The sequence below is a fragment of the Ruegeria sp. N7 genome, assembly GCF_056531345.1.
Genome location: NZ_JBQFLR010000016.1, coordinates 1 through 57671, shown reverse-complemented (window position 1 = coordinate 57671; position 57671 = coordinate 1). Strand labels below are relative to the sequence as shown.

Here is a 57671-nt window from a genome sequence, read left to right as displayed (position 1 = left end):
ATAGCGGACAGGTCTTTTTCCAGCGCGCGCGTATCAGCATCTTTACCGGCATCCAGATTCCTGGATCTGGGAGCAGGTCGTGCAGTGTCGCCCTGCTGCTGTTTCTTGACCAACGCCTCGGTCGCGCGCACAGACAGGCCATCCTTGACGATCTGCTTTGCCAATTCCGAGGGATTTTCCGCCGTAATCAGTGCGCGCGCATGACCAGCCGACAATTTCCCTTCAATAACAAGAGTTTGCACGTCAATTGGCAGAGACAAAAGCCGCAACAGGTTCGCAATATGGCTGCGGCTTTTCCCCAAAGCCTCAGCAAGCTTTTCCTGCGTGTGGCCAAAGCGATCCATCAACTGCCTGTATCCGGCGGCCTCTTCCACTGCGTTCAGATCAGCGCGCTGGATGTTTTCGATGATCGCAACTTCCAGTACCTCGGTATCATCGAATTCGCGCACAATCACCGGGATCTCGTGCAGCTGCGCCATCTGAGCAGCCCGCCACCGGCGTTCACCAGCGACGATTTCGTATTCTCCAACCCCTGTTGGACGTACGATCAAGGGTTGGATGATACCTTTTTCCCGAACCGACGCGGCAAGCTCATCCAATTGTTCGGGCTGAAATGTGCGTCGCGGCTGATTTGGGTTTGCCTTCAGCTTTTCAATCGGAACCTTCAGATCAGGTCTGCGCACGTCAGATGGTACTCGGTTGCCCGCCTCTGGATTAACGTCCGCCATGAGTGCGGATAATCCGCGGCCCAACCCTCTGGATTTCGCTTTCCTGGTGCTCATGTCGGCCTCCTCTCCACCGCTCATGCTGCGGTCTTGTTGTTCTTATGCATGATCTCACGGGCCAGATGCCGATACGCCATCGCACCAAGTGATCCCGAGTCATACTGCAATACCGGCAGCGCATAGGATGGCGCCTCGCTGACCCGCACATTCCTGGGTATCTTTGTTTTAAAAACCATCTCGCCCAAATTGTCACGCGCATCCTTTTCGACCTGGCGGGACAAGTTGTTGCGGTTGTCATACATAGTTAACACAACACCTTCGATTCTCAGGTCTGGATTCGCGGTTTGCCGGACCTCCCGAATTGTCAGCATCAATTGCGAAAGACCCTCCAGCGCAAAGAACTCACTTTGCAGCGGTACTAGGACAGAATGGGCGGCAACCATCGCGTTTACCGTCAAGAGGTTCAGTGACGGCGGGCAATCTATCAGGATGAAATCCAGCTCAAACGCGTCCACCGCCGTCTGACGCAGCGCATCATGCAAAAGATAACTGCGTTTTTCGTTGGAAATCAGCTCGATATCCGCCGAGCTCAGGTCAACCGTTGCAGGGACAACCAAAAGGTTCTCGATCTCCGTCTCTTGAACCACTGCCTCCAAAGGCGCGTCGTCCAGAATGAGGTCATAAGTGGTCCAATCCCGATCTTCGACCCCTAATCCGGTGGATGCGTTCCCTTGTGGATCGAGGTCAACCACCAATACCCTGCAACCAGCTTCGGCCAGTCCGGCCGCCAGGTTGATCGCTGTGGTTGTTTTCCCTACTCCGCCCTTCTGATTGGCAACCGCTATTATCCGGGGTCCGGACGGTCGAGACAGATCAACCACGTGATACTCCTTTGATCTTAAGGATAACGGCCTGAGGTTCAGTTAAACTTGTAATGGCCTCAGCATCGAAATTCCATTCCTCACGCGCCTCATCCAGCTCTTTTTTCCAGTTTGCACCTTTGGGCAACAGCGCGGTCCCGTTTTCACCTAAATGTCTGTCACAAAATGATAACAATGTACGCAAATCCGCCAGCGCGCGCGCCGAAACGATGTTTGCGCCGAGGGGTTCAACCACCTCAATCCGCTTGGAAATCACTTTACACGACACGCCACATTCACGGGCAACGTTACGCAGAAATGCCGATTTTCGCTGGTCGCTTTCCACAAGAGAGAAACTGGCGGCCGGAACTTCCTCGGCCGCAATAATGGCGCACACCATCCCGGGGAACCCGCCGCCACTGCCAAGGTCCACCCAGGTGTCAAACGTTTCAGCGCATCGAAAAACCTGGACAGAATCCAGAATATGCCGATCCCAAATGAATTCCAGGCTATTGCGCGAAACAAGATTTATCCTGGGGTTCCAGTGGTTCACCAGATCAACATAGATTTTCAGACGCTCAAATGTTTCACGTGAAACATTCAAGCCATCAAACTTGGAATAATCGACCGTCATGCCTGACGTGCTCGTTGATCCCGGCGCAATTTCGCCAGAACAAGGGTCAGGGCAGCCGGAGTAACACCTTCGACACGGCTTGCTTGCGCTATGTTCGACGGCTTGGCCTGCGACAGTTTTTGCTTCATCTCAGAAGACAGCCCGTCCAAGCCAAAATAGTCAAACTCACGTGGGATAACATAGGATTCATCCCGCTTCATGGCCTCAACATCGCGCTTTTGCCGATCGATATAGTTTGCGTAAAGCGCGTCGCGTTCGATTTGAAGCCGGATCGCCACGTCTACATCTTGTAGATCAGGTATCAGAGGGAACAAGTCCTCGAAGGATGTATCCGGAAATGCCAGAATTTCCATTCCATCTCGGCGGTTTCCATCCTGGTTGACGTTGATCCCAGCCGAAAGAACTTCCTTGGGTGTGTATGTGCGTGCGGTCAGCTTGGATTTCGCCGCATCAAGCTGGTTCATTTTCTTTTTAAAATGTGCCTGTCGCTTCTCTCCGACACAACCAAGTTCCAAACCAATCGGTGTCAACCGTTGATCGGCATTGTCTGCCCGCAAAGACAGTCGGAATTCAGCCCTGGAGGTAAACATTCGATAGGGCTCAGCCACACCACGGGTCGTCAGGTCGTCTATCATCACGCCGATATAGCTGTCTGATCTTGTGAAAAAGACCGGTTCGCGGCCCTGTACGTCCAGCGCCGCGTTGAGACCAGCAACCATCCCTTGTGCCGCTGCCTCCTCATATCCTGTGGTCCCGTTGATCTGCCCTGCCAGATATAGTCCCGGAACGTCGGGTAGCGACAAGGACGCAGTTAAGATACGAGGGTCCACATAATCATATTCAATCGCATAGCCGGGTTGCAGAATATCCGCCTTTTCAAGCCCTTTGATCGACCGAACATATTCCAACTGCACGTCCTGAGGCAGTGACGTTGAAATACCGTTGGGATAAATCGTGTGGTCATTAACGCCTTCGGGTTCAAGAAAAACCTGATGCGAATCCTTATCTGCAAAGCGCACAATCTTGTCTTCGATCGAAGGGCAATATCTTGGACCTATGCCGTCGATATGGCCACCATACATCGCCGATTTTGAGAGGTTTGCTTCGATGATCTCATGCGTCTTTGCATTGGTGTGTGTAATACCGCAGGAAATCTGAGGCGCGACAACCGATGTTGACAGGAAAGAAAACAAGGTCGGGTCCTCATCCCCGTCTTGTTTTTCCAAACCCGACCAGTTGATCGTACGCCCATCCAGACGCGGCGGTGTGCCGGTTTTCAAGCGCCCCAGCGGAAGGTTATAGCTATCCAACCTCTCGGCCAGTTTTATTGACGGGCGATCTCCCATTCGCCCACCAGCCCGTGACACGTCGCCGATATGGATGACGCCGCGCAGGAAGGTTCCGGAGGTCAGAACAACGGCTTTGGCGTAAATTTCCGACCCATCTCCGAGCACGACACCGGCGACACGGTGTCCATCCATCAGAAAATCTACAACCTCACCAACGATAACGGACAGGTTTTCCTGATTGCCGATTTCGTTTTGCATCGCCGCCCGGTACAAGGCGCGATCAGCCTGCGTTCTGGGACCCTGAACAGCCGGACCTTTTCGCCGGTTTAACAGTCGAAACTGAATACCAGCTTGGTCAGCGACACGGCCCATTACACCATCTAGCGCGTCAATCTCTCGTACCAGATGTCCCTTCCCCAACCCGCCGATGGCCGGGTTGCAGGACATGACCCCGATATCGGTCGCGGATAATGTCACCAAAGCGGTTTTCGCACCCATCCTGGCAGCGGCGTGCGCAGCCTCCGTACCGGCATGACCAGCCCCAACCACGATGACATCAATGTTTGAATGTTTCACGTGAAACAATCCTTATTTTCCCAAACAAAAGCTGGAGAAGATTTCATCCAACAGTGTTTCGACATCTATTCTGCCAACCAGAGATTCAAGTCCCCGTATGGCGGTTCTTAACTCCTCCGCAGCGATATCATACAGGTCCGGGCCTGATTCCAGAACCGTGATCGCAGCAGCAAGTGAATCCGATGCCTTATTCATCGCAGCGCGGTGGCGCTCACGCGTGGCAATACCATGTGTTGTGGTTCTATCACTCAAGACCCACGAAATCTGGTCTACAAGCGCGTCAATCCCCTGTCCTGTCTTTCCTGAAACACCTTCAGCAGCGCCCTCTCGCAAGTCCGCTTTGGGTAGAACGTGGATATCGCCATCCTGCATGGCCACACCCAGATCTTCCGGTGCTTCAGCCAGGAAAACGCGCAGGTCCGCCGCATCTGCCCGTTTTCGAGCCAGCTCGATCCCAAGATTTTCGACATGATCTTCGGTATCCCGCAACCCGGCCGTATCCAGCAATGTCACCGGCAAACCAGCCAGATCCATTCGAACCTCGATCACGTCCCGGGTCGTGCCTGCGTATTCCGAAGTAATCGCAGCCTCGCGCCCCGCAAGCGCGTTCAGCAGGGTTGATTTTCCTGCATTGGGAAGACCGACAATAGCCACTTCAAATCCGGTACGAATACGCTCGGCGATCTTTACCCCATCAGCTTCTCGACGAAGATCTGCCAGAACTCCGCTTGTCAAACTACGGACTTCCGGCGTGACGTCAGTGGGGACGTCTTCATCAGCGAAATCTATGACCGCTTCCAGCAACGATGCCGCGCGGATCAAATCGCGCCGCCAGCGCTCGGCCAGCGTGCCAAGCTCACCGGCCAGAATGGTTTGGGCCTGCTTACGCTGTGCCTCGGTTTCCGCGTCAATCAGATCTGCCAGGCCTTCGACCTGTGTCAGATCCATCTTGCCATTTTCAAGGGCCCGGCGTGTAAACTCACCCGGGTCCGCCAGTCGCAGCCCATCGGTGTTCGACAAACAACGCAGAACCGCATTGACCGAGGCCGTGCTGCCGTGGATCTGAAGTTCTGCCACGTCTTCACCGGTGAAACTTGCCGGTGCCTGAAATGTCAGAACCAGACCATCATCTAGATGTGATCCATCCTGATCCCGCAGGGTGCGCAAGACCATTCCCCGCTTGGGCAGTTCCGCGCCGCACAGATATGCGGCTGCGGAATGCGCTTCGGGGCCAGAGAGGCGAATGACCGCCACCCCTGCTTTGCCTTGCGCGCTGGCCAAGGCGAATATCGTATCCATTCGAAGGCCTCGCTGGGGTCTAAGACCTGTGTCAGGTGTTCATCGAATCGAAGAACTCGCCGTTTGTCTTCGTCTGTTTCAACTTCGACAACAAGAACTCGATTGCGTCGGTGGTGCCCATCGGATTGAGGATACGGCGCAGAACGAAGGTCTTGGCCAGATCGCCCTTGTCGACCAGCAGGTCCTCTTTCCGAGTACCGGATTTAAGGATGTCGATCGCCGGGAACACGCGTTTGTCTGCAATCTTGCGGTCCAGAACGATTTCCGAGTTACCAGTACCTTTGAATTCTTCAAAGATCACCTCGTCCATCCGGCTGCCGGTATCGATCAGCGCGGTGGCGATAATGGTCAGCGATCCGCCCTCTTCAATATTCCGGGCCGCACCGAAGAAACGCTTGGGCCGCTGCAACGCATTCGCATCCACACCACCGGTCAGAACTTTACCCGAGGACGGAACAACGGTGTTAAACGCCCTACCAAGTCTTGTGATCGAGTCGAGAAGAATAACAACATCTCGTTTATGTTCGACCAAACGCTTGGCCTTTTCAATGACCATCTCCGACACGGCCACGTGACGCGTTGCGGGCTCATCGAAGGTTGACGACACAACCTCACCCTTAACCGAGCGCTGCATGTCGGTCACTTCTTCCGGGCGTTCGTCGATCAGCAGGACGATCAGATAACACTCCGGGTGGTTCTGTTCGATCGAATGCGCGATGTTCTGCAGGATCACGGTTTTACCGGTCCGCGGCGGTGCCACGATCAATGAACGCTGACCTTTACCGATCGGCGCAACCAGATCGATCACGCGCGCTGACTTATCCTTGATGGTGGGGTCTTCGATTTCCATCTTCAGACGCTCATCCGGGTACAGAGGCGTCAGGTTGTCGAACAGGATCTTGTGCTTGGCCTTTTCGGGATCTTCAAAGTTGATCATGGTGACTTTGGTTAGCGCGAAATAACGCTCATTCTCATCCGGCGCCTTGATCTCGCCTTCGACCGTGTCCCCGGTCCGCAATGAGTGCAGACGGATCATATCGGGCGAGACATAGATATCATCAGGGCCCGGCAGATAGTTCGCCTCGGGCGAGCGCAGAAAGCCGAACCCGTCCTGTAGCACTTCCAGTACGCCATCACCGCCGACGGTCCAGCCATCATCGGCACGTTCGCGCAGAATCTGGAACATCATTTCGCCCTTACGCATAGTCGAGGCGTTTTCGATCTCCAGCTCTTCGGCCATGGCCAGAAGGTCTTTGGGGCTTTTGGCTTTCAGGTCGGCCAGATTCAGGGATTCATTGGACATGATACATACCTTCACCGCTGAGAACGCGGCTTGAAGTGGAATTTCAGTACGGAAAATACGCCGCCCGGACGGGCGTGTTGTGATCTACATAAGCGCAGCGACGTTCGGAGTCAAACAGGCGTTCAGAACTTCAGAATGACCGCCAGAACGATGGCAACCATCAGAATGGTCGGAACCTCGTTCATCATGCGATACTGCCGCCCAGTGAGCTTATTCTGGCCTGCCAGGAAATCCTTCCTTCGGGCCATAAGCCAATGGTGGAACCAGGTCATCGCGATCACGCCCGCACCTTTGACCCAGGGCCATGCAAAATCCCATCCGACGATCCCCGGTGTGAACACCATGATCAGCCCGCATACCCAGGTTACAACCATCGCGGGGCGCATGATCACCCGCAGCAGCTTGTCTTCCATTTCAAAGAAGATGTCTTGCGCGCCCTCTACGGCCTGCGCTTTTTCGACGTGATAAACAAACAGCCGTGGTAAATAGAACAAGCCCGCCATCCATGAGATTACGGCCATGATATGTAATGACTTCACCCACGGGTAAATCGTGAAAAGAAGGTCTGTCATGCCGACTCCGAACGTTGTTCGGTACCCTCCCTAATAAAAAAATAAGAAAAGAAAAAGGATGATGGTTTTGTAGGGTGCCAGAAATCCGTGGATTACTTTTTTACCCTAGCGTTTTCCCCAGGGGGACAGAATATCTGAGATCGCCGGTGATTCTGTTGATAGTACGAATTATTGATATAAATCAATGAGGTAAGTTGGATCAGGTAAATCTGATCTGTGGATAAACCGATGGGTATCATTGGATACATCTGTTATCCCAAGAGTTGGAGTTATCCTTGTCCCGACGGGATGAGATTTGAGCGACTCGGGGATCTTTGCCGCAAAATTCCCAGGGTTGCGTGTCAACCGGAAAACCATACAAAACACCCCAGAACTCTTATCGATTTGCACACGGGGTTTTCCACATGTCTGTCCCCATTCTTCTGGCTTCGGGATCTGTTATTCGCGCGCAATTGCTCAAGAACGCAGGTGTGCTGTTTGCGGTTCAAACGGCGCGCGTGGATGAAGAGGCGGTCAAAAGGGCGTTGCTGGCAGAAAATTCTTCGCCACGCGATATTGCTGATACGCTGGCTGAGATCAAAGCGCGTAAGGTCAGTGACAAGAACCCCGGTGCTATGGTGATCGGGTGTGATCAGGTGCTGGATTTCGAAGGGCTGCTGCTGTCAAAGCCCGAAACCCCGGAACAGGCGCTGGCCCAACTGAAAGCCATGCGCGGCAAGCGGCACATGCTTTTGTCCGCAGCTGTGATCTATCAGGACGGTGAGCCGATCTGGAGGCATGTAGGGCAAGTGCGTCTGCGGATGCGGGCCAGTTCCGATGCCTATCTGAAAGACTATGTTGCGCGGAACTGGGACAGCATTCGCCATGCCGTCGGAGCCTACAAGCTGGAAGAAGAAGGTGTCCGCCTGTTCGCCACCATTGACGGCGACTATTTTAACGTTTTGGGTATGCCCCTGTTAGAGCTTCTCAATTTTCTGGCTGTCAAAGGGATGATCGAGCAATGACGGACAATCGGGTTCCTTTGGCCGGAGTGATTGGGCATCCCATCGGGCATTCGCGCTCTCCTAAGCTGCACGGGCATTGGTTAAAGACCTATGGGCTTGCCGGGCATTATATCCCGATGGACGTCGCCTCTGCTGATCTGGAGACTGTGCTGCGAACCCTGCCCAAAGCGGGCTTTGTCGGGGCCAACGTGACCGTTCCGCACAAAGAAGCGGCGTTGAAGATCGCAGATCATGTTTCTGACCGTGCAACCGTGATTGGTGCTGCAAATACACTGGTGTTCCGAACTGATGGTTCGATACATGCAGATAACACCGACGGGTACGGGTTTATGGAAAACCTGCGCAGTGGCGCACCTGACTGGAATGCGAAAGATGGCCCGGCGGTTGTGTTTGGTGCCGGGGGTGCTGCCCGTGCCGTTTTGCAGGCCTTGTCTGATGCCGGGGTGCCGGAAATCCTGCTGACCAACCGAACCCGCGCCCGCGCGGATCATCTGAAGGAAGAGTTCGGCCAACGCATTCGCGTGGTAGATTGGGTTCAGGCGGGGAATGTCATCGAAAATGCCGAACTGGTGGTCAATACGACCTCACTGGGGATGCAGGGCCAGCCAGAGCTGCGCGTGCCGTTGGATGGGTTGCAGCCTGGTGCCGTGGTAACGGACCTGGTCTATGCCCCGTTGAAAACCCGCCTGCTGCAAACTGCCGAGGAGGCCGGATGCACCACAGTCGATGGTCTTGGGATGTTGCTGCATCAGGCCGTTCCCGGGTTTGAACGATGGTTTGGGGTCCGCCCCGAAGTAGACGCGGATACGCGCGCGGCGGCCCTGGCATGAGTTTTGCGCTTGGCCTGACAGGCTCAATCGGTATGGGGAAAAGCACCACAGCGCAGATGTTCGTTGAAGAAGGGTGCGCATTGTGGGATGCGGATGCGGCGGTGCATCGGCTGTATGCTATTGATGGAGCAGCGGTTGAACCAATGCGGGCAGCCTTTCCTGATGCGATACTTGATGGGGTGGTTAGCAGAAACGCGTTGAAACGGATTATCGCGGATGACCCGACCACGTTGAAAACGATTGAGGCGATTGTGCATCCACTGGTCGCTGCTGACCGCGCAGAATTTCGCGAAAGCGCTACAAGCGACATCCTGGTGTTCGATATCCCGCTTTTGTTTGAAACGGGCGGTGATGCAGCAATGGATGCGGTGGCCTGCGTTTCGGTCCCGGCCGAAGACCAAAAGCGGCGCGTTATGGAACGGGGCACGATGACCGAGGCGCAGTTCGAGCAAATCCGCGCCAAACAGATGCCGAACGATGAAAAATGCGCACGGTCGGATTTTGTGATCGTGACCGATACTCTGGACCACACCCGCGCGCAGGTGCAGGATGTGGTCAGGCAGATACGGGCGGGGATGGCACATGCGTGAGATTGTACTGGATACCGAAACCACCGGTTTTGACCCCGAAAGCGGGGATCGGATCGTGGAAATCGGCGCCGTTGAGCTGTGGAACCACGTTGCCACCGGTGAAACCTATCACGTCTATATCAACCCCGAACGCTCGATGCCGGAAGAGGCGTTTGGCGTGCACGGTATTGGTCCCGATCTGCTGGATACCCCGCGCCCGCCGGAAAAGGGCGAAGTGACGCTGAAAGACAAGCCGGTCTTTGCAAAGGTTGGCCATGGGTTTCGCGAATTTGTTGGCGATGCGCGGTTGGTGATCCACAACGCCTCATTCGACATGAAGTTCCTGAATGCCGAGCTGAAATGGATGGGTGCCCCGCTTATCCCGATGGAGCAGGCGTTGGATACACTGGCAATTGCCCGTAAACGATTCCCCGGCTCTCCGGCGTCACTGGATGCGCTGTGCCGTCGCTTCAATATCGACAACTCGAACCGTGTGCTGCACGGCGCGTTGCTCGACTCGGAAATTCTGGCCGAGGTTTATCTGGAATTGATCGGTGGAAGGCAGCCTGATTTTGGACTGTCGACATCCGCGTCTTCTGCGGACGGTGGCAGCGATGATTGGCGAGCTGCACCGCGCAGCACACCATTGCCATCCCGGATCACCGAGGATGAACGCGCAGCACATGAAGCTTTCGTTGAAAAACTTGGCGAGAATGCCTTGTGGACCCGCGCCTGATCCAGTCAGGCACGGGTCAAAACCTTACGCGTCGGCTTTTTGGGCCTGTTCGGCCTGACGGCGCATCAACTCGTTGCGATAGAGCGCGACGAAATCGATATTGTCCAGGTTGACCGGCGGGAAGCCGCCATCGCGGGTGATATCGCTGACGATGCGGCGCAGGAACGGGAACAACATGCGCGGGCATTCGATCATCAGGAATGGGTGCAGCTGATCTTCCGGCACACCTTCCACGTGGAACATGCCGCAATAGTCCAGTTCGCACAGGAACAGAATGTCATCCATGCCTTTGGCTTTGGATGTCAGGTTCAGCTTGATCGAAACTTCGAACTGATGGTCCGCCGCGCGTTTTTTGGCGTCCAGATTCACCTGAACGGCGATTTCGGGTTGTACGTCTCCGGAAACGCCCTTTTGCGCCATCACGTTTTCAAAGGACATATCGCGGATGAACTGCCCCAGAACACGCATCTGAACCTGCGGGGCGGCTTGGGCCGCAGTGTTTTCTGCAGCGTTTTCTTCGGCCATGGATCTACTCCAAAAATGAAATTCGCCACTGCTTAGCAAGTTGGGCGCGGCACCTCAATGCTGGTGGGGGCCTTCCACCCATTTCGAAGGCTTCGAGGGGTCTTTTTTTGGCCGAACTTCGGTGAATTCCCCATCGATGATATCGCCCTGATCGAACGGGTTCCCCCGCGTTTGATATCCGGGGCCCGGCCCCATCTGGAACTGGGTCACGGTAACCTTGGATTTCAGATACCGGAACACGGCGATGCGGACACCGGGAACTAACAACGCAAAACCAACGGCATCAGTGAAAAAGCCTGGTGTCAGCAACAAAGCGCCCGACAACAGGATCATTGCCCCATGGGCCAGCGGTTCGGTTGGATCGTCCAATTCGGCAAAGGACCGTTGCAGCTGTCCAAGCGCCATGCGACCTTGTGTCCGCACCAAAACCGTGCCCAGAACCGCGGTCAGCACTACGATGGCAAGTGTCGGCCACAACCCAATCAAACCACCAACCTGAATAAACAGCGCGATTTCGATTATGGGCACCAACAAAAATGCCAAGAACAGATACATTTGCGTTATCCTTTCCCTTAGGCCGGGCTGTGGACTTGCCACTCACTGTCACCTACATAGTGGCATGAGGCCGTGTATACAAAGTCGCGGCGTTGAAAAGAGAATGAAATGAGCGACAACCCTATGATCCAGCTCCTGGTCCTGGCCGGAATTGCCATTTTCCTGATCCTACGCCTCAAAAGCGTATTGGGCACGCGTGAAGGATTTGAAAAACCGCCTGTGCAGCAACAGCCTGAAGCCCATAAATCGCGCCGCGGTTTCGAGGTGATCGATGGCGGCCCGGATCATGACATTACCGACCATGTCGCCGAAGACAGCGAACAGGCGCAAACACTGGCTGCGATGAAACGGGTCGAGCCCGGTTTTTCGGTCAGTGAGTTCGTTCAGGGTGCGCGCGGTGCGTATGAGATGATTGTGATGGGGTTTGAAAGGGGTAATCTGGATGAAATCCAGCCTTTCCTGTCGGAAGAAGTGTTCGAGACTTTCGTTTCGGTCGTGGCAGCGCGTGAAGATCAGGGCCTGACCATCGAGGCTGAATTCATTGGCGTACGGGAAACCACCCTGACGGATGTGAAATTCGACAAGGATACGAACCAGGCCGAAATCACAATGAAGTTCGTGGGGGAGCTGACCTCGGTCGTTCGGGATCGCGGAGGCGATATCGTGGAAGGCAACCCGAATTCCGTGAAGCGCCAGAAAGACAGCTGGACCTTTGCTCGCGTCATGGGCAAGGACGATCCGAACTGGCTGCTTGTCGCCACGGACGCATGATTGCAACGCTTCGGTCGCTTTTTCTGGTGGGTGCAATGACCATCGCCAGCGCTGCCGAAGCCGAGGCAACGCGATCCATACTGTCGTTTGACGATCTGCAGGGCTGGGCCGAAGATGATCACGGCGCGGCCCTTTCCGTTTTTCTGAACACGTGCGGTGATCTGGATGATCCGGATTGGCGCGCCTTGTGTGGTGTGGCCAGAACATATGAACCGGATGCCGCCCGCGCCTTTTTCGAGTTATTCTTCCGCCCTGTTCTGGTCGAAGATGACAAAGAAGGCCTGTTTACCGGCTATTTTGAACCCGAGCTTGACGGCGCGCGCACCCGGACAGATCGTTTCAAATACCCGATCTACAAGATGCCGCCCGAAGCCCGTGCCGAAGGACCATGGCTGAGCCGTCGTGACATCCTGACCGGTGATGTGATGCAGGGCCGCGGGCTAGAGATCGCCTGGGTCGACGACCCTGTCGAGCTGTTCTTTCTGCAAATTCAGGGCTCGGGCCGTATTCGATTGTCGGATGGCGGTGCGCTGCGGGTTGGATATGGTGGCGCGAATGGTCACCCCTATCGGTCGATCGGTGTTGAACTGGTGCGACGTGGGGTTCTGGGTGCGCATGAGGTCAGCGCCCAGATGATCCGCGCCTGGGTGCGCAAAAACCCCGAGGCCGGTGCCGAGTTGCTGCTTCACAACCCGTCATACGTTTTCTTTCGCGAAGTCTCACGCGTTGCCCCCGAATTTGGACCTTTGGGGGCGATGAACCGGTCGATCACGACAATGCGCTCGATTGCGGCAGACCCCGCCTATACGCCGTTGGGCGCACCTGTTTGGGTGGAAAAGGACGGTGAAAACCCGTTGCGACGGCTTATGATCGCGCAGGACACGGGCGCGGCCATCAAAGGCGCGCAGCGCGCCGACATCTTTTTCGGAACCGGTGAAGAGGCCGGGCAGGCTGCGGGCAAACTGAAAGATCCGGGTCGGATGGTTCTGTTGCTGCCTATTCAGCGCGCCTATGCCCTGTTGCCGGATGAATTCTGATGACCCGGCGCAAACTGACAACCGACGAGATCGAGCTATGGCGCAAGGTCACCAAACAGGCCGAGCGACTGCATCCGGACAGTCCGCAGAGTGTCCATCCGACCACCCTGCCGAAGCCCAGACCCAGAAAAACACCAAAACCCCGGTTTGAGGTGTTTGAGCTTGGTCAGAACCTTCAGCCGAAACCTAATCCAAACGATCTGAAGCCATCGGTGACGGATGCGCTGCGTGCCGCGCCTGTTCAGATGGATATCAAAGCTTTTGGCCGGATGAAACGCGGTAAGCTAAAGCCCGAAGGCAAGCTGGATCTTCACGGTATGCGGGTCGATACGGCCCATCCTGCGTTGATCCGTTTTATCCTGAACGCACAGGCACAAGGTAAGCGACTGGTTCTGGTGGTAACCGGCAAAGGCAAGGACCGCGACGAACCCGGCCCGATCCCTACCCCGCGCGGCGTTCTGCGCAATCAGGTGCCGCACTGGCTGTCCATACCGCCGTTGGCGCAGGCGGTGATGCAGATCACGCCCGCGCATATCAGCCATGGCGGCGACGGCGCCTATTACGTCTATCTCAGGCGAATGCGCTAAAGATCCCGACGGGCGCGGGAAATGCCGGTTCGGACCAGAACGCATACCAGCACGAAGAATACGCCAATCCAGATGAACTGCGTATTCAGCGAAATGCCAAGGTCAATCAGGACGCCAGTCAGGCCGGGGCCTATGGCTGATCCAAGAACCATGACAGCCGCGGCCATCGCCTTGATCGCACCGATATGTCGGCTTCCGTAGAATTCGGCCCAGAATGCGCTGGGCAATGTGCTGTTTGCCCCAACGGTCAAAGCCAGGAAGACCAGCCCTAGGGTTGCGCCGCTGATCGAGTTTGTCATGCCCAGAATGACGAACCCAAGTGCGATCGGAAGCTGGTAGTAAGGCATGATCCGGGCGGTTCCCCATTTATCCAGCGCCCATCCTGCGACAAACATGGAAAACAGAGATACTCCGGTAAAGATCGGGAACAGAGCCACCAGTTGGATATGCTGCCACCCCTTCACATCAGCCAGATAAACCTGATGGAAGAAAAATGCGGTGATGAATGCGGATGGCCCAAGCACTGATGGCACCATGAACCAGAAAAGAGGATGGAACAGAGCGTCCCGGCGGGTCCAGTGTTTTCCCTGCATTCCCGATGCTGAAAACGCGTTGGCAAGGCTTTGCGGGGTTCTCTCCTCGCGCAGCAGCCGCATCAGGATCGGAATACCCAGCGCCGTGATGCCCGCCGCGGCAACCCACAGCCAACGCCAGTCCAGATAGACCATGGCACCAACAAAGATCAGCGGCAGCAACGCCTCGCCAAGCGCATAGCCGGTGGACGCGATGGAAAGCGCTTTGCCCCGCGTAACCGTGAACCAGCGCGCCATTGCGACCACGGCAAGATGCGTGCTCATCCCCTGCCCAAATAACCGCAGCAGAAAGATCACCAATGGCAACAGCAGCAGCCAGGTGTTCAGCGCCATTGCAATGGCGGCCAATGCAAGCCCCGCCAGCACCATTGGGCCCAAAACCCGTACGCGGAAGATATCCGTCAACCCTCCGGCCCAGATCATCACGATTGCAGACAGGGTCGTGCCCAACGTGTACAGCCCGCCCCATGCGCCGTGGCTGAGGCCAAATTCAGAGCGGATTTCACCAGCAAAGACCGAGATGAAAAAAGTTTGCCCGAAACTGGACAAAAATGTCAGCAAAACGCCGGTCGCAAGCCAAGTCGCGTTGTCCACAAGAAACCGGTGCAGGGAAACCCGCGTCACGGATTGCTTACCTGGGCCTGACCGGTTTCAGTCAGCACGATTTCTGTGGCGCCAACCGGATTGCGCTGGTTCGGTGGTACGAGGATGTCAATCCCGCGCCGGTCTTCGCGCCCAAAGGTTTCGCTGACCCGGCGCACGGAGCGAAGGATTGTCAACAGCGCTGGCGACGTGGCGGCCACAAAATGGGAAGATTCCGCATCGCTGTTGAAGGCAGTCGTATCCAGGATTTCAATCGGATATTCAGACAGCTTCTCGGCCGATCCGATATTGCCAAGCCTTTCACCATCGGCGGTTCCCCTCAACCGGCCGGAGACGTTCAGGACCTTGTCTTTCTTGGACACCATCAGGACAAAAGGATCAGGAGGATTTTTGATACTGTTCATCTGCGACCGAAAAACATCCACATCCAGATCGGGCGATATCAGAATAAGGCCTTCCAGATTTCGCTTTGCCCAGCCCGGCTGTTTCAGTTCGGTTTGCCGTATCATCTCCATTGCCAGCGCGCCGCCCATTGAATGCGCCACAAGGGCTACTCGCTTGACCCCCATGGACTTGAGTAGACGAATGGTTTCTTCCAGCCCATCACGGGCAAACAACATACTGTCCAGATCATAGGCATAACCATAGCCTGTCGCGCGGCTGGGCCATGAATAGACAAGGATTTGACCGGGAATGCCGATATCATGCGACAGCTGAGCGGCCCGGAACAATGTCTCTGTCTGAGTGGAGTTATAGCCGTGCACAAAAATCGTAACTTCCTCGGCCCCACTCAGCCTGTCTTTCAGCTGTTGCGGCCCGCTTAGCTGATCTACCTCTGCCAGCACGAACTGTTTTCTCGGGTCAGGGTTTGCGTATGAAAATTTAAGGCTTCCCGGTGAACGGCCCGGTGGTATCGACACGGTCGTTTCCAGAAATTGCAGGCGTTCTGCGCGGCGGAATCCATACGCGCCATCGGGCTCGCGCGCACGCGTCGTGGCCGCAAAAACCGTTTCGGGAGTTCCGATTTCCAATGCTGATGGAAGCGTTTCGGATACAGTCCGGTCAACACATGCCGCCAGCACGACCGGACACAGAATGAAGATTAAGAAACGCAGCACGGACAGCCCCCGGAACCAATTGCCGACACGCTATCTTATTCTAATCCCGCGTCCAGCACGACGACGCGAAAAAGCGGCAGAAACTGGCCCGAGCGGTTACAATCTGTAACAGACCGCATCCGTACGAAACCGATCTCTACCGGTGCTGTTGGACCTAGACCTCCGTATCCTCGTCCTGTTCCTTGTGCGGCATTTCTTCGATCAGGCGGGTTTCCAGCAATTGCCCGTTCCGATACAGGATCGGATAGGCCACCGCAGCGATATGGCTGTTAAATTCACGGAACGCGCGCAGGGTTTCCAAGTGTATATCGCTGGTTTCAAAGCTTTCCGTACTGCCATGCTGCAAACGTCTGAGGTGGCGTTTGCGGCTGTCACGCTCGGCCCGTTTGATTTCGGTTTTCTCAAGGCTCAGCAGGCGGGCGCTTTCCAGATCATCCGAGATCAGAACGTTTGAGGCCAGTTTGAGGTTGGCCAGGATGCCTTCGTGCATCTCAACCAGTTCCGACCAGCCCTCTTTTGAAAATGAAGCGCCCTTTTTCCGCATGTCGCCCGCCAGAACAGTCAACCGCTTGGCAACAACGTCGCCCGCAGTTTCCAGGCGGATTGCGTATTCCATCAGGTCGCGCGCCACTTTTGCGTTCTGCTTTCCGAATGTCTCCTCGGGAATGGCGGCCACGAATTTTCGAATACCCGACAGGCAGTCGTTCACATTTTCGTCCATGTCCCTTACGGCGCGTATCTGGTCCTTGTCGCCGCTGCGGTACAATTCCAGTGACGGGCGGAACATCGACTCGACCAGATCGCTCATCCGCAGCAGTTCACGCTTGAGGCTGGACAGCGCCTGGGAGGGGCTGCCGGCGGTGCGCACATCCAGCGCGCTGGCCGGGCGACCTGCCTGGGCCAGCGCGTTCGCAGATTTCGGGTCCGGAAAAAACTGCTCGAACGGCGCGCGCAATCGCCCGCAGAACGGCAGCGCCAGCAACAGCAACGAGGCATTGAATGCCAGATGCGCATTGACCAGCATCTGACCGCCCTGCAAATCCCCCAGAACACCAGCACGCAGTGCCGCAGTCGCTGCGAAAAGGGTGACTATCGCCCAGCTGCCGCGCAAGGCCAGGTTGGCAAAGGGTATGCGCCTGGCAGGCATTTCCATCCCCCTGCTCAGCCAAACAGGTATGAAAGCTGAACCGAAATTGGCCCCCAATACCAGCGACAGCCCGGCAGCAAATGGGATTGCGCCGATCTGGACCAGCGTCACACACATCAGGATCGCCGCGACCGAGGAATGCATAACAAAGGCCAGCGCGCCGCCGACCAGAAACGCTGTAATATAGTCGCGCGCCAGATACTCGGCGACGGCAGGCAAAAAAGCACTGTCCCGGATCGGGTCCATGGCTTCGCGCAAAAAGCGCAATGAGATCAGGATGAACGCAATCCCCATCAGGATGCGCCCCAATTGCCGGGGCTTCTTGGCCTCGGTCTTGACAAACAGATACCCACCAACCGCCAGAAGCAACGGTATCAGCCAACCCAGCTGGAACGACAAAACCTGAATGATCAGCGCCGAACCGAGATCAGCGCCCAGCACGATTGCAAGGCCGGTGGGAAAGGTCAGGAACCCCCCAGCAGCAAAACCCGATGTCAAAAGGGCAACCGCTGCCGAGCTTTGCAGAACCACCGCCATTACAATGCCGACCATTGACGCCTGCGCGTAATGGCTTTGGCCCGTCATGAGGCGCTGGAACGAAGCCCCATAGCTGCGCTCGATCCCTGTGCGGACCATCCGCACTGCGTAAAGCAGCAGCATCGTGGCTCCGGCCAGGCTGATGAGAAAGCTTACTATCGCCATGATCCTACCCGTTCACCAAGTCCAGCATTTCCCCGTGCAGCTCGGGTGTTGCCGCGGAAATCACCCGGCCGTCGGAGTTCAGGTCAAGCGGCCGACCCTGCCAATCTGTCATCACCCCACCCGCAGCTTCTACCACGGCCATCACTGGCAGGTAGTCATAGGGCTGAAGGTCATAGTCGATCACAGCATCCACATGGCCCGCCGCCAGCAGGGCATGGGGGTAGCAATCATAGGCGAACCGTCTGGTCTGTCCAGACTGCATCAGCCTGTCGAACAACGCCGGATGATCGCGATAGATCTTGTCCCCTTCGTTTACAAAAAGAATGGACTGATCCAGCCGCGTTTGGGCCGAAGTCGTGATCTCACGGCCATTCAACGTGGCGCCCCGGCCAACAACGCCGGTGAAAATTTCATTTATCGCCGGCATTCCGATCACGCCGATATCCGGTTTACCGTCAACCAGATGCCCCAACAGAAATCCAAACAGCGGATGGCCGGACAGGAATGACCGGGTTCCATCGATCGGGTCGATGATCCAAACCTCGCGACAATCCTGACCCTCGAACCCATGTTCTTCGCCAAAGACGCCGTGATCGGGAAAATGCTGTCCAAGATAGGCGCGAACCTGCGCTTCAACACCCTTGTCGGCCTGTGTCACCGGGCTTTCATCCGATTTGAACTCAACCCCCAGCGCGCCACGAAAATACCCCCGCGCTGCTTCGCTGGCCAAGTCGGCTATCTTTACCGCATGAGACAGCAGGTCGGTGCTTTCATCGGTCTGTGACGTCTTTGGATTCAGCATTTGTTTCTATCCTGTTTAACGATGATTGCGATCCCGGAGCGGTTACAAATCAGGAACGACCATTTGGCGGTCTCGCCTCGATCTCATCTCAACACATCCCACAATAATCCTACAAATCAACAAATACTCAAATAAAAAAACCCAAATATCCACGCTTTCACAAAAGTATGTGGATTTTGAAACATGATTCGATTCTCAGAACATGCAGGCAAAGGCTGGCTACACGCAAACAGGCGCACCCAAAGGCCAGAGGGTTGTGACGAAAACAAGAGTGAGCTCCTGTGGACGTCCCGGCCCCTACACACTTGAAGACAAAGATTTAACTTATCCAGTAAACAAGTTTCCGGGCATCGTGCCGCCTTTAGCAGCATTTCGGAGCTGAGCAAAACCGCGACCGCCGAAAGCCGTGATTCCGAAGACCGACTCCAAACAGTAAATACACTGAAATCTACCTAATGAATTGTTATGGAATACACTTTTAGGTAACGCGATCCAGCTATCTGAATTAAGGTCAGCGGTTCCAGGGTTGGCTAAGGTCTCTACATTTCGCTTATCCAGTGATCACTGTAAAGCGGGCCCAGGTCTCGGAGGGTCAGCGTCTTGCCCGACGACAGATCGATAACAGGCTTATCCAAAATAAGTTCTGCACGATCGAGCCCGCGAAAAAAGGACATTGCCATATTCTCATCCCGCGAGTCCCGGTGCCGGGATGGCCATGCGCGAAATGTATCAAGTTTTGATGTGATATGTGAGGCGAGGTCATCACGTACGAAAAATGCGTTCACGCCGGCCGAGTTTGTTCCGACAAATTGATACCCTTTCGCAGCGGCCAGCATTTTGAACGCACCCAGAGATGCACCATAATACTGGCCTGAATAATGTGCCGAGAAACGTTCGAAGCCCGGATCGTAAGGGACAGTCAGGTTATGCAAATCACCAAAGATCGCGTTGTATTCAACAATCAGTATCGCCGGAGATACGGAGCTAATCGCATCCAGCACCCAATAGTCGTTGCCGTCAATATCGACACTAAGAATGCCAATTTCGCCCGACAGATCGTGTTCGATCAGCAGAGTGTCAATATTTTCCGCAGTAATAAAGGCTTCAACGGGCGTTATGTCATTAAAGACGTGGATTGGATCTGCCCGAACATACGCAATATTCGCGGCTGACCCATCCATGATCAGACCGCGCCACCCCCTGTGGCGCACCAAAAAGCGCGTATTCGCTTCGGTATAGTTTTCAACTCCAAACTCAACAAAAACGCGTGGTATGCTTGGCAGTTGCGAGACCAACCATTCGATAATGCCATCTTCCCCGAATTGAGAATGGATGCGGAATTCTGCGTCGGCGATACATTCAAGCCTTACCATTGCCTGAACCTGCCGGGCAGCAACCTGCCCAGTGGCCAGCAGTAACCGTTCCTGGCGCCCCGCAATTTCAGCGAGATGAGCTGCAGTCATCTGCGGGGCCGGCGCAGACAAAGGCAGCGTTTCGGAAGAATGCAAGAAGCGCGATAAGACCCGACGCAGTTTCACGATAGGTTTCCGTAGTTGAATTGTAGCAATGGTATCAAGAGTCTGTAAGATTTGGCATCAGCAAAAGATCAGTATGCGGAGAACCGGCCTTGGACTCGCCTTGTCGCAATGCCTCGTACATCTGATCAAGCGCATCAAGTGATAGCTGGTTTAGGCTATTCGGGTTAGATGTGCCAAGATCAATGACCTGGATATCGTCGCGTGATGCGATTGCGTCGCGTAACATTTTGTAACCCCCGGAACGCTCAAGACCATAGGGCCAAAACTCAAGCACAACCGGGCAACGCATTGTGGCCATTCTTTTTGCACAGGCCAGCACGTGACCTTCATGCCCTTGCGTATCGATCCAAATCAAATCGGGCACGTCTTCAGGCAGCAGGCCATCCTCGACTAAACTGTCAAAGGTCCGAACCGGCACATCCTGAAGGATCCAATCGCCCTCATCATGTAGATTATTCGCGATGTCGCCTGAGACGCGAAGGCGATGGTCTCCGAAATTGGAAGGCGAGAGCTCCATCTGCATCGTGCCGTTTCTGTCCGATACTGCCATTTGGTGGCAGGACACCTTGTGATCTACGTCATGCAGGAAAGTGTTAGCGCGCAAAAGTCGAAAGTTTTGCGGGTCTGGTTCAAAAGCGATAACGCGGTCAAAACCACGCCGTGCCGCATGGATCGAATGGGAGCCGATATTCGCTCCGATATCCACGAAACATGACGTCGCGATTTCATGCCCATTTTGGGCAAGAATCTGCATTACATCATCAATGGCGCGCTCCTGGAACTGGCCAGTCTGACGAAGAGACCCGCCAATCACGGAATCATTTCGGTGGGTTATCCAGTGCCCTCCTTCGGCACCGCGCGACATGACGAGTTCCGAGTTTTGCACGAAGGGTTCGGGTGAAGCCCATTTTGTTGTCGAGATTTCAGCCTCCCCTGAAAGGAAAGTTGCCCCGTTGCCATCGTCTTCTGAGGATTTAGGTGCTGCGTTCAAGCGTTGGCTCGTCGGCCAGTGTAGCGCCAGATATTCCGGGCTTGCCATCCATTGCTGGAATTGGCGCCGAGGAGATCCGTCGTGATTCAATACCCACCTACGAAATATCCCGCGCGGCTTACCGCTCGCGTGGAAGAGCAGCCTCCGCAATGTCCGGACTGGACGCCCGTTCGTTGTGCGGAACAGCTTTTTTTCAAGCGCTCCGCGCTTGGGTTGAACTTGGGTCATTGTGTGCGTTCTTTGCAGTTGCATGATATCATCGCGAAGGCTCGACACTTCCGTGGCGAGAGGTGGAACGTTGCCCAGCGCCCGGTGAATCTCTGATAATGCTCTGTCAAACCGGTAGACACCTTGGATCAGGTCCATCCCAATTCGAAGCGAAAACGCCTCATCCAGAGCACCGATCTCTGGTCCATCAACCTGTGCTACCACTGCATAATCAAGCGAAACATCTGTGAAAAGACTGATCAAATGAGCAGCTGTTTCCTCTCTTGGCTCACTGCCCTGCAAACGAAGAATCACGTTGCGCTCGAACCCGACATGCTCGGTGAGAAAACTGGTTAACCCCGGAGGCAGCGGTCGCAAGTGCGTAGGGTCAAGATGAAAATTGACCAAGCTAACAAGTGGATTTTCCGGATTGGGTGTTTCCAAAATCAAAAGCCCACCAGGGCGCAAAACACGGTGCGCCTCTGTTACCAGTTCGCGAATATCGTCAAAAGGCAGATGCTCGATCAAATGAAATGCGGACACTAGGGCAAGCGCGTTGTCTGGCAGCGCTTTCAACGCCGGCAGAGCCTCCATCTGTTCAACCGCCAGACCTTTTTGGTGAGCGATATCAAGCATCCCCTTGTCGATATCGACGCCGCGTGCACTCAGGCCAGCCTCTTCAAGAATTTCCAACCATTCACCTCGACCGCATCCCAGATCAAGCGCCTGTGCGTCCCCTTTCTGAGCGGCGAGTGGCGACAGGAAGGGCTGGTATACTCGCAAACGCTCCCGAATAAGAGAAGGATCGCCACGAAATCGTGCCTCGAAATCGCGATAGAAGGTGTCAGTCATACTCCGTACTTTCACATTTGCATGGTTTTGTCCGAGATGATCGCGCTTTTCTCGGATATTTACCTGATTGTTAGTACAAGTCAGGACGGAGGTCATCCCGTTTCTGGCTCGGAAATCACGCGTTCCTTCGCGTTACGTATTAGGTCAGAGGATCTGCCAGCTTAGGTGTGATCGGCGAAGGATCAAAACACCCTTAATCTGATATCACTCTGACCCCAAGCCGTTCTGGATCAGAAAATAGACGGCCATAAACGGTGATGTGAATCAGAGATCCAAGCACCTTTTCCTGCAGTTCATATACGATCCCGTTGGCGATGGTATCCGGATGCTACGGCCGATTGTTCTGCCAAGAACCTCTGGCGGCGGCAATCGAGATGCTTCAGGTCACTCCTTCAGCATCCATTTCAGCGTCTCTTCCAGAGTGTGACGGATGCCGATCGGGATCAGGTTTTCCAGAAGTGTGGGATCGCCCATCAGAACCTTGATTTCTTGTGCGCGCATAAAGGCAGGATTAGACACCACCTCGATCTCATGGCCGGTTATGGTTCGACACATGTCCAGAATCTCTGCCAGCGCGGTTGCTTTACCGGAGCAGATATTCACGGTTTCACCTTCGGGCGCGTTTTCCAGAAGCAACCTGTACACTCGCGCAACATCGCGTACATCGGAAAAGTCCCGCGCGACATCCAGGTTTCCCAATTCTATCTGTGGCTGCTTACGCCGGAAATGAGAAACGATCTTGGGAACAAGAAACTTGGGGTCCTGGCCAAGACCGGTATAATTGAATGGTCGGGCAATAACGACAGGAAGACGGTCGTTATACAGCCGGGCCATGTGCTCCATTGCAAGTTTTGAAACCGCGTAATCGTTAACAGGTGCCGGGGGGGTAGATTCCCCTATGGATGGCACGGCGGCGTTACCATAGATATTCGCGCTACTGGCCAGAACGACGGCTTTGCGGCCATGTCCGGTGTTGGCAAGCGCTTCTAGTAAGCACCGCGTCCCCATTAGATTGACCTGATAAAAGCTCTCGGCGGTTCCGTGTGCCACAAATGCGACCCCTGCCAAATGCAGCACCGCGTCCGGAGCGACATGGGTAATGACCTGCTCTAGACCCGATGAATCTGTCAAATCTGCTTCCAGATATTGGGAATCAGGCTTGGGGGCCGGATTTGTTCCGATGCCCCAAACGTCCCACCCTGCTTCTGCAAGCTCTATTGCGGCATAGTGTCCGGTAAAGCCATAGCGTCCGGTAATCAGAACTCGGGGTGCCGGCATCAAAAGGACACACCCTTTTCGTTACGTGCAAGATCCGCCTCAACCATCATCTGGCAGAGTTCCTCCAAAGATGTTGTCGCCTCCCAACCAAGCTCTTGTTTTGCCTTGCTCGCGTCGCCAATCAGCAAATCCACTTCAGCAGGGCGATAGAATTTGGGGCTAATCCTCACAAGAACACGGCTGCCTTCGGCGTCCACCGCCACTTCTTTCTCACCTTCACCTTCAAAACGCAGCTCGATACCCGCGCTCTTGAAAGCCATGGAGACAAAATCCCGCACTGTCTCGGTGCGACCGGTCGCCAGTACAAATGTATCGGGTTCATCAGCTTGCAGCATACGCCACATGCCATCCACGTAATCCCGGGCAAACCCCCAATCGCGCTTTGCGTCAAGATTGCCCAGCTCAAGGCAATCAAGTTGACCCAGTTTGATTTTGGCAACCGCGTCAGTGATTTTGCGTGTTACGAACTCCAACCCTCGCAAAGGGCTTTCGTGGTTGAACAGAATACCTGAGCTGCCGAATATATCGTAGCTTTCTCGATAATTGATGGTCATCCAATGCGCGTATAGTTTGGCAACACCGTAGGGGCTGCGCGGCCAGAACGGAGTCGTCTCGCGCTGCGGTACTTCCTGAACCTTGCCGAACATTTCGGAAGTGGAAGCCTGGTAGAACCGGATTTTGGGGTTCACTATTCTGATAGCTTCCAGCAAATAAAGTGCGCCAACGCCGGTGATCTGTGCGGTTGTGTGCGGTTGTTCAAACGAGACGCCCACAAAGCTTTGAGCCGCCAAGTTATAGATCTCATCCGGTTCCACCTTCTGAATAAGCCGGATCATTGTCCCCATGTCAGTCAGGTCGAGTTCCGACAGATCCAGATTGGGATGGTTACGAATACCAAGCTCTTCAATGCGCCAGAAATTCGTGGAAACAACCCGACGGAAGGTCCCCACGACGTTATAACCCTTGTTCAGCAACAGCTGAGCGAGATAGGCACCATCCTGTCCTGTGATACCTGTGACGATAGCAGTTTTTGTCACTCTTAATCCCTTTCTGTTTTGTCTTTTGCCTGTCGGAAAATCCTGGCCGACATGAGCAGTGCTTTTTTGTCAACTTAGTAGTGTGTGCAAGACCGCTTTAGTATTATTTCACGCGCAAGGGCTACAAAACTGGCCAATTCAAAGCTCTGTATTGGAATTGAAACCTGCGAACCCAAGCTTAGAACCAAGAGCGCGGACTTTCTGATGAAAGATTGGGCCTGCGATAAGTCGTGAAAGACGTCAATATGCATCGGTTTTTTTGGGTGCGTACATTGCCCGCCCCATATCCCGAGCCACATCTGACCAACTGCGCAGTGGCGCGGTTTTGATTTTTTCTTCCAGTTCTGAACGGTGGGCAGCGTTATTGAGCCTTAAGACGGCCTCGCCGATGCTTTGGACGCTCATTGCATCACAATATTCAACAAGATCCATTCCTACTTCGACGAGCGAGCTATTCTGGGCGACTACGGCCGTTTTTCCGTAGGCCAACGCCTCGCCCACGGGCAGGCCCCATCCCTCGTAAACACTCGGCATCAGCACGAACTGGCAGTTCTTGTAAAGGACGCCAAGCTCCTCATCTGTTGGTCCGTCAACCATGCTTACATAGCCGTATATATCGCCTGTCCCCTCTAATAGGTTATCGAACTCGTCTGTAAGCCAGCCTTTGCGGCCGGCAAACACAAGCTTAGGCAGATCAACATGGCCCTGATCAACAAGGTACTTCCACGCCATCGCGGTGCGCCAGATATTCTTGCGTGGTTCGACCGTACCAACACAAAGCGCATAAGGCTCACCAATAATTTTCCGCAGGTGGACACTTAGCTGGCTGGCGTCTTCAAGATGGGGGAAAGCGTCGAACGAAATCCGCGAAGACACGGGCCCTTGTTTCTGGGCATTCTCGTCTTCGAGCCCAATCTTGGACAACCCCGCCTGCGCCAAGGGAACAGCGGTCGCATTTCTCTGGATATCGTGTGCTTGAAAAAAGCGTAAAAGATCCTGCCGGGTCGCCTCAGAGATTGTCATGTAGCGGCTTGTGTACTCCCGACTGTCTAAAAGCCAGTCATAAAATACATAAGGCATGCTTCCAGCTGTAAACTGTGGTGCCACGATAGGGATCAGATCGTACACCAGCGAATGTACTTCCATCCCATTCGCTTTCGCCTTTTTGAACGCCTGAGTGTGGCGCGCCAGCCAACTGCTGTCCAGAAGCACAAGATGGTCACCTTCTATTGCCACATCGAACAAAGGTTGCTCGGTTCGGCGAGACCCCGAGGTTTCGACTGGTGCTTTCTTCCGCCGGGCCGCGCGCCACATCTCTGATGACATGTCCTTTTTTCGAAATACGGACTCTCTTCTGAGAAAGCTCATCACATCCAATTTGGTGCGGTGGAAGAAATACTTTGCAGGGCGGTTCCGGTACCCGTCCAACATTGGAAGATTTGAGCGCGCGGATTTCCAAGGATAGAAAATCTGCCGCAGCTTAGCTGGCGACGTAAGGGTTTCTCGACCCATTTCCTCCAGAAGCAAACAGCGCTGAACACCGGAGTTTGCATCGCACCAACAAAGGTAAACAAGCTTTGGATCGCTTAGTTTAGAAAACTCTGAGATCAACTCAACAACAACACGCTGAATGCCCGAGTAGCGATCAACTTTTTTGATATAGTCGATTAGTCCTGAGATATCGAAGAATACTTTTTTGCCATCTTGGTTAAACGTAGGGGCGTTCATAGCTTACTCTCCATGCAGTCTGCCAGATGAAGTGGTCTCATCTTCTTGGATTGTTTCGCAGTAATACCGAAGTGTACTGATTTTAAGGGCTTTTGCGACTAACTCGACTTCATGAGCAAGTAATCGCGCTTTTCTGGAAAATTGAGGTTCACACAACAGAAGGGCTGACTCTTGACGGCGAGTGTGGCGTCTGCCTGACAGAATGCCGAGTAATGCTGAGACCTGCGCGCAGCGCCGAGGTCGATTGGACCAAAACCACGTGACATTTTAGAGGGGAATTGCCAGGCATGACAGTCCTTTCAAAGTTTATGGGCTCTATTGCCGGGATGGGTAACGGTCCCGTTAGTCCAGTCTTTGCAATACCGCTCGCACGTCCGCTGCAACGTTCGACCAAGTGCGAAGCTGCGGTTTATGCGCAGCAATGCGTGCGCGAAGGTTCTGAGCGAACTCCGGATCTGTCAGCAGCCTTGTGATATGGTTTGCAAGTTGATCAGGCCGATCTGGATCGAAATAGACACCAAGATCTCCGCACACTTCTTTCAGAACCGCCGCAGTAGAGCAAAGCGCTGGTGTACCGAACCACAAGGCTTCACCGGCGGGTAAACCCCAGCCCTCCATTCGGCTAGGCATGACAAGTGCCAAAGCATTCTTGTACAGGTTTACAAGGTCTGTCTGATTGGGGTTCTCGCGGAAGACCACGTGCTCACGGATCGTTGTGCATTCGTCTGATTGCAGATAGGTGCTTGTTTTGTGACGCAACGCCCCTGCCAGAACCAAAGTGGGTACGTCTTTCCCGTCACGCTTCAGAATGCGCAATGCTTCGAATACGACATCCAGGTTCTTGCGGCCCAGCATCGATCCAACTGTCATGATATATGGATTATCCGGAATATCTTGCTCGGATTGCTCGGTTCCCTCGGGGCATTCATGAACCAAGGGGACTGCGTAGACCTCTGGCGCTTCCGGCAGAACACCTTTTTCGGAGAAGTCCAGAACTTCCTGTCGCGTAAATTCGGAGTTTGTTAACAGCGCCTTGGCGCGGGAAACCAGCAGTTGGTTATCCCCTATGAAGTTGCGCGGGAAACTTGCCAGCTGGTGTTCAAAATCGTGCATGGGGATCATGTCATGCAGCAATGGAATGATATCGCAAGACACCCCTTTACGATCCAGAGTGCACAGGATTTCAACGATCAACTTGGGCCGCCCACAACTCACCAACGTCTTTCCAGACATGTCGATGGGCGTCATGTCTGGGGCTATCGCCTCCCAGGCTTTGCGGTTTCTGCGCCCGACCAGCGGTCTGACGGCCGCCAGCACCAGATCCCTCATAATTGACTTGGTGTAGTGGTGACTGCGCACGCGCATTTGCCGGATACCGATTGGAACGTTCAGGTCAACGCCACCATCTGCTCGTATGGTTGGGAATACTTCTAGAAGTTCATTATGACCCTGCGAGAAAACGGCGAATCTGACGGACGCGTCCTGTTTTCTGAGCTCAGCGCCAATCTCGGCAACGACCCTGGCGATCCCGTAATAACGCAGCTTACCGGTCGAGGCTAAAAGCACCTCGGTCAGGTCATAGACAACCTGCCGCTTCTTGGCTGCATTGAGATCGTTTTCCATTTCCGTTTTCCTTCGGCCACCCGGTCAGTCTAAAGCGGTTATCCAACCGTGTCCTAGACCCTGGAATAGACGTCCTCATAGCGGATGATGTCATCTTCGCCCAGATAGCTTCCGGTCTGCACTTCGATCAGCACCATTGGAACCTTGCCTGGGTTTTCCATGCGATGCACAGCGCCAAGCGGAATGTATACGGACTGGTTTTCAGTGACCAGCTTGACGTCGTCATCGACGGTCACCTTCGCGGTTCCCTCAACAACAATCCAGTGTTCGGACCGGTGGTGATGGCTTTGTAGCGATAGTGCTGCGCCGGGGTGTACATGAATACGCTTGACCTGAAAACGTCCGCCAACCACCAGGCTTTCAAACCAACCCCACGGGCGGAAATCCTTGGGAAAAATGGTGGCCTGGCTTGCGCCTTTTACTTTGAGCGCCTCGACAGCCTTCTTCACGTCTTGCGCACGGGATTTGTCCGCCACCAAAACCGCGTCGGATGTAGCCACAGCGATTATGTCCTTCAGGCCGATGCCGACCACTTCCAAATTACCCGCCTCAGAACGCAAAAGCGTGTCATTACAGTCTATTGAGGTCGCATTACCTGTGGCCACAACTCCGTTGTCATCCGGTCCCGCCTCACGCCAAACCGAACCCCAGTCACCCAGGTCAGACCAGCCAGCAGAAAATGGAACAACGCTCAGGTTGTCGGCCTTTTCCATCACCGCATAGTCGATCGAGATATCTTCGGCCTGCTTCCAGGCCTCTGGGTCCAGCCGTAGAAAACCCAAATCCGTTTTGGCAGCTTCGCAAGCGGCCCGGACCGGAGCCATCAGTGTCGGGGCGTGGGTTTCAAAAGCGGCGATGACGTCACAGGCCCTGAAAAGGAAAATGCCACCATTCCACAGATGCTTGCCGTCGGCCAGCATCGCAGAGGCGGTTTCAACATCTGGTTTCTCGACAAAGCTGTCGAGTTTGACAGGAGCGGTGCCCTCCGGTGCTCCAGCCAGTTTAAGATAGCCATAGCCGGTCTCGGGCCGATCCGGTGTTATCCCAAAGGTTACCAACTGCCCGGCTTGGGCTGCTGGCACACCTGCAGCCACGGCTGCACGAAAGGCGTCAGCATCAGGTACAACATGGTCGGAGGGCTGAACCAGCAATAGGGCTTCGGGGTCGGACTTTGCCACATGGAGGGCTGCCGCCAGAACCGCCGGCGCGGTGTTGCGCCCCTCAGGTTCAATCAGAATCGTGCCTGGATCAATGCCAGCCGCCTGCAATTGTTCAGTCACGATAAACCGGAAATCAGATCCGGTCACCACTACTGGTGCATCATAGTCCGACCCTGACACGCGCCGGGCCGAGGATTGAAACAGGGTCTCGTCCCCGGTGATCGCTGTAAACTGCTTGGGATAGGATTTCCGGGACAGCGGCCAAAGACGGGTGCCAGAACCACCGCAAAGAAGAACAGGAGTGATGGACACGATCAGATAACCTTTGCCAATAAATGCAAGTGCCTAGTGTCAACTTAAGGGCGCAATTTCAAGGTTGTTCCACTACCACTGGGTACGTTTTGGCGAAAAAACGCTAAACACCTGCCTCCTGAGACCGCATTGTCCAGGCATTTCGGCCTCAATTTCCCAGTTGAGGTTCGATCGCCACGTTCCTCCAACGTGGCATGCCTCAGACAAACCGCCACGCTTCCAGTTGGCAAAAGGGAAAAGCGGCAGTATCGGATCCGAGCTGCTACAAAACGTAGCGGCTCAAATCCGCCGACTTGGTCAATTCACCCAGATTGTCGTTCACGAATTCTGCATCGACCGTTATTTCTGTTCCGGCCCGGTCTGGTGCGGTGAATGACAGCTCTTCAAAGACCCGTTCCATGACTGTGTAAAGTCGCCGCGCACCAATGTTTTCAATGCTCTGGTTCACATCGGCTGCGATCCGCGCCAAGGCAGCAATACCATCCTCGGTAAACCCAACCGTGACCTCTTCGGTGGCCATGAGGGCTGTATACTGCCGGGTCAGTGCGTTGTCTGTTTCAGTCAGGATGCGCACGAAGTCTTCCTCGGTCAGCGCGCGCAGCTCTACCCGAATGGGCAGACGGCCTTGCAGCTCGGGCAAAAGGTCTGACGGTTTGGCGATATGGAACGCGCCGGATGCGATGAACAGGATGTGGTCGGTTTTCACCGGACCGTGTTTTGTCGAGACGGTTGTACCTTCGATCAGGGGCAGCAGGTCGCGCTGCACCCCTTCGCGACTTACATCACCGCCACGCGCTTCTGTGCGGGCACAGACCTTATCAATCTCGTCCAGAAAAACGATGCCATTCTGTTCCACCGATTCCAATGCGGTGCGGGTGACCGTCTCATCGTCCAGCAGCTTGTCTGCCTCTTCTCCGATCAGCACGTCATAGCTTTCGGCGACAGTCAGACGTTTCCTTACAGTGCGCCCGGCAAACGCCTTGCCAAAGATATCGCCCAGATTCATCATCCCCATCTGACTGCCAGGTTGTCCTGGGATATCGAACATCGGCATTGGGTTTGAACTGTCCGCGACGTCCAGTTCGATGACCGTTTCATCCAGTTCACCCGCCTTGAGCTTTTTGCGGAACATCTCTCGTGTGCCTTCACGGGCATCCGTACCAGTGATGGCGTCAATCACGCGGTCTTCGGCGGCCTGATAGGCTTTGGCCTTGACGTCTTCGCGCATGAATTCCCGTGTTTGCAGAATGGCGGCATCGGCCAGATCGCGGATGATTTGTTCCACGTCGCGACCGACATAGCCTACCTCGGTGAACTTCGTGGCTTCGACCTTGATAAAGGGTGCGCGCGCCAGCTTGGCCAGACGGCGGCTGATCTCGGTCTTGCCGACACCGGTGGGGCCGATCATCAGGATATTCTTTGGATACACCTCTTCGCGAATATCGTCCGGCAACTGCTTGCGGCGCCAGCGGTTGCGCAGGGCAACGGCCACAGCGCGCTTGGCATCCTTTTGCCCGATAATGAATCGATCCAGTTCCGAGACAATCTCGCGCGGGGTCAGGTCGGTCAAAGGGCAATCCTCTCGGTCGTATTTGCGTGATGCGGTCTAGGTAATCATGGCTTTGACGAAAACAAGCAAACCGCGGGTCTTGGCCGCGTTGGTTAACAATGCCTCATGCGGTTTGCAAATCCTTTGCTTGGGGAAAACACGAACCCTCTGTTACGGTTGCGTCAGGGTTACGAGCGTCAGGAGCATACAGAATGACGAAGATTGCCAAGATTACCCTGTTGTTTGTGGTGTTTGTGGATCTGATTGGGCAAGGTCTGGTCTTTCCCATCATCAATTCGCTGATCATGGAAACGAGCTCAGGTTTCCTGCCGGAAAGCACGCCAGTGGGCCGTAGGCATTTTTACTATGGTCTGGTGATCGGATGCTTTTTCCTGTCGTGGTTTCTGGGTGTTGTTTATGTCTCGAAAGTGTCTGACTCGATCGGGCGAAAGAATGCGCTGCTGGTCTGCCTTGGGGGGGCGTTGGCCGGATATGCGCTGACCATTGTGGCGCTTTATCTCAATAACCTGCTTCTGCTGATCGTCGGCCGTTCGATTACCGGGTTCACTGCGGGCAATCAGCCCATCGCGCAGGCAGCGATGATCGATGGCAGCACTGACGCGTCTGACCGGGACCGAAACATGGGGTACATCGTGACAGGTGTCAGCTTTGGCCTTGTCGGCGGGCCGATCATCGGCGCGGTTTTGTCGGATTCGGCGCTGTTTGGCGGCTTTGCCACGCTGAAAACCCCGTTCTATGGCGCGTTCGTGTTGGTGTTGATCGCGATTCTTCTGGTGCTTCTGTTTTTCAAGGACACCCGAACCAGGCGCGAGCCCTTTGTGTTTCGTCCCCGCGATATTACCGACAGTCTGATCGCAGTTGGCGAACACCCTTTGGTTCTGAAAATCTTGCCGGTCTATTCGTTTTTCATGATCGCCAATGTCACATTCTACGTGTTTGTCGACAATTTCCTGACCAGCGCATTCGGGTATGGGGTCATCGGGGGCAGCGTGGCGATGGTTGTCATCGGTGTGGCGTTGGCCTTTTCCAGTACGTTCCTGGTGAAGCCTGCCCAGGAAAGGTTCAGCAAACACGCGATCATTTACACGTCGCTTGTGGTGATGGTCATTTGCGGGTTTGCCTTTGCCTTCAGCCCAAGCGGTGTATTCAGCTATGTCCCCGTGTTTTTCTTCTATTTCCTGTTCGGCATCGCCTATCCAACGCTGTTGGGCCTGTTCTCCTCAAGCGTGAGCGAGGCGGATCAGGGCTGGGCCATGGGCGTGGCCACCGCCGTGTTCTGTCTTGCGGGGGGGATCATGTCATTGATCGGTGGCGGGTTGATGAGCATCGATATCCGCGTGCCCTATTACATCGTGATCGTAGCGGCGGTCCTGGGGCTGGTCGGCATGCACCGTCGATGGAAAGGCAAAGAGATCAAGGCGCTTTTAGCCTGAGATCGTCTCAACCGTCAGGTTGCCATTGGTGTAGACGCAGATATCTGCTGCGATGGCCATGGATTGCCGGGCGATGTCTTCTGCGGATTTGTCGCTGTCCATCATGGCACGCGCGGCGGCCAGAGCGAAATTGCCTCCCGACCCGATGGCAGCCACATTGTGTTCGGGTTCCAGAACGTCCCCTGCCCCGGTGATGACAAGAAGATCTCTGCCGTCTGTCACGATCAGCATCGCCTCAAGCTTTTGCAGATACTTGTCGGTGCGCCAGTCCTTGGCGAGTTCAACCGAGGCGCGGGCCAGTTGACCGGGCGTAGCCTCAAGCTTGGCTTCGAGCCGTTCCAGCAATGTGAAGGCATCCGCTGTCGATCCGGCAAAACCTGCCACGACCTCGAACCCTCCGGGAGACAGGCGGCGCACCTTGCGCGCAGTGCCCTTGATCACGGTTTGACCCAGACTCACCTGACCGTCGCCGGCAATGACGACATGACCGTCCTTCTTGACGCCAATGATCGTTGTGCCGTGCCAACCGGGAAAGTCGTTATCTGCCATGATCGTCTCCGCTTTTGCTGGCGGTATATATGGGCCGGACCGGTTGTTGGCGCAACCCATTGCCAAACTGCCCAAAAGATATGCAAAAAATGCAATTCGGGGTTACCGGACCAGCAATTGTGAGTCCGGCCAAGCGGTACTAGATGAGGCTCACAACCGACGACGGGTCGGCTGTTTCTTCAATAAGGACTGCGCACATGGCAACTACAGCTAATATTCATGCGCCGCTCGGAGCAGCTACCATCCTGCACGTGGCGGACGTTTTCATCAATGCATTCGACAATGTTGTCGCATGGAATGAAGCCCGTAAAACACGGAACCTTCTGTCGGAACTCAGCGACACGCAGCTGGACGATATCGGTCTGAGCCGCGCGGATATCGCTAAAATCTGATCCAACCGACAGATCGTCAAACCGAACCAGCCGCCCGGATTTCCGAGCGGCTTTTTCGTTGCTCAGCCCTGGGCGTATTTCCCGGCAAGATCGGGTAAAAAGGCCTCGACCGCGGCAGTTGCAATGACGTGCAGAGTGCCAGCTTCTTCATCGGCGATATCCATACCACCTTTAACCGCGCGAACCTCGGCCCGGCCCCGTGGCAAGTCGACAGCAACCAACTCGCAATTCACCTGTTCCGGATTCTGAACGCCGATTGTCACGCGCACGCGCATTTCGTTGTGATCGATCCCCAGTTTTGAAAACAGCGTGATGGATGAATGATGCAGCGCGTCCTGAACCGCGCGGCGGGCTGCTTTGGTATAATCCTGACCATAAAGGTCATTGCCAGTGCCCATTTCCAGGATGATCCGCTTTTCACTCATTGCGTCGGTTCCATGTCGAAAGAAACGATCAGTGCAGCATTGGCGATGACCGTGTGGCCGTCGCCATGCGGTTTTTCGATGTCCAGCCCACCCTTCGTGACGGTAATGTTGGGCTGGCCATAAGGGAAAACGGCTTTGAGGGCGTCGGTATCCACTTGATCCGGCTGCTGCACGCCGATTTCGGCATCGATGATCATCGCCTCTTTCGGGAAACCAAACAGTTCGGCCATATTGACCGAGTTGTGCCACAGCGCGTCTCTGATCGCCCGCAGAGATGCTTCGGTATAGTCCATCCGGCGCAGGGATGTGCCCATCCCGAATTCTACAAGAACGCGCGTTTTCGCCATTGGCTTCCCCGCCGATTCAACAAAAAAGGCGCCCCGATCTGAGACGCCTTTCGAACAATCCGTTATCGCCAGATCAGATGGATTCGTCGATCCAGCTTTGCAGCGCGGCTTTGGGGGCAGCGCCTGCGCGATTCGATACAACTTGACCGTCCTTGAAGATGAACAGCGCCGGGATGCCGCGCACGCCCATGGCGGCGGCAGAGTTCGGGTTGTTGTCCACGTCCACCTTGGCGATCTTGACCTTGCCGCCATATTCGGCGGCCAGCTCTTCCAGTGCCGGACCGATCTGCTTACAGGGTCCGCACCATTCGGCCCAGAAATCCACTACAACTGGAACGTCCGAGTTCTTGACTTCGGCGTCAAAGGTTTCGTCGGTGACGGCTACGGTCGACATATTATGTCTCCTGAATGAAATGCGCTTGGGCTGTGAAGGTAGGGGCGGCAGTAGGCAAGGTCAAGATATCTGGGTGCAGGCCACGGCATCCGTCACAAGATCGTGTGGCAGCCACATAAGATTTGCCGTTCTTGTCCAGAGGATTGCGGTGCGTATCTTATGGTTTGGATAGATCTGCGACAGGGCCTGCGCATACGCGCCCATTTGGCGAAGCAACCCTTCGGGGCAATCTTTGACCCGGTTCGGAACGGTGGCATTTGATTTGAAATCAATCACATGGACTTCGGTGTCTGTCACGATCAGGCGGTCGACAATCCCATACATTCGCTGCCCGTTCAGGTCGGCAGTAACAGGTATTTCGGCCAATGTGTCCGGCGTGAAAATGTGTCGCAGGCTTTCGGATGTCAGCACGCCTGTGACTTCGGTCAGCAATGCGCCCTGATCCTCTTGCCTCATCTCGGGCAGCAGGCGGGCACAAAGCTCTGGCCAGTGGTTCTGCGTGACTTTGGGCAGATGCTCAAGCAGCAGGTGCACGCGGGTTCCGCGCAGTTTGGCGGCGTCTTCATCCAGACCAGCGTCACCCGGCAACGCCTTGGCACCACCCATATCCGAAGGGCTGATAGAGGCCGCCGGTACAACTGGTTCTGGTGCGGGGTGCAGGAACATGTCGGGCAGTTCTGCATGTTTGGCCAATGCAACTGACTGCTCGACCAATGGCAACCCATCCCAGTCGCCATGGGACAGCCGACGTTTATCTGAACCAGGCAGTTGCGTTGCCCCGGCCTTTTCCATCGCCGCTTCTACCATCTGGTACCAGCTGTTGCCATCTTTACCCAAATCACCCGCCGCCGCCACGATCAGCCACTTTTCGGCCCGTGTTAGAGCCACATATAGCAGGCGAAGCCGTTCGTTTTCCTCGCGGGTGCGCGCCTCTGACCGGGCGTGAGTGATCAGGTTTGGCGATTGGTCTGCCGAAACCTTCCACAGCGGTGTCCCGTCTGCCACCATGATTTCGGCGTCGCGTGGCGGCTGACGTTTGCCGGTATCCGGCAGAATGACGATCGGAGCCTCCAGACCTTTCGAGCCGTGCACCGTCATCACCCGGATCATATTGCCGACCCCGCTCATCTGTCGTTTGATTTCCAGATCGTCGGTCTGCATCCAGACCAGAAATCCCGTCAGGCTGGGGATATCCGTCCGCTCGTAGGCCAACGCCTGCGACAGCAGGGCATTGATACCGTCTTCTGCCTCGGGTCCCAGTCGGCCCAACAGGTTTCGCCGCCCGTCATGTCGGGTCAGAATGCGTTCGATCAGGTCATAGGGGCGCAGAAAGTCGATCTGACTGCGCAGATCGTTCAGCACGGCCAGGGTTTTGGGGAAATCGTCGGCACGTCTGCGCAAAGCAGCCCACAGGAATTGCTCCTCCCGCCGATGGGCCAGATCGAAAAGCTGCTGCTCGGACCATCCGAACAGTGGGGATTTCAGAACCGTTGCCAGAGACAGGCTGTCTTCGGGCGTGGCCAGAAAGCTAAGCAGCGCAGCCAGATCCTTGACCGCAAGTTCGGCACCCACTTTCAGCCGGTCCGCCCCGGCGATGGGAAGCCCGGCAACCTTGCAGGCGCGAATGATTTCGGCAAACAAGTCGGACCGGCGTTGCACAAGGATCAGAAAATCACCCGGTTGCACTTTGCGTCGAACAAACTGGCCCTGCGTGTCCCCGTCTTCAGGGATCGTTTCGCCGCCATCGATCATTTCTTTGATCGTCTCAGCCACCCGTTTGGCCAGAATAACGGTATGATGCCGCGATCCGGGCCGGTCCACCGGATCGGTCCAATCCCCCTCTTCCGCGTCTTCGACTTTCTCGACGACGGGCCAAAGATCAACCCGACCGGGCAAATCGGATTTGAAGGCGCGGTGCTGGCTTTCCTTCTGAAATCCCGCATCGGCGCGGTTCTCAAAAAGCGTGTCGACCAGAGACAAGATCGCGCTGGAGGATCGGAATGAATATTCCAGCGTCGAATCCCACAGTTTAGAGCCTGATTCAGCGAGTTTTCGGTCAAACTCTTCCTGCATCCGGTCAAAAGCTTGCGGGTCGGCGCCCTGAAAGGAATAGATCGATTGCTTTTTATCGCCGACCACGAAAATCGTGCGCTCGACCCCTGATCGGGCCCCTTCCCCACTGGTGAATTCCTGAGCCAGTTTTTCGACCACATCCCATTGATCGGGGCTGGTGTCTTGCGCTTCGTCGACAAGAATGTGGTCGATACCCCCGTCTAGACGGTACAGCACCCATTCGGCCACCGCCGGGTCATTCAGAACCTGACGTGCGCGCAGGATCAGGTCGTCGAAATCCAGCCACCCCCGCAACTGCATGCGGCGTTCATATTCCGGTAGAAATGCAGCGGCAAAGCGGTGCAAAACGGCGGTTTTCTGGGCGGCAACCAGCGCCAGTCGGCGTTCACGCGCGGCCTCGACCCGCAGCATGAGAGCTTCGAGTTGAGGCATCCGGTCCGCCAGCGCACCTTCGCGAAGGGGTTTGGTGGGAAAGCCGTTGATCTTGGCGGTAAACGGTTCTTTTGCGCCTTTTCCGGTCAGCAGCACGTCTTCCAGCATGGGCAAGTGAGCCAATCGTGCGTCGGTGAACCCTGCCAGCCTTGCCGCAGCCTTGGCATTATTGCCTCCACTTTCGAGCAATACGGGCAGCATTGATTGGATCAGCTGGACCTCACCACCCTGAAAAACGCTTTGGAACAACGCATTATCGTCGAAATGCGAGGGCAGTTCGAAGCGTTGCAGAAGATCAGACCAATCCAGTTGCCGCGCGAACAGGTTGCGTTTCTGGGTGATCGCCGCAGTCAGCTTGTCAAAGCCTGTATCGGTGACAAACCGGGCCACGTCTTCGATCAGCCCGGCCTGCGGGCCTTCTGCAAAATCTTCAACAATTTCTTCCCTTAGCAAAGCTGCCGCACGGTCTTCCATTTCCGAAAACTGCGGGCTGACCCCGGCCTCGAGCGGGAAACGACGCAGCAACGAGGCGCAGAAAGAGTGAATTGTCTGAATCTTCAAGCCACCCGGCGTCTCAATGGCGCGGGCAAACAGGGTGCGCGCTTGGGCCAATCGATCTGAATCGATGGTGCCAGTCACGCCCAATTCGGCCAGGTCCTTTTGCAGCCTGGCATCTTCCAGCATGGCCCATTTGCCAAGACGGTCAAACAACCGGTTCTGCATCTCGCTGGCAGCGGCTTTGGTATAGGTCAGGCAAAGAATGTGCTGCGGTTGGACGCCACCCAGCAGCAGGCGCGCCACCCGATCGGTCAGAACCCGTGTCTTTCCAGACCCCGCATTGGCGGCCAGCCAGGTCGAGGCATCTGGTCGCGCGGCCTGCACCTGCCGTTCGGTTGCTTCGTTGCGCGCGCTCATGTCAAATCCTCGGGGCGCGTTTCGGCTGTCCGGTCCCACTCGCCGAACCTGGCCAGATGATCATAGTCACCGATATCCGTATCCTTGTGTAGCATTCGGCGGGACGAATACCCCTGATCAGATTCTAAATAAGCCGAAATCAGCTCTTTCAGCTCGGCTAGAACCTTGTCGGCGGGTTCTTTCAGCAGCGGCGCGGGCACCTCTTTATAGGCACCACCCATCCCGATGAAGATCGCCTCTGCCACCGCCATCGGGTCAAGCCCTTCGATACCGCCCTGCTCGGCCATTGCGGCCTCGATCAGCAATTGCTTGTCGAATTTGGACTGCTGGCTTTCTGTCGGAGGCGCGCCGGTTTTATAGTCGATGATCCGCAAGGCCCCCCGGCTGTTGTGATCGATCCGGTCGGCGCGCCCTGTTATGGTGAAATCCAGCGGGTTCAGCACCAGCTTCATCGCCGCTTCAAAGGCCACTGGCCCGCCATCACCCCGGCGCGAAAGTTCGGCGCTGATAAAGTCGTCTGCGTTCCGTTCCAGTCGCGCAAGCCACAGGTGCCGCGCCGTGGGCCAGGCGACATGCTGCTCCAGCAATGCGTGCGCGCGCTTCAGGAAATTCTCACGCGTCAGCAAGGCGTTGTCGAGCACGCTATCCTTGACGAAATGTTCGAGGATTTCGTGGATTACGATCCCCCGCAGCAACGCGTCGGGTGCCTGGACAAGCGGGTCGAGAGGTTTCAAACGCAGCACATGCTTGGCATAGATGGCATAAGGATCGCGAATTAGCCGCTTGATTTCCGTTACTGACAGGTGACGTGGACGCGCGGCAACTGGCGGGCGCGGGGATGGGCGTTGCGCGGGGTCAATGCGCGGCGCGTCTTCCAGAGCGTCGGACCAATTCAGCCAGTTTTGGCCACGGGCGCGCATTTCGGCCAGCGCTTGGGGGCCACCCTGCTCAGGCAGGCCTTGCAACAGGTTTGTCAGCCGGTTCACCCAACGGGACGGCACCGTTTCCGCATCGTCCGAGCGGGTTGCGCGGGTTAGCCAGACCTCGGGCGCGCCGATGGCCTGTTGAAAATCATGCGCCGACAGGCCAATCCGCCGTTCGGGCAGCAACAACCCCGCTTTGTCACGCATCTGCCGGTTCAGCCAGGGGTCAGGAGCCGGGGCTTCTGGCCAACTGCCTTCGTTCAATCCGCCAAGGATCAACAGGTCTGCACCCTGTACCCGCGCTTCGAGTGTGCCCCAGATCATAATATGCGGATGTGGCGCGTCGCGGTCGCGGACCTCTTCCCCTACTAGCAATGCGCCCAGAAGATCGGCAAAATCATGGGCCATCATAGGCCCGCCATGTTGCGCCTCTTCCCTGAGGGAATTCAGCACTGCCAGTGCCTTTTGACCCGCGTTCTTGTCCCACAACGTGCCGGTTTCACCTGCACTGCCAGCCGAGATCGCCTCGGCCAGTGTTGTGACCCGATCTACCCAGTCGGAAAGCGCCAACTCGCCACCGATCTGTTGATCGCAGAAGTGGTGAACAACCCATTGAACCCAGGCCTCGGGGGCTTCTTTGCGTACTGCAAATGCGGTGAGGCTGGTGCCATCCGGAAATGGCGGGCCATTGCGGCGCAGGTCCAGTTCCAGATCACGCGTGTGCAGCAAATGGTTACCGCGTTCACTGCCGTCATGGCACAAAGGGTGTTTTAGCAAGGTAAGCAGCGCCTCGCCCTCCAGACGGCGCGTGAACAGACCAGCCACATGTCGCAGAAACCGGCCCGGAGGAGAGAGTTGCAGCGGCAAACCGGCGCTGTCATCCGCCAGAATGTTCCACCGATCCAGCGCGGCGCTGACCTGACGGGTCAACATGCGATCGGGCGTGATCAGGGCGGCGGTCTGACCGGTTTCAGCAGCCTTTCGCAGGCGCAGGGCAATGGCCAAAGCCTCGTCCCGCGGTGATTGCGCCTCGACCAGTGTCAGGTCTTTGGTTGCGCCGAGTAGATCAGCCAGTTTCGGGCCTTCGCTCATCCAGGCATTGGTGATCGGGGCCGGGCGCAAAGCCAGGGAAACCAGACGGTTACGGGCAGGCGAGGGGGCGTTCAGGTCTGTCCAGGGGGTGATCTGACCGGGTGACAGGCCCAGCCCGTGCATCAGCTTGCGAAACCGGTATTGCGGGTGATCTTCCGAAGTCAACGCATCATCCAACCCTTCCCAAACGTGATCCGGCTGGTCGAAATCGTATCCGGGCAGTACCAGCGCCCCTTGCGGCAAGCGCGCGACGGCGTCCATCAGCATCAGCGTGGTGCCGCGCGAACCGGTCGACCCGGCCAGTATAACCGGATGCAGGGGGGGATCGGTTTGCCAGCGGGCGATCAGGTTTTCGACCACGCGGCGTTGGCGGGCCTGCGCGTCCATCACCTGCGAGCCCGTGTCAATGAAATGATCTGCGATACCAATAAAGGTCTGAGCCCGCGCCCAATGGCCGGACATGTCGCTGACATCCAGCCCCCGGATTGTGTCCGGCGACACACCTTCACCCTGCATTTCGTCAATCAGCGCCGCCAGACTGTCGGACAGGTCAAAAACCGACGACCGCGCGGCCAGATCCGGTTGTTGTTCCAACAATTTGGCGACCAGCTGTGTCAACTCCAGACGCCGCCGAAGGGGCGGAATGGCAGGTGGAATATGCGCCAGACCAGCACTGTCCCCCAGATCGGTAACCAGAGAGATGCGGGGCAGCAGGCAAGGCGGCCCCTGATTGAACAGGTCACGTACGCGCCGTTCCATACGCCGCGTGTTCAACACCAGTTCCACCCGCGCCATAGCTTCGGGCGGGCCTGAACAACGCCGCCTCAGGCCGTCGACCAACGCCTTGGGGAAATCCGTACCGGGCGGAACAGCGAAGACGCGGGGAAGGGGTTCGGGGTCAAACATCGGCAAGCAAATCCTCGGCCAGAGCGATCCCATCGGGGCGACCCACATCACACCAGCGCCCGGGATACTCGATACCGAACAAACGCCTCTGGTCGTGCATCTGGTTCCAAAGCAGGTTCAACGAAAACGCCGGCTGCGAGATGGCGTGCAATCCTTGTGTCTTGAGGATCTGCGCGCCCCCGTAAACCAAGCCGGGCCCACGCGTGATCCGCCCCGCCCGATCAGCGGTAAAATCACCGGGCCCGTCGTGACCTATGGCCTGCGCAGTTGGAACACACATCAAAAGCGCATCCATGCGGGCCGGATCCCATGCGTTTTGCAGCAGTTTCAATGGATTTGGGCCGGACCAGATTGCGTCAGTATTCAGGGTGAACACTGGGTCGGTTCCCAGCAATGGCAGGGCTGCGCGCAACCCTCCACCAGTTTCCAGGATCTCCGGCTCCTCCCGCGATATCAGAATGCCTTTGGGCCCGAGATGCGCGTCGAGCTGATCGGCGTGGTAATGCACGTTTGCAACTGTGCGAACAGGGCCAAGGTTGTCGACAAGATCCAGCGCATGGTCGATCAGGGGGCGCCCGGACACTTCGATCAGCGGTTTGGGTCGGTCCTTGGTCAACGCGCCCATACGGGTGCCAAATCCGGCGGCAAACAACATTACGGCAAAGGGTGATCCGGTCATTGCGGCCTCAGCCTGGCCAAATTCTGAGGTGTTGGTCGGGGCAGAGCGTCGTGCAGTAGCGAGGCCACGGAAACAAGGGCAGGGTGTTCCAGATCCCGCATGAGGTGCGACCAGACCGCCGGGATCATGTCCAGATATTGCGGCTTGCCGTAATCGGTTGCCAGCCGCGAAAAACCGCCAAGAATGCGAAGATTTCGCTGCGCGCCCAATACGCTGTACGCGGTCCGAAACTCGTGATCATCCATACCTGACCCTGCAATATAGCGGTTGATCATCTGCATTTCTGTTCCGACCGAAACATCGCGGCGAATGTCCTGAAGCAAGGACACCAGATCATAGGCGGGGTGCCCCAGCATGGCCAATTGGAAATCCAGCAATCCGACGCGCCTTAAGCCGTCGCGCTCGGGCAGCCAAAGAAGGTTTTCCGCGTGATAGTCCCTTTGAATAACAACTTTGTCCCCAGAGGTTTCTCGGTGCAGAATATCGGCAAACCGAAGTTCGAACCGGTCCAGAACGTCCTGATCAACATTGCCCTGAATTCCAGCGGCATATTTCGTAAGCGCCAGCGCCGCCAGATCCGTCATCAGGGCCGGGTCGTAGGACGGTAGCGACAATAATGGGGCCTGATGCAGGTGAAGCAACACGTCTGTTGCGGCCTCGTACAAAAGGCGTTCTTTGGACGGGTCTTTTTTCAGAACACGTGCAAATAGATCATCACCCAGATCTTCCAGCAGCAGAAATCCATATTCAGCGTCTTCTGCGTAGATCTCGGGCGCACTCAGGCCAATCGAACGCAGATACTCAGCAACACGCACAAACGATTCGACGCTTTCGCCCTTGTCTGGTGGCGCATCCATCAGGACAGCCGTTCGCCTACTGACCGGATCGGTCACGCGTTCGTAACGGCGGTTCGATGCGTCGCCGGCCAGTGGTGCACGCGTTGCCCCGGCCCAAGGAGTTTGTGCAATAAGGGCCTCTGCCAGGACTGTCCTGTTTGTCATCCTGCACTCTCCAGCTTTTTTACCCATTTCGGATCGGTCCATGACAAGGACACGTGGCGGGTATCTTCTGTGTCAGGGTCTGTTTCGAAGGCCAGCTTTAACGAAGCGGCAGGGGCTAGTGCGCCCAGCTTTTCCGGCCATTCCACAAGGCAGATTGCTGTGTCAAAGGCGTCGACCAAACCCAGTTCATCCACTTCCTCTAACGCGTTCAGCCGATAAAGATCGCAGTGCCAGATCTCACCGGCAGGGGTGTCATAGGTCTGAACCAAAGTGAATGTGGGTGACGGCACATCTTCCGGTTCAGGCATAAGTGATTGAATGAGGCTGCGTGCGAAATGCGTCTTGCCGCAGCCGATTGCACCACTAAGCAACAGGACATCCCCGGCATCAAGCGAAGACCCGACACGGGTCGCAAAATCTGCGGTTTCATCGGGCGATCTGAAGGTCAGAGTTTGGGGGGGCGTCGTCATGGCGCCACAATGACGTTCTGCCCAATCGGCTGCAACCCCGGTTCAGGCGCTGATCTGTTCCAACGGGGCGGTTTTTGTCAGAAGATCCACGGGTGCAAACCGCACGATCGTCGCACCGTTATGAACCGGTGAAACCGTGCAGTCCAAAGTAATGCCCGACCGCATCCGGATTTCAGCCGTCCATTCCGCCCGGTTATCCCGCATTTCGACGAAATCCCGGATCTCTCCCAGAATCGGCGTAGCAACACAATGGTCCTGCCACCGCCGCGTGACATCGGTGACCGTGTCGGTCTGAAAGCCGATTTCCTGTGCGTCGCCCCAAAGCTTTTCGTAGGCGTAGTTGGTAAGGGCCAGGGTGCCATCATCGGCAAATACAGCTATTGCATCGGCCAGCTTGTCCAATATGGATTGCATCAGATCCATCTCGGACCGGAAGCGGCGCGTCAACGTGATTTCGGCCGTAATATCTTCGAACAGAAACGCAACAGCCCCGTCGGGGTGCGGCCTGCCGCTTACAGAATAAACCGAGCCAGAGGGAAGCGACCATGTTTCGTGGTAATTGCCGCCCTCGGCCGCTTCGAGCAGGTCGTTCATCTGACGCCGCCATGTACGGTAGTTCTTGGGCTCTGGCATCATGTGCTGATCCCTTAGCCGGTCGAAGAAACTGCTGATATTCGGGCGGCAGCTGAGGAAATCCGGCGGCAACGTGGTCAGATCGATCAGGGCCGGGTTGAACAGCGCCAGTTGCCGGTTGCGATCGAAAATGGCCAGGCCGATCGAAAGTTGAGCAAACGTCTTGGTCATGGTCTGCACGAACTTGCGTTGCGCGGTTTCCGCTTCGACAATGGCGTTGATGTCTGTGGCGTAACATAACCGCCCGTTTTCCTGTTCGATCTGCGTCAGGTCGAACCACAACTTGCTGTTGGTCCCAGTCACATCTACCGAAACCCTTGATTTTCCAAGCGACGGCGCATCAGAGGTGCCCGGAAACAGCGGGGCAGTCAGATCGGCATCCTGACCACGCGCCCGGCGAACAAGCGTGACATAAGCCGCATTGCACCACTGCACCTGGCCGTTGTGATCCAGCAACCATACCGGATAGGGGGCCTGTTCCATGGCCAGACGGCTCGGTTCACTCAGCGTGCTTGACCCAGTCGGAGATATTCTGGCCGGTTCGTGCAGACGCACGCGGACAATCCCGTCGATCCATTCACACACCACTTCGCGTTCGACTGTGCAATCAATGGCCGAGATTACCAGTACGTTTTGGTCGCGAACTTTTTCGGGTGTTTCGGGGAAGGTGGGGAAATCCCTTTGCAGCAGGCGGCGCAAATCTTGCCAGCTTCCAACATGTTCGAACCCGGCAAGCGCGATATCGGAGTGACTGATCAGGTGATCACCATCAAACAGGAATACCGCATCAAACAGGGATGTTGTTGAAAACAAGCCAAAGACATCGTCGCGTCGCGTCTGGCGTGGCAATAACCACTGTACGGCAAAGCATCCCGATACCAGGCTGATCGCGGCCAGAATGATCCAGTCGGCCATTAATTTCCCCAAGGTAGAACCAAACCCCGGCTGACTATGGGCAGGATAGGTTAACGGCTCCTTAACTCATACTTGAATGCGTTTGTTGGAACCGGATGGAACCGGAGTGTCACCCTTTTGCGCGTCAATCAGGTTGCGCGGCCACGAGACCTTGACGATTGCACCTGTCCTGTCTTTTTGATCGGTCAGGTGCTGATACGGGTCCGTGCCATTTGCGAATTTCAGTTCGGCCCCGCTGCGTTCCAGCAACGTTTTTGCGATGAACAGTCCCAACCCCATGCCTTCGTATTCCGGGCGGGTTCGCAAGTCGGCTTCGGCCCGTCTGCGGCGCATGAAGGGATCACCGATGCGTCCAATCATGTGCGACGGGTAGCCGCGCCCGTCATCCATGATGCTGACGGTGATCCTGCTGTCTGTCCATTCGGCTTCGACCCAGACATTCGCGCGGGCAAAGTCCACGGCATTCTGGATCAGGTTGCGAAGCCCGTGAATAATCTCGGGCTTTCGCAGAATCGAGGGTTGCAGCACATCTCCGTCCTGCGCCGGGCCTTCCGAAAAATGAACGACCTTGCCCCGGTCAACATGCGGTTCGGCGGCTTCGTTCACCACCGTTGAAAGTGGAGCCTGCCGCAAATGCAGGTCATCTTTTCCGGCACGACCCATATCGCGCAAAATGTCGCGGCACCGATCGGCCTGTTCGCGGATCAAGGCCGCGTCTTCCTTGAGGTCGGGACGGTCGTCCAGCTCTTCGATCAGTTCCGCACTTGTCAGTTTGATCGTGGCCAAGGGGGTGCCCAACTCGTGCGCGGCAGCGGCTACCACGCCGCCCAGATCGGTCAGTTTTTGCTCGCGCGCCAGTGCCATATGGGTGGCAGCCAGCGCTTCGGACATGGACTGAACCTCGGAACTGACGCGGTGAGAATAGGCACCGATAAAGACGATGGCGATAACGATAGCCGCCCAGTTGCCAAACAGCAGGATTTCCGGAATGTCCAAAACCACCCCGATGTTGGTCCGCAGCGGCAGGTGGAATTCCGCCAGCAGAGTGGTCAGAACAATCGCAACAGCCCCAACTATCAAGGTCGACCGTGTGCTCATGACATTGGCGGAAATCGTGACCGGCCCCAAAAGCAGAAGGGCAAAGGGGTTGTTCAGACCGCCCGTCAGATACAACAAGATCGACAGTTGCAGCAGATCGAACAGAACCATCAGGAAGTTTTCGAACTCGGACATCCGCTTGTTCTGTGGAAACAACAGAATGGCAGTCAGGTTACCCATGACCGAGATCCCGATGGCCAGATAGCACAGGCCCAGTTCCAGCTGCACGTGATAGTATTGCTGGGCCACGGTGATGGCGGTGATCTGACCAAAAATGGCAACCCATCGCAACAGGATCAGGGTACGCAGGCGGATCCAGCTGCTGCGTTCCTGGCCGCGCCAAAAAGTCTGATTGGAATCTGCCATCGGTCGCTTATGTCCTGTTGCAAAGGCTGGTCATCTTGATAGGTGTCCCGGCCGGAACGATCAACAACCCCTTGCGACCGGAAAACCGAAATGACCCGCCTATACGCAATTCTTGCAACTCTCGTTCTGGCTATTGGCCTAGGTGCGATGTGGCTTTTGACGCGTGGGGGCGGATCCGGAGACCAGTTTGCACAGTGCCGATCCGGGCAGATCGCCGGGGGGACCGCTGCTATCGGCGGGCCGTTTGAACTGGTGAATGGCAAAGGTGAGACGGTGACCGACAAGGACGTGATCACCGAACCCACACTTGTCTATTTCGGCTATACATTCTGCCCCGATGTCTGCCCGTTTGACATGTCCCGCAACGTTGAGGCCGTGGATATCCTGAACCAGCGCGGACATTCGGCCACTGCGCTGTTCATCTCGATCGATCCCGAACGGGACACGCCCGAGGTTGTGGATGATTATGCCTTTAACTTAGGCGGCAAAACGATTGCCTTGACCGGTTCACCCGAACAGGTCAGGGCGGCGAGCAAGGCTTACAAGACCTATTACAAGGCACAGGATAAAAGCGACGAATTCTACCTTGTTGACCATTCCACCTTCACATATCTGGTGACGCCCGAACATGGTTTCCTTGAATTCTTCAAGCGCGATGACACGGCCGAACAGATGGCGGACAGGGTCGGGTGCTTTCTGGACCAGGCAGCGCATTAACAAGGTTGTTTGACCTTTGTTTCTGCGCTGCTATTACTCATGTTTAAGCCAAAGGCATGAAATAGCGGAAAGACCTAACATATGGCAGACAGTTCTCAGCTTGATATCGGCCCTGACAAATCCTTGCTTTTGGTGGATGATGACGAGCCGTTCCTGAGACGTTTGGCCAAGGCCATGGAAAAGCGTGGGTTCGAGGTTGAAACCGCAGGATCCGTCGCCGCAGGCCGCGCAATTTCCACCGCCCGCCCACCGGCTTACGCGGTTGTTGACCTGCGACTGGAGGATGGCAACGGTCTGGATGTGGTTGAGGTTTTGCGCGAAAAGCGCCCTGACAGCCGGGTCGTGGTTCTGACCGGGTACGGGGCGATTGCGACTGCGGTTGCTGCCGTAAAAATCGGCGCAACCGATTATCTGTCGAAACCCGCCGACGCCACCGACATCACCAATGCGCTGCTGGCCAAGGGTGACGAATTGCCCCCGCCGCCGGAAAACCCGATGAGCGCGGACCGCGTGCGTTGGGAGCACATCCAGCGGGTTTATGAGCTGTGCGACCGGAATGTCAGTGAGACCGCACGGCGGCTGAACATGCACCGCCGGACCTTGCAGCGGATACTAGCGAAACGCAGCCCGCGTTGAGACTATAACCTAATCACCGCAAAAAACCCCACTCAGCGTCACTGAAGGGAACACTTTATTTCAGCGCAAAGCTGCTGTGTCAGGTGACGATAACCGATTGGATTGGGGTGTAGGCCGTCCGATGTCCACTTATCGATGTTATCACTATACCCGGGAGGGGAGTTGAGAAACGTGCAGTTTCCCATCTCCAAGCAAGCTTGTTGTGCTGCAATGTTGTAGGTGGTTCGAAACGTTTCGTTTTCGATAGTCCAAGTTTCGCTTGCGACAGGCAGAACGGCACGCCAGATCAATCTGTCTACGGAGGTGAACACATCCGCTAACTGCTTAACATATTTCGGAACCTCCTCCAGAGGTGTGTCGTTCAGGGCGTCATTAACCCCAACACCCAAGTACCAGACCGGAACATGAGTGATGAGCTCCGGGTGTACCCTTGCTATTAAGCCTTGGGTTGTGTCCCGACTGATTCCCAGATTCAATGCGTTTGAAACGATGTTGCTGGTTAGCCATCCCTCGATGATGGAATCACCAATAAATGCGATTTGAATATTCGGTGACGCTAGAGCTTGGGAAATCGGTCGTTTGTGCAGCCACACCATTGTCTGATAGTGTTTAGTTTCTGTGACGGGAGTATGCGCTCCGGTAAGCTTGCGTACTGTCTTCGCCAGATACCCAGTTCTGATCAACACGGCTGCTAGCGCCAGGATCAGCACCAAATTTGTTGCAAGCAAGATCCGGTTCCCAATCGACCGTTTCGCGCTCATTTCACCATTTCCTTTAGCTGTTCAGGTTGCAAGTCGCTAAAGTAGCGCGAGAAGCACTGTGTGCCGATCTGTGTAGGCTTTCCTTACTTCGACCGGTGGTCTCAACGTAATCTCCAATCCCTCCATCACCGCTTTATCCGGGCGACCAAAGAATTTCGTCGCCTCAGCCTCGGAAAAGCCCGCGATCTGGGTGGCCTCCATCCAGGCGCTGATCTTGTCGGCTTTCTTGATCTGCCGCTTCACCGTTTTCGGCACCGCGGCTGGCAGGCCGAAGCGGATGTGAATTGCTGCCGCCAGACGGTCATCCAAGGCGCCGTAACCGGGGCCCACAGCGGATTTGACCGGCGAAATCATGTCGCCGATCACGTATTCCGGCGCATCATGTAACAGGGCTGCCAGCCGCCATTTGACGGGTGTCTTGGGCGCAATTCTTCCGAAGAGTTCCTCAACCAATAGGGAATGCTCGGCCACGGAATAGGCGAAATCGCCGCGTGTCTGCCCGTTCCAACGTGCCACAAAAGCAAGCCCGTGCGCGATATCTTCTATCTCGATATCCACCGGGGTCGGGTCCAGCAGGTCCAGCCGACGCCCCGATAACATGCGCTGCCATGCTCTGGGTTGTGTTGCCATTTTGCTATGCCTCGCCTGACCGGACGCGATTGCGCCATATTTTTGTGTTATGATGTACCTGTCTGGATCACTTGCTGCCAACAGTTTCTTGAGCATTTGTGCTTTGAAACGGCGCGCCATGATCCCGACATCAAAACCGAGGGGGGCACATGCTTCTCCCGGTGTGCTCCTCTCGACCGTGAAACGCGAAACGATAGGAGTATGTCATGTTCAAGCGTTTGTTTGCCATTGCCCTGACCTTTGGTATGGCCGCGACCGCCCCACCAGCTTTTGCCCGGAGCTGTGCAGAACGCGACGATATTGTCGCCAAATTGCAGGAAAACTACGCCGAAGAATTGGCCTTTGGCGGTTTGCAAAAGACACGCAGCGCACAGTCGGTGATGGAGGTCTGGGCCTCGAAGGAAACGGGCAGTTATACCGTTTTGGTAACCAATGCGAACGGAATCAGCTGTATTGTTGCCGTTGGCACAGATTTTTTTGAAGCGATACCAAAGATAAAAATCGAAGGCACGCCAAGCTGAAAGCGGCCACCAGGCTTCCGGTAACAGTCTTCAAAGTTGCCACCTGCCCCAAGGAATGCTAGGGGCAGCCGGGACTATGACTTACCGAAAATGGAGCGCCTGATGGCCGTGGACTATATCGTTAAAGACATTTCGCTGGCCGGGTTCGGCCGCAAGGAATTGGATATTGCCGAAACCGAGATGCCGGGACTGATGTCCCTGCGTGCGGAATATGGGGACAGCAAGCCTCTGACAGGTGCGCGTATCGTTGGGTCGCTGCACATGACCATCCAGACCGGCGTTCTGATTGAAACGCTGGTTGCGCTGGGTGCGGATGTGCGCTGGGCGTCGTGCAACATCTTCTCGACTCAGGACCATGCCGCCGCCGCGATTGCCGAGGCGGGCATTCCTGTCTTCGCCATCAAGGGTCAGACACTGGAAGAGCATTGGGATTATCTGGATAAATCCTTCCTGTTCGAAGACGGTCCGAACATGATCCTTGACGATGGTGGCGACGCGACCCTGTACATCCTGCTGGGCGCGCGTGCTGAGGCAGGCGAAGACATCATCCCTGTTCCGGGTTCGGAAGAGGAAGAGGTGATCAAGAAGCAGATCGCCAAGCGTATGGCGGCCAGCCCCGGTTGGTTCACCAAGATGCGCGACCAGATCCAAGGCGTGTCCGAGGAAACCACCACCGGCGTGAACCGTCTGTATCAGCTGGTGAAAGACGGCCACTTGCCGTTTCCGGCGATCAACGTGAATGACAGCGTCACCAAGTCGAAATTCGACAACAAATACGGCTGCAAGGAATCGCTGGTCGATGGTATCCGCCGCGCCACCGACACCATGATGGCCGGTAAGGTTGCTGTGGTTTGCGGTTATGGCGACGTGGGCAAGGGCTCGGCCGCCAGCCTGCGCGGCGCGGGTGCGCGCGTGAAGGTGACCGAAGTTGACCCGATTTGCGCGCTGCAGGCTGCGATGGATGGGTTCGAAGTGACCTTGCTGGAAGACGAAGTTGCCAGCGCGGATATCTTCATCACCACCACCGGCAACAAGGACGTGATCCGCATCGAGCATATGCGCGAGATGAAGGACATGGCCATCGTTGGCAATATCGGTCACTTCGACAACGAGATTCAGGTGGCTAGCCTGAAGAACCACAAGTGGACCAACATCAAGGAGCAGGTGGACATGATCGAGATGCCTTCGGGCAACCGTCTGATCCTGCTGTCTGAAGGCCGTCTGCTGAATCTTGGCAACGCCACAGGTCACCCGTCTTTCGTGATGTCGGCCTCGTTCACCAACCAGGTTCTGGCACAGATCGAGCTGTTCACCAAAGGTGACCAGTACGAGAACAAGGTCTACATCCTGCCCAAACATCTGGACGAAAAAGTAGCTCGCCTGCATCTGGATCGCATCGGCGTGAAGCTGACGAAGATGGATGCGGATCAGGCGGCGTACATCGGTGTCAAACCGGAAGGTCCATACAAGCCGGAACACTACCGCTACTGATTGTCGTCTGACGATGACGCAGAACAACGGTCGCCGCCGGTTTCTTTACTCGGCGGCGTTCTTTGTTTTCAGGGTTCTGGTTGTGGTGATCGTGCTGGGCGGCGGCGGCTGGGTGCTGTTGGCGCATCCAAAGACACCGGTGCCATCGCACTGGAACCCGTTGCGCGACCTGAAAGTCAGCGCGCCGGTCACGCCGGTCACCAGGTATCAACTGAACCGCGCCGTGGCGGACGAAACCCAGTGTCGGGCTACGTTGGCCGAAGCGGGGGTTCATTTCGAGGCGATGGAGGATCTGGTCATTGACCAGAACTGTGGCATTGCCGCACGCGGCCTTCTGACCCGACTGGCCACCTCGCATATCGAAGCCGTTGAAACCAGTTGCGCCACGACATTGCGGCTGGCGATGTGGGAACACCATGTCGTGCAGCCGGTCGCGCACGAACTGCTTGGAACCGGTATTGCCCGATTGCGCCATGTCGGAAGTTACAATTGCAGGCGCATGCGCACCCTGAAGGGTGAAAACAACGGATGGAGCAGCCATGCCCGTGCGGACTCGATCGATATCATCGGTGTAGAGACGAGCGATGGCCGCGTGCTGACCCTGTTAAAGGACTGGCACGGCTCTGGCGCCGAACCCGCGTTCCTGCGACAGATCTGGCGGGGCGCGTGCGACTGGTTTCGTGTGGTTCTGGGCCCGGACTTCAATCGCTTGCACGCGGATCATTTCCACCTGCAAGGTTCTGGCTGGGGGTACTGCAGATAGGTCTTGCATTCTGTGCCTTCCAGCCCCCGTTAAGGGGGAGGAAACGCAGTTTTTTATCCTTTTTGGCAGACCTGTGACACGTCTAATCTCGGCTATCGGTGATTGGTGCCGGATTAACGGATTAAGGAGATTAGGACATGGGCAAGCGCGACGAGCTGATCGCCAAATACGCTGAAGATCTGAAAAACAAATGTGGGATGAACCCCGATATGGACCTGCTGACCAAGGTCACAATCGGTTGCGGCCCGGCGATTTATGACGCAGATGCGGCAACTGTTGCAGCCAGCCAGGAGTCCGAGTTGGAAACCGTCAAAAACAACTTCCTGATCAAGAAACTGGGCTTGTCCGATGGTCCCGAGCTGATGGCAGCGATCAACAAAGCCATGGAAACCTATGGCATGTCCGAGCGCAACAAATACCGCGCCGTGGTCTATTACATGCTGACCAAGCATTTCGGAAAAGAAGCCGTTTACGGCTGATCTTACCGCGTATTCCTGAAACGCCTGTCGTCTTCCCGGCGGGCGTTTTGTATTTGAGTTGTTTTTTAAGGACTTGGCGTTTGAAATGCTGGGCGCGGTTGGGCTAAGGTCAAACCGTGACCAGGACGGTCAGAACCAGACATTTCCATACGCGTGTGGTGAGTAGGGAGCACGCGGGGGTAGGGAAGGTTCTGTATCGTCAGAACCTTCCCTCATTATTCATCTGAACTCTTTTAGGATACGCGCGATAAGGTTTTCTGCGCTGTCAGGCTGAACGGTTGAATTATCGTCCGCATTTCCGCCGCTGCCTTCCAGATAAACCTCGATCCGCCCCGGGCGCGTCTTGCTGCCCGAGCTTGTGAAGTCCCGTGCGATACCCCCAAGTGCATCGGCGGCCATCGCGGCGTTTTCGGCGTCATCGGGATGGTAAAACCGGACCTGAGTTTCTCTGACCCGGTATCCCACCCGAGCTGTTGCCACCACCGTTGCCTGACCTCGGGCAAGCAGTTCCAATGCCCGGTTGCTGGTCTCTTGCGAAACTCTCGACGGTACAAAAAGCGAGACCTCCAGACCAATGGCTGGCGCCAAAAGAAGCGGTTTCACCTCGGTGTAGGGTCGATTGGCGGGTGTGTCGATCTCTTGCGGAACGGGATCATGGGCTATCTGTGATGTCTGCGATAATCCGCCCTTGTTCAGCGGATTGAGATTGCGAAATCGTGGATCAAACCGGGCTGGAATCGCGGCTTGAATGTCTGAAGCAGTTGCGACGGCCAACATGGGTTCCATCTGGGCAGGAATGAAAATCTTGGGCGGCGTTAAGGAAACTTCCGGCTTCTCCGTTGCCGCTTCAGGATTCGGGCCGGTTGCAAACTCGCTTTCCGGCATGACAGTGTTTTCCGGTTCCTGGGCGGGCGTTGCATCGGATTGATCCAAAATTACCGGATCGACGGACTCGCTATTTGGCTTGTCCAAGGGTTCGCTGACGTCGGCGGGGATTGAGAAAGGCTCAGGCTCGGAGGCCCCTGAAACCAAAAGATCCTCTGGCGAAGGGGCGTCTTTCGGGTCCGGCAGGCTGGTGGTTGCAGCCTCAGGCGGTTCTTCGGGGACCAGAAAGGTTTCAGAAAGCGCATTCAGAACAGCCTGATCTTCTGCGTCTGCGGATGGCCAGTCATCAAAAAGATTTGCAACGACCCATTGCAAGGCGGCCCCACACAAAAGGGCAAGCAGTACTAACGCGACCCAAGTTTTCCGTTTTTTTCTGACGCGCGGTTTGTCCAGATATAGCGAACGGACCCGCTCGGAAACGATCTGCTCAGTATCTGTATCATCCGGAGGGGGAGGATTGTCTGTCTGGACAGATGTCGAAACAGGTTCTTCCTGCGCCTTCGCAAGCACCGACGCGCGCTTCTCCCGCGCCTCTTTCAGGCGCGCTTCCCAGGTTTTCGTGCTTTTCGCAGCAACGGTGTTATCGAGTGTCCCGTTGCCGTTTTCAGTGTCAGACACGGGGTTCAAACTTTCAAAACATATCGAATTTATCCGAACAACACCAAGCGGTTACGACCAGAGCAATCATAACCTTCAGATCCCTACCCGGCGTAGCCCTTGGAAACATAACACCTTGCCGGACGTTTGAGAAGTTTTGCACCTGATACAGGACGGCAGGTTAATCCGGCTGCGTTTCACCCAAGGCGCAAACCACTTTCCATTGATCGTCTGTTACCGGCTGAACCGACAAACGAGAGTTTTTCACCAGCACCATGTCGGAAAGCCGTTCGTCGGCCTTGATCTGGTCCAGTGTCACGGGTTTGGAAAAGGGTCGGACGGCCTTGATATCCACGCATTCCCAGCGCTCATCATCGGTGGAACTGTCGGGATGTGCCTCGGCGCATACTTCGACAATACCCACAACCGATTTGTCCTTTTGAGAGTGGTAGAAGAACCCCCAATCCCCAATGGCCATCTGACGCATGAAATTGCGCGCCTGATAGTTGCGCACACCGTCCCATTCCTCGCCCGTGTCCCCCTTGGCCATTTGCTGTTCCCAGCTCCAGGTCGAAGGTTCGGACTTGAAAAGCCAATATGCCATCAGCCGATCACCTTTTTCCAGGGAATCAGTTCAACCGACTGGAACAATCCAGCCTTCGCATAGGGGTCATTATCTGCCCAGTTTTGCGCAGCAGCCAGATCTTCGACGTCGAGCACAACCAGCGAACCGATCATGGCGTCGCCATCCAACAGCGGCCCTGCCTGCGATACAACACCCGTTTCTTCGATATAGGCCAGATGGGCCGCGCGATTGTCCAACCGGGTCTGCAGTGCCCCGGCTTTGTCACGGGCGATGAGTGCGATCAGCATGTTATTCCTCCTTGAGTGGGCGATTGAGCAGGTTTTGGATGGCCTGGGTCACACTGTAGGCACCATGGCTCAGATCCGCCACAGTTGTACTGATGGGCATGTCCAGCCCTTCCTTGACGGCAATCTCTGACATGGCGCGCGCGGTGGCGACGCCTTCGACGGTAGTATGTTGGTCAAATGGTTGGCTCAGACCCAAACTAAGGCCAAAACGGTAGTTTCGGGACAGTTCTGAGGAGCAGGTCAACACCAGATCCCCAAGCCCGGACAAACCCATCAGGGTGTCAGAGCGCGCGCCACGCAGGGTGGCAAAGCGCTGCATTTCCGCAAAACCGCGAGTCATCAACGCGGCCCGGGCGCTGTCCCCCAGCCCCGCGCCGATTGCTGCGCCGCAACCGATGGCCATGATGTTCTTCAGCGCCCCACCAAGTTCAGCACCTATGGTGTCAGTGGTCCGATAGAGGCGCAGGTTTGCAGTGGCCAGTTTGGTCTGCAATGCTTTGCCAAGATTCGTATGACCGCAAGCCAGCGTTAACGCAGTGGGCAAACCGCGCGCTATGTCATCAGCAAAACTGGGCCCTGTCAGCAAAGCGATCGGGGCGTCGGGGACAACATCCCTGATGACCGCAACGGGCCCGAGGCCAGAATCCAACTCTATCCCCTTACAGCAAGCGACCAGTGTCTTGCCGCGCAGCACCGGGGCGTGATCCTGCAAGGCGCTTCGCAATTGCTGCATGGGAACGGCCAAAAGCAGAATGTCAGCCTTCGACGCCTCAGCGATATTTGCGGTTACGGCGATGTTCGTGGGTAAGGAAACCCCGGGCAGCCGGGTGGAGTTTTCGCGCGTCTCGTACATCTGCCGCGCCTGATCGGCGTTTCTGGACCACAGCGTTACTGGCCCGTTGCCTGATAGCGAGATCGCCAAAGCGGTACCAAACGCGCCGGATCCCAGGACAGATATGTTCATGCCTTGGCCCCTTTCTTACCGCTGCCCAGCATGGCCGGGCTACGTTGATCCAGCGGCCAGCGGGGGCGGGCAATCAGGTCCAGACCGTCGCGCGCGCCGGTGCGAAAGCGTTCAAGACCCGCATAGGCAATCATCGCGGCATTGTCCGTGCACAAAGCCAGCGGAGGTGCCGTAAACCGGGCACCTTTCTGGGCACAAACAGACTCTAACGCTGTCCGAATGGCCGAATTCGCCGCCACCCCACCTGCGACCGCGACAACGGGATCAACAGGGTTGTGATCAAGGTACAGATCAATCGCGCGGCGGGTTTTCTCGGCTAATGTGTCCACAATGGCCTGCTGGAACCCTGCGCACAGATCAGCACGGTCCTGACGGGTCAGCCCACCCTTATCGGCCACGATCTGGTCGCGCATCCGCATCAACGCTGTTTTCAGCCCCGAAAAAGACAGGTCACAGCCGGGCCGGTCGAGCAGTGGCCTGGGAAAGCGGAACCGCTGGGGATTACCATCACGGGACTCAGCCTCGACAGACGGGCCGCCGGGTTGCGGCAGGCCCAGCAGGCGAGCGGTCTTGTCAAAGGCTTCCCCTGGCGCATCGTCGATGGTGCCGCCCAGGCGGGTAAACTGCTCGGGGGTATGGGCGATCAGGTATTGGCAATGGCCGCCCGACACCAGAAGCATGAGGTAAGGGAAGGCGATGCCGTCCGTCAGGCGGGGTGTCAGGGCGTGACCGGCAAGATGATTGACGCCAATCAGCGGCAGGCCCGTGGCGGCGCTCAGCCCTTTGGCACACATGACACCGGACATGACCCCTCCGATCAGACCGGGCCCGGCGGTGACGGCAATGGCGTCCAGGTCGCGAAGTGACAGACCAGCGGCCTCCAGCGCCTGCACGACGCAGACATCCAGCTTTTCGGCATGCGCACGGGCCGCAATCTCGGGCACGACACCGCCAAAGGCGCTGTGCAGATCGGTTTGACCGTGCACCACAGAAGACAGGATTTCGGCTTTGGCACCTTCGGTCTGGCGCACGACCGCTGCGGCTGTGTCGTCACAGCTGCTTTCCAAACCCAATACGGTAAGTGTTTGCACCATCACCCTGATCCGTTGCATCATGTATATACGGCGGGGTATCACCCTGCGCGGATGCAAACAATCCTGAAGGGTCAAGGCGCCACACGTTGTTTTTGTTGATGACCCGCCCTCGCTCCGCCTCGGAAAGGTTTGTCGAGCAGCTGCCAACCGGCGTCAGATCCCGGGTTCAGGTCCTCTATTCGCCGATCATGGAAATCCGGCCTCTGCCAGTTGCGGTGGATACCAAAGGTGTAAAGGGACTGATCTTTACATCGGCCAATGCGGTGAATGCGGCGGTCTCGAAAGGTGTTGACCGCACTCTGCCGGCCTATTGCGTGGGACCCGCAACAACCGGTACCGCGAAAGGGTATGGGTGGCAGGCCAAGATGGTTGGAACCACGGCAGAAGAATTGGTCGGGCATCTGCTCAAGCATCGGCCCAAAAGCCCCCTTTTGCACCTGCGGGGTGAGCATACACGGGGCAATGTCGCTGGCAGCCTGACCGAATCTGGTCTGACCGTTCGGGAACAGCCGGTCTATCAGCAGCGATTGTTGCCGCTAACACCCGAGGCAACCGAGGCCGCCAGAGGAGATCAGCCTATTATTGCTCCGCTTTTCTCGCCGCGTACGGCGCGACATTTTGCCGATATCTGGGCCGGATCAGCCCCCCTTTGGCTGGTTGCGATCAGCCAGGCTACGGCTGATCCCCTTTATTCCTTGGGCTATGAGCACCTGAAGATCGCAAAACATCCGACACCGAAGAAAATGCGTAAAGCTGTTAAAAAGCTTGCGAAACATGTGTTGCGGGTTGAGGGAGGCGAGGTCCCCGATTAACTTAACCTGGGCTGTTATTCATCTGAATTTGGATTCGATAAGGGGAATATTGCGGTGGCTGGTAAGAAGAAATCCGATCAAAAGCCGGTGGAACCCCTCCTAGCGGATGATGCAGTTGAAACTGATCTGCGGCAGGACGATACGCCTGTTGACCCGACTGAACCTGTAGAAGAAGACCTGTCCGAAGCCGAAGCCGAAGCCGAAGCCGAAGCCGAAGCCGAAGCCGAAGCCGAAGCCGAAGCCGAAGCCGAAGCCGAAGCCGAAGCCGAAGC

At 56.1% G+C, this 57671-nt stretch carries 56 protein-coding genes (1 of these 56 running past the window's edge); 17 read left to right on the top strand and 39 right to left on the bottom strand.

What is annotated here, in order from left to right; translation table 11 throughout:
- From ACR0ES_RS16085 to ACR0ES_RS16055, 7 genes are all read right to left on the bottom strand, one after another.
- A protein-coding gene (locus ACR0ES_RS16085; protein ID WP_480773037.1) for a ParB/RepB/Spo0J family partition protein crosses the window boundary here: on the bottom strand, positions 1-782 show its 5' portion. Its footprint begins 115 nt before the window's first position; the window shows 782 of its 897 coding nt (coding positions 1-782); it begins with the start codon at positions 780-782; its stop codon lies off the left edge, out of view.
- Between the two features lie 20 nt (positions 783-802).
- Entirely contained in the window at positions 803-1606 is an 804-nt protein-coding gene (locus tag ACR0ES_RS16080) for a ParA family protein (RefSeq protein WP_209506882.1), read from the bottom strand.
- Positions 1599-2219, bottom strand: a complete 621-nt coding sequence (gene rsmG, locus ACR0ES_RS16075) for a 16S rRNA (guanine(527)-N(7))-methyltransferase RsmG (RefSeq protein ID WP_480482530.1) — start codon at positions 2217-2219, stop codon at positions 1599-1601. The genes ACR0ES_RS16080 and rsmG overlap by 8 nt, the downstream gene beginning before the upstream one ends.
- Complete coding sequence (gene mnmG / locus ACR0ES_RS16070) at positions 2216-4084, bottom strand: tRNA uridine-5-carboxymethylaminomethyl(34) synthesis enzyme MnmG (protein ID WP_480773035.1); 1869 nt, start codon at positions 4082-4084, stop codon at positions 2216-2218. The genes rsmG and mnmG overlap by 4 nt, the downstream gene beginning before the upstream one ends.
- 12 nt (positions 4085-4096) lie before the next feature.
- A complete protein-coding gene (gene mnmE / locus ACR0ES_RS16065; RefSeq protein WP_480506859.1) occupies positions 4097-5383 on the bottom strand; it encodes a tRNA uridine-5-carboxymethylaminomethyl(34) synthesis GTPase MnmE in 1287 nt (428 codons plus the stop codon).
- 31 nt (positions 5384-5414) lie between these two features.
- Positions 5415-6686, bottom strand: a complete 1272-nt coding sequence (gene rho / locus ACR0ES_RS16060; RefSeq protein ID WP_267364726.1) for a transcription termination factor Rho — start codon at positions 6684-6686, stop codon at positions 5415-5417.
- A gap of 122 nt (positions 6687-6808) precedes the next feature.
- Positions 6809-7258, bottom strand: a complete 450-nt coding sequence (locus ACR0ES_RS16055; protein WP_209506877.1) for a CopD family protein — start codon at positions 7256-7258, stop codon at positions 6809-6811.
- Positions 7259-7662: 404 nt separating this feature from the next.
- Here ACR0ES_RS16055 and ACR0ES_RS16050 point away from each other — a divergent pair, with 404 nt between their 5' ends.
- Genes ACR0ES_RS16050 through dnaQ form a run of 4 tightly spaced genes read left to right on the top strand, consistent with a single transcriptional unit; the run spans position 7663 to position 10397 of the window.
- A complete protein-coding gene (locus ACR0ES_RS16050; protein WP_480871285.1) occupies positions 7663-8262 on the top strand; it encodes a Maf family protein in 600 nt (199 codons plus the stop codon).
- Entirely contained in the window at positions 8259-9092 is an 834-nt protein-coding gene (locus ACR0ES_RS16045; RefSeq protein ID WP_267364724.1) for a shikimate dehydrogenase, read from the top strand. Before ACR0ES_RS16050 ends, ACR0ES_RS16045 begins: the two co-directional genes overlap by 4 nt.
- Entirely contained in the window at positions 9089-9682 is a 594-nt protein-coding gene (gene coaE, locus ACR0ES_RS16040) for a dephospho-CoA kinase (RefSeq protein WP_480871284.1), read from the top strand. Before ACR0ES_RS16045 ends, coaE begins: the two co-directional genes overlap by 4 nt.
- Positions 9675-10397: a DNA polymerase III subunit epsilon gene (dnaQ, locus tag ACR0ES_RS16035; RefSeq protein ID WP_480559168.1), complete on the top strand. Its 723-nt coding sequence runs from the start codon at positions 9675-9677 to the stop codon at positions 10395-10397. The genes coaE and dnaQ overlap by 8 nt, the downstream gene beginning before the upstream one ends.
- A gap of 24 nt (positions 10398-10421) precedes the next feature.
- Here dnaQ and secB read toward each other — a convergent pair whose 3' ends face one another.
- Both secB and ACR0ES_RS16025 read right to left on the bottom strand, forming a co-directional pair.
- A complete protein-coding gene (gene secB, locus ACR0ES_RS16030) occupies positions 10422-10922 on the bottom strand; it encodes a protein-export chaperone SecB (protein WP_209506872.1) in 501 nt (166 codons plus the stop codon).
- A gap of 54 nt (positions 10923-10976) precedes the next feature.
- A complete protein-coding gene (locus ACR0ES_RS16025) occupies positions 10977-11477 on the bottom strand; it encodes an FxsA family protein (RefSeq protein ID WP_267364719.1) in 501 nt (166 codons plus the stop codon).
- A 108-nt stretch (positions 11478-11585) separates the two neighbouring features.
- Here ACR0ES_RS16025 and ACR0ES_RS16020 point away from each other — a divergent pair, with 108 nt between their 5' ends.
- The 3 genes from ACR0ES_RS16020 to ACR0ES_RS16010 are packed head-to-tail and all read left to right on the top strand — an operon-like array spanning position 11586 to position 13872.
- On the top strand, positions 11586-12248 hold the full coding sequence (locus ACR0ES_RS16020; RefSeq protein WP_209506870.1) for a Tim44/TimA family putative adaptor protein: 663 nt from the start codon (positions 11586-11588) through the stop codon (positions 12246-12248).
- Positions 12245-13285 carry a murein transglycosylase A gene (mltA, locus tag ACR0ES_RS16015; protein WP_480871283.1) on the top strand — a complete coding sequence of 347 codons (1041 nt, stop codon included), beginning with the start codon at positions 12245-12247 and terminating at the stop codon, positions 13283-13285. The genes ACR0ES_RS16020 and mltA overlap by 4 nt, the downstream gene beginning before the upstream one ends.
- Positions 13285-13872: a Smr/MutS family protein gene (locus ACR0ES_RS16010; RefSeq protein ID WP_480871282.1), complete on the top strand. Its 588-nt coding sequence runs from the start codon at positions 13285-13287 to the stop codon at positions 13870-13872. Before mltA ends, ACR0ES_RS16010 begins: the two co-directional genes overlap by 1 nt.
- Here the strand turns inward: ACR0ES_RS16010 and ACR0ES_RS16005 are convergent.
- The 12 genes from ACR0ES_RS16005 to hslU all read right to left on the bottom strand — a co-directional run bounded on the left by ACR0ES_RS16005 (position 13869) and on the right by hslU (position 31133).
- Positions 13869-15089 (bottom strand): MFS transporter, encoded by a 1221-nt coding sequence (locus ACR0ES_RS16005; protein ID WP_480871281.1) that lies wholly within the window; start codon positions 15087-15089, stop codon positions 13869-13871. The two genes, ACR0ES_RS16010 and ACR0ES_RS16005, sit on opposite strands and share 4 nt — an antisense overlap.
- Positions 15086-16186: an alpha/beta hydrolase gene (locus ACR0ES_RS16000; RefSeq protein WP_480871280.1), complete on the bottom strand. Its 1101-nt coding sequence runs from the start codon at positions 16184-16186 to the stop codon at positions 15086-15088. Before ACR0ES_RS16000 ends, ACR0ES_RS16005 begins: the two co-directional genes overlap by 4 nt.
- Positions 16187-16340: 154 nt before the next feature.
- Positions 16341-18035, bottom strand: a complete 1695-nt coding sequence (locus ACR0ES_RS15995) for a Na/Pi cotransporter family protein (protein ID WP_480773027.1) — start codon at positions 18033-18035, stop codon at positions 16341-16343.
- A gap of 4 nt (positions 18036-18039) precedes the next feature.
- Positions 18040-18837, bottom strand: a complete 798-nt coding sequence (locus tag ACR0ES_RS15990) for an inositol monophosphatase family protein (RefSeq protein ID WP_480482562.1) — start codon at positions 18835-18837, stop codon at positions 18040-18042.
- A 539-nt stretch (positions 18838-19376) separates the two neighbouring features.
- Positions 19377-20375: a hypothetical protein gene (locus ACR0ES_RS15985; RefSeq protein WP_480559158.1), complete on the bottom strand. Its 999-nt coding sequence runs from the start codon at positions 20373-20375 to the stop codon at positions 19377-19379.
- Positions 20376-20409: 34 nt separating this feature from the next.
- Complete coding sequence (locus ACR0ES_RS15980) at positions 20410-22425, bottom strand: FkbM family methyltransferase (protein ID WP_480871279.1); 2016 nt, start codon at positions 22423-22425, stop codon at positions 20410-20412.
- Between the two features lie 384 nt (positions 22426-22809).
- On the bottom strand, positions 22810-23703 hold the full coding sequence (locus ACR0ES_RS15975; protein ID WP_480773025.1) for an NAD-dependent epimerase/dehydratase family protein: 894 nt from the start codon (positions 23701-23703) through the stop codon (positions 22810-22812).
- Positions 23703-24740, bottom strand: a complete 1038-nt coding sequence (gene gmd / locus ACR0ES_RS15970) for a GDP-mannose 4,6-dehydratase (RefSeq protein ID WP_480482570.1) — start codon at positions 24738-24740, stop codon at positions 23703-23705. The genes ACR0ES_RS15975 and gmd overlap by 1 nt, the downstream gene beginning before the upstream one ends.
- 240 nt (positions 24741-24980) lie before the next feature.
- Complete coding sequence (locus tag ACR0ES_RS15965) at positions 24981-26468, bottom strand: glycosyltransferase family 4 protein (RefSeq protein WP_480486888.1); 1488 nt, start codon at positions 26466-26468, stop codon at positions 24981-24983.
- Positions 26469-26810: 342 nt separating this feature from the next.
- A complete protein-coding gene (locus tag ACR0ES_RS15960; protein WP_480871278.1) occupies positions 26811-28091 on the bottom strand; it encodes a glycosyltransferase family 4 protein in 1281 nt (426 codons plus the stop codon).
- Between the two features lie 53 nt (positions 28092-28144).
- On the bottom strand, positions 28145-29563 hold the full coding sequence (locus ACR0ES_RS15955) for a mannose-1-phosphate guanylyltransferase/mannose-6-phosphate isomerase (protein ID WP_480773023.1): 1419 nt from the start codon (positions 29561-29563) through the stop codon (positions 28145-28147).
- Between the two features lie 262 nt (positions 29564-29825).
- Entirely contained in the window at positions 29826-31133 is a 1308-nt protein-coding gene (hslU, locus tag ACR0ES_RS15950; protein ID WP_480871277.1) for an ATP-dependent protease ATPase subunit HslU, read from the bottom strand.
- 191 nt (positions 31134-31324) lie between these two features.
- Between hslU and ACR0ES_RS15945 the strand changes: the two genes are divergently transcribed.
- Positions 31325-32566 carry an MFS transporter gene (locus ACR0ES_RS15945; RefSeq protein ID WP_480871276.1) on the top strand — a complete coding sequence of 414 codons (1242 nt, stop codon included), beginning with the start codon at positions 31325-31327 and terminating at the stop codon, positions 32564-32566.
- Here ACR0ES_RS15945 and hslV read toward each other — a convergent pair.
- Positions 32558-33115, bottom strand: coding sequence for an ATP-dependent protease subunit HslV (gene hslV / locus ACR0ES_RS15940; protein WP_480474424.1), 558 nt, complete (start codon positions 33113-33115; stop codon positions 32558-32560). The genes ACR0ES_RS15945 and hslV overlap by 9 nt on opposite strands.
- A gap of 197 nt (positions 33116-33312) precedes the next feature.
- On the opposite strand from hslV, the gene ACR0ES_RS15935 reads away from it, so the two are divergent.
- Positions 33313-33507, top strand: coding sequence for a DUF1127 domain-containing protein (locus tag ACR0ES_RS15935; RefSeq protein ID WP_209505251.1), 195 nt, complete (start codon positions 33313-33315; stop codon positions 33505-33507).
- A gap of 62 nt (positions 33508-33569) precedes the next feature.
- On the opposite strand, the gene ACR0ES_RS15930 is transcribed toward ACR0ES_RS15935, so the two are convergent.
- From ACR0ES_RS15930 to regB, 10 genes are all read right to left on the bottom strand, one after another.
- Entirely contained in the window at positions 33570-33932 is a 363-nt protein-coding gene (locus ACR0ES_RS15930; protein WP_480482586.1) for a Lin0512 family protein, read from the bottom strand.
- The gene (locus ACR0ES_RS15925; protein ID WP_209598521.1) at positions 33929-34279 is read right to left on the bottom strand and encodes a Lin0512 family protein; all 351 of its coding nucleotides are present in this window, start codon (positions 34277-34279) and stop codon (positions 33929-33931) included. The genes ACR0ES_RS15930 and ACR0ES_RS15925 overlap by 4 nt, the downstream gene beginning before the upstream one ends.
- Positions 34280-34352: 73 nt before the next feature.
- Positions 34353-34673 (bottom strand): thioredoxin, encoded by a 321-nt coding sequence (gene trxA / locus ACR0ES_RS15920; RefSeq protein WP_209505247.1) that lies wholly within the window; start codon positions 34671-34673, stop codon positions 34353-34355.
- A 60-nt stretch (positions 34674-34733) separates the two neighbouring features.
- Positions 34734-38093, bottom strand: a complete 3360-nt coding sequence (gene addA, locus ACR0ES_RS15915) for a double-strand break repair helicase AddA (RefSeq protein ID WP_480871275.1) — start codon at positions 38091-38093, stop codon at positions 34734-34736.
- Positions 38090-41014: a double-strand break repair protein AddB gene (gene addB / locus ACR0ES_RS15910; RefSeq protein WP_480871274.1), complete on the bottom strand. Its 2925-nt coding sequence runs from the start codon at positions 41012-41014 to the stop codon at positions 38090-38092. The genes addA and addB overlap by 4 nt, the downstream gene beginning before the upstream one ends.
- On the bottom strand, positions 41007-41693 hold the full coding sequence (locus ACR0ES_RS15905; RefSeq protein ID WP_480773019.1) for a nucleotidyltransferase family protein: 687 nt from the start codon (positions 41691-41693) through the stop codon (positions 41007-41009). Before ACR0ES_RS15905 ends, addB begins: the two co-directional genes overlap by 8 nt.
- Positions 41690-42694 (bottom strand): aminoglycoside phosphotransferase family protein, encoded by a 1005-nt coding sequence (locus ACR0ES_RS15900; RefSeq protein WP_480773018.1) that lies wholly within the window; start codon positions 42692-42694, stop codon positions 41690-41692. Before ACR0ES_RS15900 ends, ACR0ES_RS15905 begins: the two co-directional genes overlap by 4 nt.
- A complete protein-coding gene (gene tsaE, locus ACR0ES_RS15895) occupies positions 42691-43164 on the bottom strand; it encodes a tRNA (adenosine(37)-N6)-threonylcarbamoyltransferase complex ATPase subunit type 1 TsaE (RefSeq protein WP_480871273.1) in 474 nt (157 codons plus the stop codon). The genes ACR0ES_RS15900 and tsaE overlap by 4 nt, the downstream gene beginning before the upstream one ends.
- Positions 43165-43206: 42 nt before the next feature.
- Positions 43207-44712, bottom strand: a complete 1506-nt coding sequence (locus ACR0ES_RS15890) for a PAS-domain containing protein (RefSeq protein ID WP_480871272.1) — start codon at positions 44710-44712, stop codon at positions 43207-43209.
- 66 nt (positions 44713-44778) lie between these two features.
- Complete coding sequence (gene regB / locus ACR0ES_RS15885) at positions 44779-46176, bottom strand: sensor histidine kinase RegB (RefSeq protein WP_480871271.1); 1398 nt, start codon at positions 46174-46176, stop codon at positions 44779-44781.
- 90 nt (positions 46177-46266) lie between these two features.
- Here regB and ACR0ES_RS15880 point away from each other — a divergent pair, with 90 nt between their 5' ends.
- Complete coding sequence (locus ACR0ES_RS15880) at positions 46267-46893, top strand: SCO family protein (RefSeq protein WP_480871270.1); 627 nt, start codon at positions 46267-46269, stop codon at positions 46891-46893.
- Positions 46894-46974: 81 nt separating this feature from the next.
- The gene (locus ACR0ES_RS15875) at positions 46975-47529 is read left to right on the top strand and encodes an ActR/PrrA/RegA family redox response regulator transcription factor (RefSeq protein WP_050604676.1); all 555 of its coding nucleotides are present in this window, start codon (positions 46975-46977) and stop codon (positions 47527-47529) included.
- 38 nt (positions 47530-47567) lie between these two features.
- Here the strand turns inward: ACR0ES_RS15875 and ACR0ES_RS15870 are convergent, their stop codons facing one another.
- Complete coding sequence (locus ACR0ES_RS15870) at positions 47568-48290, bottom strand: SGNH/GDSL hydrolase family protein (RefSeq protein ID WP_480773014.1); 723 nt, start codon at positions 48288-48290, stop codon at positions 47568-47570.
- Between the two features lie 36 nt (positions 48291-48326).
- Positions 48327-48920, bottom strand: a complete 594-nt coding sequence (locus tag ACR0ES_RS15865; RefSeq protein WP_480482603.1) for an HD domain-containing protein — start codon at positions 48918-48920, stop codon at positions 48327-48329.
- 206 nt (positions 48921-49126) lie between these two features.
- Between ACR0ES_RS15865 and ACR0ES_RS15860 the strand changes: the two genes are divergently transcribed.
- The 4 genes from ACR0ES_RS15860 to ACR0ES_RS15845 all read left to right on the top strand — a co-directional run bounded on the left by ACR0ES_RS15860 (position 49127) and on the right by ACR0ES_RS15845 (position 52174).
- Positions 49127-49441 (top strand): hypothetical protein, encoded by a 315-nt coding sequence (locus ACR0ES_RS15860; RefSeq protein WP_480506832.1) that lies wholly within the window; start codon positions 49127-49129, stop codon positions 49439-49441.
- 102 nt (positions 49442-49543) lie between these two features.
- Positions 49544-50932, top strand: a complete 1389-nt coding sequence (ahcY, locus tag ACR0ES_RS15855) for an adenosylhomocysteinase (RefSeq protein ID WP_267366313.1) — start codon at positions 49544-49546, stop codon at positions 50930-50932.
- Positions 50933-50945: 13 nt separating this feature from the next.
- Positions 50946-51695: an extensin-like domain-containing protein gene (locus tag ACR0ES_RS15850; RefSeq protein ID WP_480482607.1), complete on the top strand. Its 750-nt coding sequence runs from the start codon at positions 50946-50948 to the stop codon at positions 51693-51695.
- 137 nt (positions 51696-51832) lie between these two features.
- Positions 51833-52174 carry a DUF2853 family protein gene (locus ACR0ES_RS15845; RefSeq protein WP_267366309.1) on the top strand — a complete coding sequence of 114 codons (342 nt, stop codon included), beginning with the start codon at positions 51833-51835 and terminating at the stop codon, positions 52172-52174.
- Positions 52175-52393: 219 nt separating this feature from the next.
- On the opposite strand, the gene ACR0ES_RS15840 is transcribed toward ACR0ES_RS15845, so the two are convergent.
- From ACR0ES_RS15840 to tsaD, 5 genes are all read right to left on the bottom strand, one after another.
- Positions 52394-53677, bottom strand: a complete 1284-nt coding sequence (locus ACR0ES_RS15840; RefSeq protein WP_480871269.1) for a hypothetical protein — start codon at positions 53675-53677, stop codon at positions 52394-52396.
- Positions 53678-53837: 160 nt separating this feature from the next.
- The gene (locus ACR0ES_RS15835; RefSeq protein WP_480486854.1) at positions 53838-54260 is read right to left on the bottom strand and encodes an EVE domain-containing protein; all 423 of its coding nucleotides are present in this window, start codon (positions 54258-54260) and stop codon (positions 53838-53840) included.
- The gene (locus ACR0ES_RS15830; RefSeq protein WP_480482615.1) at positions 54260-54529 is read right to left on the bottom strand and encodes a YciI family protein; all 270 of its coding nucleotides are present in this window, start codon (positions 54527-54529) and stop codon (positions 54260-54262) included. Before ACR0ES_RS15830 ends, ACR0ES_RS15835 begins: the two co-directional genes overlap by 1 nt.
- 1 nt (position 54530) lies before the next feature.
- Positions 54531-55493 carry an NAD(P)H-dependent glycerol-3-phosphate dehydrogenase gene (locus ACR0ES_RS15825; protein ID WP_480871268.1) on the bottom strand — a complete coding sequence of 321 codons (963 nt, stop codon included), beginning with the start codon at positions 55491-55493 and terminating at the stop codon, positions 54531-54533.
- Complete coding sequence (gene tsaD, locus ACR0ES_RS15820) at positions 55490-56587, bottom strand: tRNA (adenosine(37)-N6)-threonylcarbamoyltransferase complex transferase subunit TsaD (protein WP_480773111.1); 1098 nt, start codon at positions 56585-56587, stop codon at positions 55490-55492. Before tsaD ends, ACR0ES_RS15825 begins: the two co-directional genes overlap by 4 nt.
- A gap of 98 nt (positions 56588-56685) precedes the next feature.
- On the opposite strand from tsaD, the gene ACR0ES_RS15815 reads away from it, so the two are divergent.
- Together ACR0ES_RS15815 and ACR0ES_RS15810 are read left to right on the top strand one after the other, a co-directional pair.
- Positions 56686-57399 (top strand): uroporphyrinogen-III synthase, encoded by a 714-nt coding sequence (locus ACR0ES_RS15815; RefSeq protein WP_480773009.1) that lies wholly within the window; start codon positions 56686-56688, stop codon positions 57397-57399.
- A gap of 54 nt (positions 57400-57453) precedes the next feature.
- The coding region (locus ACR0ES_RS15810; RefSeq protein WP_480871267.1) for a hypothetical protein at positions 57454-57671 on the top strand (218 nt) is incomplete at its 3' end.

Excerpts from the sequence above, each read along its gene's own strand:
- ACR0ES_RS15865 (WP_480482603.1), bottom strand. The coding sequence starts at position 48,920 with ATGGCAACACAACCCAGAGCATGGCAGCGCATGTTATCGGGGCGTCGG.
- ACR0ES_RS15935 (WP_209505251.1), top strand. The coding sequence starts at position 33,313 with ATGGCAACTACAGCTAATATTCATGCGCCGCTCGGAGCAGCTACCATC.
- ACR0ES_RS16020 (WP_209506870.1), top strand. The coding sequence starts at position 11,586 with ATGAGCGACAACCCTATGATCCAGCTCCTGGTCCTGGCCGGAATTGCC.
- ACR0ES_RS15930 (WP_480482586.1), bottom strand. The coding sequence starts at position 33,932 with ATGAGTGAAAAGCGGATCATCCTGGAAATGGGCACTGGCAATGACCTT.
- ACR0ES_RS16010 (WP_480871282.1), top strand. The coding sequence starts at position 13,285 with ATGACCCGGCGCAAACTGACAACCGACGAGATCGAGCTATGGCGCAAG.
- ACR0ES_RS15925 (WP_209598521.1), bottom strand. The coding sequence starts at position 34,279 with ATGGCGAAAACGCGCGTTCTTGTAGAATTCGGGATGGGCACATCCCTG.
- ACR0ES_RS15995 (WP_480773027.1), bottom strand. The coding sequence starts at position 18,035 with ATGGCGATAGTAAGCTTTCTCATCAGCCTGGCCGGAGCCACGATGCTG.
- ACR0ES_RS15815 (WP_480773009.1), top strand. The coding sequence starts at position 56,686 with ATGACCCGCCCTCGCTCCGCCTCGGAAAGGTTTGTCGAGCAGCTGCCA.
- ACR0ES_RS15905 (WP_480773019.1), bottom strand. The coding sequence starts at position 41,693 with ATGACCGGATCACCCTTTGCCGTAATGTTGTTTGCCGCCGGATTTGGC.
- mnmE (WP_480506859.1), bottom strand. The coding sequence starts at position 5,383 with ATGGATACGATATTCGCCTTGGCCAGCGCGCAAGGCAAAGCAGGGGTG.
- ACR0ES_RS15900 (WP_480773018.1), bottom strand. The coding sequence starts at position 42,694 with ATGACAAACAGGACAGTCCTGGCAGAGGCCCTTATTGCACAAACTCCT.
- ACR0ES_RS15880 (WP_480871270.1), top strand. The coding sequence starts at position 46,267 with ATGACCCGCCTATACGCAATTCTTGCAACTCTCGTTCTGGCTATTGGC.
- dnaQ (WP_480559168.1), top strand. The coding sequence starts at position 9,675 with ATGCGTGAGATTGTACTGGATACCGAAACCACCGGTTTTGACCCCGAA.
- ACR0ES_RS15870 (WP_480773014.1), bottom strand. The coding sequence starts at position 48,290 with ATGAGCGCGAAACGGTCGATTGGGAACCGGATCTTGCTTGCAACAAAT.
- hslV (WP_480474424.1), bottom strand. The coding sequence starts at position 33,115 with ATGGCAGATAACGACTTTCCCGGTTGGCACGGCACAACGATCATTGGC.
- tsaD (WP_480773111.1), bottom strand. The coding sequence starts at position 56,587 with ATGGTGCAAACACTTACCGTATTGGGTTTGGAAAGCAGCTGTGACGAC.
- secB (WP_209506872.1), bottom strand. The coding sequence starts at position 10,922 with ATGGCCGAAGAAAACGCTGCAGAAAACACTGCGGCCCAAGCCGCCCCG.
- addA (WP_480871275.1), bottom strand. The coding sequence starts at position 38,093 with ATGAGCGCGCGCAACGAAGCAACCGAACGGCAGGTGCAGGCCGCGCGA.
- ACR0ES_RS15960 (WP_480871278.1), bottom strand. The coding sequence starts at position 28,091 with ATGGAAAACGATCTCAATGCAGCCAAGAAGCGGCAGGTTGTCTATGAC.
- mltA (WP_480871283.1), top strand. The coding sequence starts at position 12,245 with ATGATTGCAACGCTTCGGTCGCTTTTTCTGGTGGGTGCAATGACCATC.
- ACR0ES_RS15990 (WP_480482562.1), bottom strand. The coding sequence starts at position 18,837 with ATGCTGAATCCAAAGACGTCACAGACCGATGAAAGCACCGACCTGCTG.
- ACR0ES_RS15875 (WP_050604676.1), top strand. The coding sequence starts at position 46,975 with ATGGCAGACAGTTCTCAGCTTGATATCGGCCCTGACAAATCCTTGCTT.
- tsaE (WP_480871273.1), bottom strand. The coding sequence starts at position 43,164 with ATGACGACGCCCCCCCAAACTCTGACCTTCAGATCGCCCGATGAAACC.
- ACR0ES_RS15890 (WP_480871272.1), bottom strand. The coding sequence starts at position 44,712 with ATGGCCGACTGGATCATTCTGGCCGCGATCAGCCTGGTATCGGGATGC.
- ACR0ES_RS15850 (WP_480482607.1), top strand. The coding sequence starts at position 50,946 with ATGACGCAGAACAACGGTCGCCGCCGGTTTCTTTACTCGGCGGCGTTC.
- ACR0ES_RS15845 (WP_267366309.1), top strand. The coding sequence starts at position 51,833 with ATGGGCAAGCGCGACGAGCTGATCGCCAAATACGCTGAAGATCTGAAA.
- ACR0ES_RS15825 (WP_480871268.1), bottom strand. The coding sequence starts at position 55,493 with ATGAACATATCTGTCCTGGGATCCGGCGCGTTTGGTACCGCTTTGGCG.
- trxA (WP_209505247.1), bottom strand. The coding sequence starts at position 34,673 with ATGTCGACCGTAGCCGTCACCGACGAAACCTTTGACGCCGAAGTCAAG.
- ACR0ES_RS15835 (WP_480486854.1), bottom strand. The coding sequence starts at position 54,260 with ATGGCATATTGGCTTTTCAAGTCCGAACCTTCGACCTGGAGCTGGGAA.
- ACR0ES_RS16045 (WP_267364724.1), top strand. The coding sequence starts at position 8,259 with ATGACGGACAATCGGGTTCCTTTGGCCGGAGTGATTGGGCATCCCATC.
- ACR0ES_RS15860 (WP_480506832.1), top strand. The coding sequence starts at position 49,127 with ATGTTCAAGCGTTTGTTTGCCATTGCCCTGACCTTTGGTATGGCCGCG.
- ACR0ES_RS15965 (WP_480486888.1), bottom strand. The coding sequence starts at position 26,468 with ATGAACGCCCCTACGTTTAACCAAGATGGCAAAAAAGTATTCTTCGAT.
- ACR0ES_RS15830 (WP_480482615.1), bottom strand. The coding sequence starts at position 54,529 with ATGCTGATCGCACTCATCGCCCGTGACAAAGCCGGGGCACTGCAGACC.
- ahcY (WP_267366313.1), top strand. The coding sequence starts at position 49,544 with ATGGCCGTGGACTATATCGTTAAAGACATTTCGCTGGCCGGGTTCGGC.
- ACR0ES_RS16055 (WP_209506877.1), bottom strand. The coding sequence starts at position 7,258 with ATGACAGACCTTCTTTTCACGATTTACCCGTGGGTGAAGTCATTACAT.
- coaE (WP_480871284.1), top strand. The coding sequence starts at position 9,089 with ATGAGTTTTGCGCTTGGCCTGACAGGCTCAATCGGTATGGGGAAAAGC.
- rho (WP_267364726.1), bottom strand. The coding sequence starts at position 6,686 with ATGTCCAATGAATCCCTGAATCTGGCCGACCTGAAAGCCAAAAGCCCC.
- ACR0ES_RS16025 (WP_267364719.1), bottom strand. The coding sequence starts at position 11,477 with ATGTATCTGTTCTTGGCATTTTTGTTGGTGCCCATAATCGAAATCGCG.
- ACR0ES_RS16050 (WP_480871285.1), top strand. The coding sequence starts at position 7,663 with ATGTCTGTCCCCATTCTTCTGGCTTCGGGATCTGTTATTCGCGCGCAA.
- ACR0ES_RS15980 (WP_480871279.1), bottom strand. The coding sequence starts at position 22,425 with ATGACTGACACCTTCTATCGCGATTTCGAGGCACGATTTCGTGGCGAT.
- rsmG (WP_480482530.1), bottom strand. The coding sequence starts at position 2,219 with ATGACGGTCGATTATTCCAAGTTTGATGGCTTGAATGTTTCACGTGAA.
- addB (WP_480871274.1), bottom strand. The coding sequence starts at position 41,014 with ATGTTTGACCCCGAACCCCTTCCCCGCGTCTTCGCTGTTCCGCCCGGT.
- regB (WP_480871271.1), bottom strand. The coding sequence starts at position 46,176 with ATGGCAGATTCCAATCAGACTTTTTGGCGCGGCCAGGAACGCAGCAGC.
- ACR0ES_RS15945 (WP_480871276.1), top strand. The coding sequence starts at position 31,325 with ATGACGAAGATTGCCAAGATTACCCTGTTGTTTGTGGTGTTTGTGGAT.
- ACR0ES_RS15975 (WP_480773025.1), bottom strand. The coding sequence starts at position 23,703 with ATGCCGGCACCCCGAGTTCTGATTACCGGACGCTATGGCTTTACCGGA.